Origin of the sequence: Cellulomonas sp. PhB150, assembly GCF_003755175.1 — a bacterium.
Classification (GTDB): Bacteria; Actinomycetota; Actinomycetes; order Actinomycetales; family Cellulomonadaceae; genus Cellulomonas.
This window is the reverse complement of sequence record NZ_RKHX01000005.1, coordinates 229,077-286,747: the sequence shown is the minus strand read 5'-3', so window position 1 is coordinate 286,747 and position 57,671 is coordinate 229,077. Positions and strand designations below refer to the sequence as shown.

Genomic DNA, 57,671 nt, shown 5'->3' with positions numbered 1-57,671 from the left:
CCGGCCCTGCGACTCGGTCACCGGCACGCGCTGGACCCGGTGCACGCCGCCCTCGTACTTCAGGTGCGCCCACACGCCGTCCTCGGGAGCCGTCGCGCCGCGCGACTTCACCGCGAGCTGCGCATCCTTGTAGCCGCCCATGTCCGACTCGGTGGCCTCGAGGAGCTGGGTCGCCCAGCCCATCTTCTCCGCGTAGCGCGTGTACATGCGGAGCAGGTCGGCGGCGAACAGGGCCGACTCCTCGCCGCCCTCGCCGGCCTTGACCTCGAGGATCACGTCGCGGGCGTCGTCCGGGTCCCGGGGGATCAGGACGTTGCGGAGCCGCGCGGCGGCCTCGTCGGCCGCGGCGCGCAGCTCGGGGAGCTCGGCGGCGAACGCCGGGTCCTCGGCGAGCTCGGCGGCGGCCTGCGCGTCGTCGGCCGCGGACTCCCACGCCTTGTACGCCTGGGCGACCCGGCCCAGCTCGGCGTACCGGCGGCCGAGCGTGCGGGCGCGGCCCGCGTCGGCGTGCACGGCGGGGTCCGCCAGCTGGGACTCGATCTGCGCGTGCTCGGCGAGCAGCGGCAGCGCTGCGGCGAAGGCGTCGCTCACGGGTGAGCTCCTGTCATGGGACGTGCGCGGGGACGGCACCGGGCAGCCATGCGGAGCAGGCCCGGAGAACGACACAGCGCCGGTGCCGACGCGGACACTGCCATGGAGGGCAGTCATCCGCACCGGGCACCGGCGCTGTGAGGGTGCTAGTTGGCCTTCTTGCCGTAGCGGGCCTCGAAGCGGGCGACGCGGCCGCCGGTGTCGAGGATCTTCTGCTTGCCCGTGTAGAACGGGTGGCAGGCGCTGCAGACGTCGGCGTGGATCTTGCCGCTCGTCACGGTGGAGCGGGTGACGAAGGTGCTGCCGCACGTGCACGTGACCTCGGTGGCCACGTACTCGGGGTGGATGTCAGACTTCACAAGGATCTCCTCGTTCGGGTGTCTCCGGGTCCCACGCGTGACTCGCGCGGGTGAACCGCAGACCAGCGGGACATTCTGCCAGAACAGGGCCGCTACCCGAAATCTTCCCGATCCGGCACGCGGATCGCCGCCGATCTGCCGCGGCCCGACCTAGCCGCACCTGGTGCGCGAGTCACCTCCTGGGGCCGATGCGCGCCCCACCGGTTCACTCGTGTCACAAGAGCGGCTACCTCGGGCCACCTAGGATGAGGCGGCCCCGACACCTGGAGGACCTCTGTGCCGCGCACGCTCGTCGTGACCAACGACTTCCCGACGCGTCAGGGCGGCATCGAGGCCTTCGTCGCCGCGCTGTGCGACCGGTTCCCGGCCGGCGAGGTCGTCGTCTACACCTCCTCGATGCCGGGAGACGCCGCCTACGACGCGACGCTTCCCTACCCGGTGATCCGCGACCGCACCTCGATGCTGCTGCCCACGCGTCGGGTCAGCCGCGACGTCGTCGTCGCGTTCCGCGAGCACGGCTGCGACCGCGTCCTGTTCGGGGCGTCCGCGCCGCTGGGCCTGCTCGCCCCGGCGCTGCGGGACGCGGGTGCGCAGCGGGTCGTCGCGATCACGCACGGGCACGAGGTCTGGTGGGCGCGGGTCCCCGTGATGCGCAGCCTGCTGCGCCGGATCGGCGACTCGGTCGACGTGCTCACCTACATCTCGGGCTGGTGCCGCGACCAGATCGCCCGCGGCCTGTCCGACACCGGGCGCTCGCACCAGCAGCGGCTCGCGCCGGGGGTCGACTCGGCCCGCTTCTACCCCGGCTGCGGCGGCGACGCGGTGCGCGCGTCCCTGGACCTCGGCGACGCGCCCCTCGTCGTGTGCGCCGCCCGGCTGGTGGCCCGCAAGGGGCAGGACCAGCTCATCGCTGCGTGGCCGGCCGTGCAGCGCGCGGTGCCGGGTGCGCGGCTGCTGGTCGTCGGCGACGGCAAGCACCGCGGGGCGCTCGACAAGCAGGTCGCGCGCCTCGGGCTGGGCGACGCTGTGACCTTCACCGGCGCTGTCACCTGGGCCGAGATCCCGCCCTACTTCGACGCGGCCGACGTGTTCGCGATGCCGTCGCGCACGCGCCTGGCCGGGCTCGAGCCCGAGGGGCTGGGGATCGTGTTCCTCGAGGCCGCCTCGTGCGAGAAGCCGGTGATCGTGGGCCGTTCCGGCGGCGCACCGGATGCGGTCGACGACGGCGTGACCGGGTACGTCGTGGACCCCACCTCGCCCGACGAGATCGCCGCGCGGATCGTCGAGCTGCTCACCGACCCGGTCAAGGCCCGGGCGATGGGCGTGGCGGGACGCGCGCGGGCGCAGGCCGACTGGCAGTGGGACGACATCGCCGCTCGGTGCCGGGGGTACCTCGGCGCCTCGTGACCGATTCGGACACGCGTCGTCGCAGGTCACGCCGCGTCGACCAGTCTAAATCTCACATCGTGGACGCCGGCGGGTCCCCCGCTGCGCACCCGGCGCGATCGGGGAGCCGCAGGGCCACGATGGGGTCACCGATCCCATCGAGGAGCTGAGCACCAATGACGGTGTGCCTGCACGTCTACCGCGGAGACCCCGACGGCCGGACGCCTGAGCCCGGAACCCACATCACGCGGACGTTCACCTGCGTGCGCTGCGGCCACCGCCGCAGGTTCGTCCACCACTGGCCCGCACCACGTGTCGACCCGATGACGTCCGCCGAGCTGTTCCACCGGTTGGTGTAACTCAGGCGAGCGCGTCCGCCCTCGCCACGCCGAGCGTCACCCACCGGGCCAGCTCGTCGTCGTCCTGCGCCGCCCCGGCGTCGACGCGGATCCAGCCCTTCATCGGGCGACCGCGCATCTCCATGGGGCTGGTCCCCGGTTCTCGGAGCAGCTCGGCGGTCTCGTCGGGCGCGACCCGGACCATGAGGCCGCCGTGGCTGCTCACCGCCACGGCCATACTCCCGCCGACGAGGAACGCGAGCCCGCCGAACATCCGCCGCTCGCTCACGTCGGGCTGACTCGCGAGCAGCGGCCGCACGCGATCTGCCAGAACCTGATCGAACATCGCGCCTCCCTGGGGTCGAGGCGATGGTGTCACGGAGCTCCGACATCGCGTTCGAGAGGTACACCCGGTGCAGCCGCGGCCAGTGGCGCGAGCGGCCAGCGCGTCCGTCCGCTGTCGACCACGACCCACCGGCCCTCACCGAGCTCTCCCACAACGACGACCTCGAGCCCGGGGCGCCCTGCCCACGTGGCCCCGCGGAACACCCACCGGGTGTCTCCGGCACGGAGCACCGTGCCGGCGCGCGAGTACCGATCGACCGTCGCCGTCGAGGTCGTCGTCGCTCGTCGTGCCGCGCGGACCGCTCGTCGCGGCGGCCCCGCGCGCCAGACGAGCACCCCGACGACGAGCACGACGCCGGCCGCGACCGCTCCGACGAGTACCGCGACCCATCCCTCGTAGACCCAGTCGTCGTGCGAGCGGGTGGACAGGACGTAGCTGGGGTCGTCGGGGTCGACCACGACCTGGATCGCGTCACCGACACGGACGTCGCCGTCGCCCGCGAAGCTGAGGCCGAGCTCAGCGCGACGCCCTCCGAGATCGACCGTGACGTCGGGAGTCCGCGTCCGGTCGAGCGGCTCGACGTGGACGCCGACCACGACGGCCGTCTGAGGGGGCTGGGTGTCGAGCAGTCGCTGGTCGTCGTCCGCCGACGTCGCGAACAGCACGTAGGCGCAGCCGGCCAGCGGGACTGCCAGCACCGCGAGGGCACGACGGAGCGAGATTCGGCGCGCCGTGCTGCGCGCGCGCACGAGGGCCTCGTGCGGCTCGGGAGCGACGTACGCGTGCGCCTCTCGGGCTGTTGCGGCAACGCGCTTACGCGGTGGCGCCCATCGCTCGGCGGCCCAGAGCACGCCCGCGAACCAGCCGACCGCGACGACGGGGAGCACCAGGAGCGCGTGCTCCCACAGCCACTGCACGCCCCACAGCCGCGGCACCTGGGTGACCAGCGCGAACACCGCGACGTAACCCGCCAGCGCGCCCAGCTTCCACCACCCCGGCAGGTCGTCCACGGTGGCGAAGGTAGCGCGGCCGCCACGGGGATCTGGAGGGTCGAGCGGCACGCCGACATCATGGCCTACGACCGACGGCCCCGCTCCCCTTGCGGGGCGCAGGGCCGTCTCGGGAGCCGTGCGTCAGACCGTGCGGCCCGCGTTCTCGTCGCCCCAGCTGCCGGGCGTCGTCTTCTGCACCTGGAGCAGGAACTCGACGTTCGACTTGGTGTCGCGCAGCTTGCCGAGCAGCAGCTCGATGGCCTGCGTCTGGTCGAGCGCACCCATCACGCGGCGCAGCTTGTAGACGATCTTGAGCTCGTCGTGCGAGAGCAGGACCTCCTCGCGGCGGGTGCTCGACGCGTTGACGTCGACCGCCGGGAAGATGCGCTTGTCCGCGAGCGAGCGGGACAGGCGCAGCTCCATGTTCCCGGTGCCCTTGAACTCCTCGAAGATGACCTCGTCCATCTTCGAGCCGGTCTCGACCAGCGCCGAGGCCAGGATGGTGAGCGAGCCACCGTTCTCGATGTTGCGCGCCGCGCCGAAGAACCGCTTGGGCGGGTAGAGCGCCGAGGCGTCGACACCACCGGACAGGATGCGCCCGGACGCCGGGGCGGCCAGGTTGTAGGCGCGCGACAGGCGGGTCAGCGAGTCGAGCAGCACGACGACGTCCTGGCCCAGCTCGACCAGGCGCTTGGCCCGCTCGATCGCGAGCTCGGCGACGATCGTGTGGTCCGAGGCGGGGCGGTCGAACGTCGAGGCGATGACCTCGCCCTTGACCGTCCGCTCCATGTCCGTGACCTCTTCGGGGCGCTCGTCGACGAGCACGACCATGAGGTGGACCTCGGGGTTGTTGATCGCGATGGCGTTCGCGATCTGCTGCATGATGATCGTCTTGCCGGCCTTCGGGGGCGCGACGATCAGGCCTCGCTGGCCCTTGCCGATGGGCGCGACGATGTCGATGATGCGCGGCGTCAGGCGGGTGGGCTCGGTCTCGAGACGCAGCCGCTCCTGCGGGTACAGCGGCGTGAGCTTGCTGAACTCGGGGCGCGTGCGCGCCTCCTCCGGGTCCAGCCCGTTGACCGAGTCCAGGCGGACGAGCGCGTTGACCTTGCTCGGGCGGTTGCTCTGCGGGATCTGCTCGCCCTCGCGCGGCTGGCGCACGGCACCGGTGATCGCGTCGCCGCGGCGCAGGCCCGACTTCTTGACCTGGTTGAGCGAGACGTAGACGTCGCCCGGGCCCGGCAGGTAGCCGCTGGTGCGGACGAACGCGTAGCTCTCGAGGACGTCGAGGATGCCGGCGACGGGCAGCAGCACGTCGTCGTCGTTCACGTCGATCTCGTCGAGGCCCGCCAGGTCGGGACCGCCCGGGCGCGCGCCGCGGCCGCGCTTGCGGTCACGGTCGCGGTAGCGGTCGCGCGAGCGACGGCGGCGGCCGCCCGTCTCGTCGTCGAACTCGCCCTGGTTCGGGTTGGCCTGGCTCTGGTTGGCCTGGTTCGGGTTGGCCTGGGACTGGTTGGCCTGCCCGTTCGTCGGGGCGCCCTGGTTGCCCTGGCCGGCCTGGCGGGTCTGCTGGCGGTTGCCCTGCGCCCCGCCCTGCTCGTTCTGGCGCGCCTGGTTGCCCTGCTGGCGGTCCTGGCGCGGTGCCTCGGGTGCGTCCTGCTCGTCGGCGCCCTGCGGGGCACCGGTGCCGCGGCCGGACCGGCGCGAACGACGCTCGCCGGTGACGGAGCCGACGGCGTCGGCGGCGCGGGCCGCGCGGTCGTCGCGCGACTCGTCGGCGTGCGTGTCGGTGCTCGCGGGGCGCGAGTCGTGGCCCAGCTTGGCGTCCAGCGCGGCCTCCAGGCCGGCGAGCGCGTCGGGCTGGCGGACGGGCGGTGCGACCGGCTCGGCGGGCTGCTCGACGCGCACCGGCGCCGCGGCGGAGCCGGACTCACGCGTGACGCGGCGGCGGGCGGGCGCGGCGGGCGCCTCGTCGGCGACGGCGACCGTCTGCTCACGGCGGGTGTCCAGCGCCGACGAGGCGCCGTGACGGCTGGCACCGCGGGCGGCCGAGATGGCCTCCACGAGGTCACCCTTGCGCATCTTGGAGGTGCCCTTGACGCCCAGGCCGGAGGCCAGGGCCTGCAGCTCGGGCAGACGCAGCGCGGAGATCGACTGCGTGGACCCGCCGGACGTGCTCACGGCGGGATCGATGGTGTCTGTCACGAAGGACCTTTCCCCTCGTCGGTGGCCGCGACCCTGGACTCGGGTGTCGGCCTACGTCCGGTCGAGACGACCGAGACGGAGATGGAAGCCGCACGTGCGGCGTACGACGACGTCAGCGACGTCCTGCGCACGAGGGCTGGAGTGCTCCCGGGTGACCGGATCTCGCGAGATCACGGCCGGCTGTCCCGGCACGGCGGCCGGAGGATGCGATCCGGGGAACGCGCCGATATTACCACTGTCGACCAGGCCGAAGGCCCCCATGACCCGGCGGTGCGCACTTCACCCGTTCGCGACGCGCGCGACCTGGACCCCGTCGGTGTCGACGGCGAGCGGCAGGACCCGCCAGCCCCCCATCGTCGGACCGAAGGCCGTGGCGATCGCGTCGTCGGCGTCCGTCCCCGACGCGGTGCGGCGCGCGAGGGCGAGCACGGTCGGGCCCGCTCCGGATACCACCGCGGCGACGCCGGCCGCGCGCAGCGCGTCGACCAGGGCCAGCGAGTGAGGCATCACCGCGCGCCGGTAGTCCTGGTGGAGACGGTCGGCGGTCGCGTCGAGCAGCAGGTCCGGCCGACGACCGAGCGCCTCGACCAGCAGCGCCGCGCGACCGGCCTGGAAGGCGGCGTCGCGGTGCGGCACGGTCGCGGGCAGGACGCCGCGCGCGGACGCGGTCGACAGCCGGGTCGCCGGCACGATCGCGACGGGTGCGACGTCCGGGTGGACCGCGAGTGCCGCGGCACGCACTCCGCCGTCCGTGCTCCACGCGACGGTCGCGCCGCCGTGGATCGCGGGAGCCGCGTTGTCCGGGTGCCCCTCCATCTGCGTGGCCAGCCCGAGGACGACCTCGTCGGACAGCGCCTCCGGCTCGGACACGAGCCCGCGCGCGGCCGCGATGCCCGCGACGACGGCCGCCGCCGACGACCCGAGCCCGCGCCCGTGGGGGATGCGGTTGTGGCAGATCAGGTGGAGCCCCGCCTGCGGCGCGCCGACCAGGTCGAGCGCCGCGCGCAGAGCCTGCACGACGAGGTGCCGCTCGTCGTCGGGCACCTCGCCGGCCCCCTCGCCCGTGACCTCGACGACGACGTCGGCCGAGCCGAGCAGCCGGACCTCGAGGTCGTCGTGCAGGGCCAGCGCGAGGCCGAGGGCGTCGAACCCGGGGCCGAGGTTGGCGCTCGTGGCGGGCACGCGCACGCGGACGCGGTCCGCACCGAGCCGCACGGGATCAGTCCAGGCCGAGCGCGGTCGCGATGGACACGACGTCCGCGGTGACCCGCACGGGCTGCACGTCGCCGCCGTCGGGCGTGCGCAGCGCCCACTGCGGGTCCTTGAGGCCGTGGCCGGTGACCGTGATGACGATGCGCGCGCCCGCGGGCACGCGACCGGCCTCCGACAGTGCCAGCAGGCCCGCGACCCCGGCGGCGGACGCGGGCTCGACGAACACGCCGACCTCCGCGGACAGCACGCGGTGCGCGGCCAGGATCTGCTCGTCCGTGACGGCCTCGATGAGCCCGCCCGACGTGTCGCGCGCGTCCTCGGCCTGCTGCCACGACGCGGGGTTCCCGATCCGGATCGCGGTCGCGATCGTCTCGGGCTCGTCGACGGGGAAGCCCCGCACGATCGGTGCCGCGCCGGCCGCCTGGAAGCCCCACACGATCGGGGTCCTGGTCGCCAGGCCCGCCTCGGCGTACTCCTGGAAGCCCTTCCAGTACGCCGTGATGTTGCCGGCGTTCCCGACGGGCAGCACGAAGATGTCCGGCGCGTCGCCGAGCGCGTCGACGATCTCGAACGCGCCCGTCTTCTGGCCCTGGATGCGGTCGGGGTTGACCGAGTTCACGAGCTCGACGGGGTAGGCCTCGGCGAGCTTGCGCGCCGCCACGAGGCAGTCGTCGAAGTTGCCGTCGACCTGCAGCAGCGTCGCGCCGTGGGCGACCGCCTGGCTCAGCTTGCCCATCGCGATCTTGCCCTCGGGCACGAGCACGGCGCAGACCATGCCGGCGCGCGTCGCGTAGGCGGCGGCGGAGGCGGAGGTGTTCCCGGTCGAGGCGCACACGACGGCCTTGGCCCCGCGCGCCGCCGCGGCGGAGATCGCGGCCGTCATGCCGCGGTCCTTGAACGACCCGGTCGGGTTCATGCCCTCGACCTTGACGAAGACCTCGGCACCGACCCGCTCGGACAGCACGGGCGCGGCGACGAGCGGCGTGCCGCCCTCACCCAGCGTGACGATGTGGGTCTTGAGGTGCTCGGGCAGGAAGTCGGCGTACTCGGCGATGACGCCGCGCCACTGGTGGGCCATCAGGCTCCCTCGACTCGCAGGACGGACACCACGGCGCGCACGACGTCCAGGCCGGCGATGGCCTCGACCGTGCCGGCGAGCGCTCGCTCGCTGGCGGCGTGCGTGGTGATGAGCAGGCGCGCGACGTGCTCGTCGGGCGCGGGGGTCTGCCGGACCGCCTCGATGGAGACGCCGTGCTCGGCCAGGACGGCGGCCACCTGGGCCAGGACGCCGGGCTGGTCGGCGACCTCGAGGCGCACCTGGTAGCGCGTGCGGGCCGCCGCGGCCGGCAGCACGGGCAGGTCCGCGTAGGACGACTCGACCGGCCCGCGGCCACCGAGCACCCGGTGCCGGGCCACGGAGACGACGTCGCCGAGCACCGCCGAAGCCGTCGGGGCGCCGCCCGCGCCGCGACCGTAGAACATGAGCTCGCCGGCAGCCTCGGCCTCGATGAACACCGCGTTGAACGCGCCCCGCACGCCGGCGAGCGGGTGGTCGGCGGGCACCAGCGCGGGGTGCACGCGCACCTGGATGCCGTCGGTGCCGTCGTCGCCCGTGTTGCGCTCGGCGATCGCCAGCAGCTTGATGACGTGCCCGGTGCCGGCCGCCCACGCGACGTCGTCGGCCGTGAGCGCGGTGATGCCCTCGCGCTGCACGTCGTCGATCGAGACACGCGTGTGGAAGGCGAGGGACGCGAGGATGGCGGCCTTGGCCGCGGCGTCGAACCCCTCGACGTCGGCCGTCGGGTCGGCCTCCGCGTAGCCGAGCGCCTGCGCCTCCTTGACCGCCTGGTCGAGGTCGAGGCCGTCGGTGGCCATGCGGTCCAGGACGTAGTTGGTGGTGCCGTTGACGATGCCGAGCACGCGGCGCACCGTGTCACCCGCGAGCGACTCGCGCACCGGGCGGACGATCGGGATCGCGCCCGCGACGGCCGCCTCGAAGTACAGGTCCACGCCGGCGGCGTCCGCAGCGGCGTAGAGCGTGGGTCCGTCCTGCGCGAGCAGCGCCTTGTTGGCGGTCACGACGGACGCGCCGTGCTCGATCGCGCGCAGGATGAGCGTGCGCGCGGGCTCGATGCCCCCCATGACCTCGACGACGACGTCCGCGCCGGCGACGAGCGCCTCCGCGTCTGTCGTCAGGAGCGTGGCGTCCACGCCCTCGCGCTCGACGGACAGGTCACGCACCGCGATGCCGACGAGCTCGAGCGGCGCCCCGACGCGCGCCGCCAGGTCGTCGGCCTGCTCGATCAGCAGGCGGGCCACCTGCGTGCCGACCACGCCGCAGCCGAGCAGCGCGATCCTCAGCTTGTCGGGCACGGGTGAGACCTCCACGAACGATCAGGGGGATGACTGAGGCACAGGATAGGGGGCCGTGGCGCACGGCGAACGCCTGTCCGTCCCTTGACGGGCACCGGGCGGAGCGCCGGGCACGACGCAGCGGGGCGGCCCGGGAGAACCCGGACCGCCCCGCTGTGGTCAGACGACGATCAGGACAGCTCGAGCACCCGCGACGACGACTTCGCCGCCTTGACGCTCGTCGTGCCGAGGTACTTCACCGTCACCTTGTACGTGCCGTAGGTGACGCGCGGCAGCGTGAGGGTCGCCTTGCCGTTCTTCACCGTGGCGGCCGTGACGAGGGTCGTGACGCCCCGCGCGGACGGGTTGACCACGAGCTGCACCTTGCCGGTCACCTTGACGCCCGGCGCGGAGACCTTCACGACCACGGTGCGCTTGGCGCCGAACGTGTAGGAGACCTTCGACGTGGCCTTGGCGACCTTGACCGTCGAGGCGGCCTTCGCCGAGGCGATCTGCGAGGTGCCCGTGTAGACGACCGTCAGCTTGTGCGAGCCGGCCTTGAGGGACTTGGGCAGAGCGATCTTCGCCGCGCCCTTCGCCAGCGTGGCGGACTTGAGCACCTTGGCGCCCTCGCGGACCTCGACCCTGCCAGTGGCCGCGAGGCCGTTCGCGGCGGAGACCTTGACCGAGACCGACGACGACTTCCCGTAGGTGAGGGTCTTGGCGAAGGACGCCTTGACCGACGACGACGCCTTCGCGACGGCGACCTTGGCCGTGGTGCTCGCGTTCTTGACCGTGGAGGTCGAGGAGGAGAACGCCACCGACACGGTGTGCGTGCCCGCCTTGAGGGGCAGGAGCTTCACCGTGGCCTTGCCGGCCACCAGGGTCGCCGTGCCGAGGACCGTCTTGCCCTCGGTCACCTTGACGGTGCCGGAGACGACCGCGCCAGGAGAGGTGACCGAGACGGCCAGCGAGCCGGCCTTGTTGGCCGAGCCGGCAGCCGGCTTGGCCGAGACCGTCGCCGTGCCCGCACGGGTGAAGGTGTACTTCGTGCCGCCGAAGGTGGCGCTCTTGATCACGGTCGAGGCCGCGGAGCCGTTCGTGTAGAGCAGGCGGACCTTGGTGACCTGGAGGGTCGGGTTCGCCGTGATGAAGTCGTCGAGCGAGGCGAACGACCGGTAGAACGAGCCGTCCACGCCGAAGTCCGACGTGCTCCACCACTTGCCGGAGTACGAGGCGTCCTTCTCGAACGTGATCTCGCCCTTGGGCGTGGTCAGGTGGATGCCGACGTACTGCGACGGCGTCGCGTCGAAGTCGACGACCGAGCCGATCGACGCCAGCGTGCCCGAGTAGGCGCGCTCGATCCACGTCTCCGCCCAGTCCCCGGCGACCGCGAGCTTCACGCCGCCGGCGACGTACGAGACGTCACCGTGCGCGGTCCAGCCGCGCGTGTTCAGGTCCGTCGCCACGGGGGCGGCGGTGATCGTCGAGTAGACCGTCGGGTGCTTCTCCTTGGTGAAGGAGTAGTGCACGCCGCCGAAGGTCACGCCGTCGAGGATCGTCGACGCGGCCTGCGGGTTCGTGTAGCTGAGGCGGACCCCGGTGACCCGGACGTCCGGGTTCGCGGTGATGTAGTCGTCGAGCGAGGCGAAGGACGCGTAGCCCATGCCGGCGCCGACGCCGAAGTCGGACGTGCTCCACCAGTTGCCCTGGTAGGAGGACTCCTTCTCGAAGGTGATCTCACCCTTCGTCGTCTCCACGCGGATCCCGACGTACTGCGAGGGCGTCGCGTCGAAGTCGACGACGTCGCCGAGCGAGGCCAGCGTGCCGTCGTACGCGCGCTCGATCCACGTCTCGGACCAGTCACCGGGGACGTTCAGCTTCACGCCGCCGTCGAGGAACTCGACCGCACCGGCGCCGCCCGCGGTCCAGCCGCGAGTGTTCGAGTCCGTGGCGGGGAGGGGCTGGGCGATGGCCTCGTAGGAGGTCGCGTGCTTCTGGCTGGTGAACGAGTACGTGGTGCAGCCCGCGGTGATCGAGTGGATCGTCGCGTCGCCGATGGCGTTGCCGCCGAGCGAGTAGCCCACCGCGATCACCCGGACGGCGTGGCCCTGCGAGCCCGCGAGGATCTCGTCGAGCGTGCCGTACGCCTTCTGGTAGCTCGGGTTCGGGCCGGCCGGCACGCCCGGGATGGCACGCGTTCCCCACCACTTGTCGAACAGCGGCTCGTAGACGAGGTTGCCGTTCCAGACGCCGTCGAGCGAGATCGTCATCTGCAGACCGGGCTGCTCGCCCGAGTTGGAGGTGTAGTCCATCGACGGGACGCCGGCGTCCTGCAGCGCGAAGTCAGCCGCGACGTAGCCAGCGGCCTTGCTCTGGCTGCCCTGCGGTGCGACGGTGACGACGTTCAGGCCGCCGTCGACGTAGGTGTTCGAACCGCCCGTGCCGGACTCGGAGAAGCCCCAGCCGCGCGTGTTGGCGTCGGTCGAGAGGAGCGCCTGCGTCGTCTCGACGCACGGGGCCGTCGTCGGGAGCTTGAAGGTGTAGTCGACGTTCGCGACCGACAGCTTGCTGATGACGGCGTCGCCGATGACGCCGGACCCGAGGCTGTAGCCGAAGCTGGTCACGACGGCGTGAGGGTTGGCCGCGCTGAAGTCCGCGAGCGTGCCGAAGCTGGTGTAGCCCATGCCGGACGCGATGCCGAAGTCCTTGGAGGACCACCACTCGCCGTCGCCGTAGGCCCACGGCTCGCCGACGACGTAGCCGTCCCAGGTGCCGTTGCCGTCCTTGTCCACGCCGAGCTGGATGCTCGGGCGGACGCCGGTGTAGCTCGCGAACTCGATCGACGGCTCGCCGAGGTCGGCGAGCGGGACCGAGATCCCGCGGTACGCGGCGGCCTTGGACTGCTGGTTGCCGTTCGCGCTCGCCTCGGTCCAGACGTGGAGACCGTTGGCGACGAGGGCGTTGTGGCCGGCGGTGCGCGTCTCGCCCAGGTTCCAGGACGAGAGGGAGTCGGAGACCACGGAGCCCGGCGCGGCCGGAGCGGCCTGCGCGGGGAGCGCGGAGAAGGTCGTCGCGGCGAGCGCGACGACCAGCGAGCCGGCGACAGCTGTCGCGCGGCGGCGGCCGGTGGCCGCTCGGGGGTTCTGCATGAAGGGGGGCCCTTTTCTAGGACGAAGGTCATGGGCGGTAGCGCGGAGGAACTTATTAGGGGTTCTCCGCGCCGCCCAGGCCGATTTGGGTAGGTCCTGAGGAATAGCGAAGTGTGATCTGCGTCACACTTAGCGCCCATTCACTCGCCAGTGGTACCCGAAACCGCCCGCGCCCTCCGAACCCCGGACAATCGACCGTCGCCCCCCGTAATCATGCGGAACTGCGACATTGCGTCCCGGCGGCCGCGGAGACGACGAGAGGGGCGGCCCGTGATCGGACCGCCCCTCTCGCCACCTCGCAGCTGCGTCAGCGCACCGTCAACGTGCGCGCCTTCGCCGTGGACCCGGCCACGTTCGCGGAGCCCGCGTACGACGCCGCCACGGCGTAGGTGCCCTTGGGGAGCTTCGGCAGCGTCACGGTGACCTTGCCCGCCTTGAGCGCCCCGGTCACGACGCGGTTCTTGGCACCCTTGGCACGCGGGTCGATCGTGACGACCACCGTGCCGGTCGCGCTGGCGCCCGCCGCCGCGATCGTCACCGTGACCTTGCCGCGTGCGCTCGCCTTCACGGCCGACGACGCCAGGACGGCCGAGGACTTCGACGCCGCCTTCGCGACCGTCACGGTCCGCGCCGCCGTCGCCGTCAGCACCTGGGAGTCACCGGAGTAGACGACCCGCAGCGCGTGCGCACCCGCCGAGAGGGTCTTCGGCAGCATCACCTTGGCGGCGCCCGACGACAGGGTGGAGGAGCCCACGCGCTTGGTGCCGTCGTAGAGCGTGACGGTGCCGGACGGGCTCAGCCCCGCCGCGGTCACGGAGACCGCCGCCGTGGCCGCCTTGCCGTGGGTGGCCGTCGGCCAGGTGACCTTCACCGCGGGCACAGCCTTGGCGACCGCGACCGAGACCGTCGTGCTGCTGGCCAGGACCGCCGACGCGGCGGGCGCGAACGCCACCGTGAGCGAGCGCTTGCCAGCGGCCAGGGCCGCGACCGAGACGTTCGCGCGGCCGGCGGTCAGCGTGGCCGACCCGACCACCTTCGCGCCGTCTCGCACGGTGACCGTGCCGGCCACGGCCGCGCCAGGCGCGGCGACCGCGACGGGGAGCGTGAGCGCGCGGCCCGCGATCGCGGTGGCGTCGAACGCGACGACCTCGGTGGCCGTGGGGGCCGGGGGCTCGACCACCGGGGCGGCGGTCACGGTGAGGACGGCCGTCGACTCGGACGGCTTGACCCAGCTGTCACCGGCGTAGCGCAGCACGAGCTCGTGGTCGCCGACGGCGAGGTCCGCGCTCAGCGCCACGGTCGCCTTGCCGGCCGCGAGCGTCGCGGAGCCCACCGTCGCCGTCCCGTCGAGGACGGTGACCTCGCCGGACGGGGCGTGCGTGCCCGCCGCGTACACCTTGGTCTGCACCGAGGGAACGGCGCCGGCGACTGCCGACACATCCGCGCCGAACGTCACGGACTCGGCCCGGTCGTGGAACGTGATCGGCGTGTAGGTCTCGTACTGGCTCACGGTCGGACCGCCGCCGGCGTACGTGTAGATGCCGTAGTTGCCGGCAGCGCTGGCGAGCCACGCCTTGTTGACCTTGCTCTTCGCCGTGAACGTACCGTCCGCGCGCAGCTCGGTGTACGACGCCGCGGCCGGGTCCTGTCGGGGCGAGGACGCCGTGAACGACGCGGCGGGCACGGCCCAGATGACGGCGGAGCCGGTGCCGTTGGCCCCGGCCGGGTTCGTGCGTGCCGAGCTCGGCGCGCCGGCCGAGGGCTTCCACACGTCGGCGTAGCGGCCGAAGGCGACGTAGGCACCGGACGCGATGCCCGCGAACGGCGGTCGGGTCCCGGTCGCGAGCGTGGGCGCGAAGCCGGTGCCCTCGACGGTGACCTCGGTCGTGCCGTCGCTCTGCAGGTCCGTGGCGGAGACCGTCACCGACGCAGGTGCGTACCGCTCGAACGCGACGTCGACCGGGAGGGCGGGCTTGAGGTCCTGGTTGCCCGTGCAGCCCGTGGAGTAGAAGTGCGGGCGGACCGACGACGGGAGCGCGTTGACGAAGGTCGGGTTCCACGAGCCCCACCAGCCGGTCGCGCCGCCGTCGGTGGTGCACGTGGTGACCTGCGCGCTCGAGTCCGCAGGCACCGTGACGGCGACGCCCTGGTACGCCGGGGTCGCGGTGAAGCCATCGGCGTCGAGGCCGGTGACCGCGCCGTTCGCGAAGCTCACGAGCGTCACCCGGCCGAGGTCCTGCTCGGCGGTCGGCTGGCCGTCCTGGCCGACGCCGGCGCCGAGCACGAAGTGGAACGAGAGCGTGCCCGAGCCCTGCGCGTCGAGCGTCAGCCTGGGGTCGGAGTAGATCTCGTTGGGCGCGTTGAACGCAGCCGGGTAGGCGTTGACCGTGTACGAACCGGTCCACGAGAGCGTCGAGGCCCCCGTTGCTGGGTCGACGGTGCCCGTGCCGGACGTGAACCGCACGGCGTTGGGCGTCTTCTGCGGGCTCGAGACCGGCATCGAGGTCGCCGGCAGGGGCGCCACGACGTACTCGGCCTGCGACCCGCCGGACACGCTCCCGACGAGCTGGGTCGCGTTGCCGGTGAGGTCCTTGAACGTCCAGGGCCCGAAGATGCCGACCTGCGCGTAGCCGCTCACCCCCCAGGTGAACGTCGCGTTCTTGATCGTCTCGACAGCCGCCGATGCCGGGCTCGCCGCGACGACGGCCGCGCCCCCCGCCACTGCGACGGCGACCGCTGCGGCCACCAGCCTCCGCACGCCACCGGTCCTGGTGGATCTGCTCGCCAACATCCCTACCCCTTCGTCCTGCACGCGAGCCGCGTGCGAGGTAAGGATAGCCTGTCCTAACCGTGCGAAGGTGCTGGTGGCGCCCCTGTCACCCGATCGCGTCGACAGGCACCTCGACGGGGGCCGCCCGGCGTCGCCGCCGGTCACGCGCGGTGGGCACCACGACCGCAGCGGCGACGACGAGCACGACGAGCACGAGCAGCGACCACGGCACGGCCCACGCGGAGCCCTCGACGGTGAGCGTGGGCAGCGTCGCCCCGCCGACGCCGACGGACTCGGGCAGCACCTCGACGCTCGCGGAGAGCCGGAACGTCGGCCACACGCCTGCGACCTCGATCTGCCGCTCGATCTCGCTGCGCGCCGTGAGCTCGGGCGTGTCCTGCTGGGCCGAGCCCGCGGCGAGCAGCCCCAGCGGCCCGGCGACCGACGCGGAGTCCGTCGCGGCCGCGCGGGTGTTGCCGGTGTTGCGCAGGACGTAGGTGACGGTGGCGGAGCCGGCGGCGAACGGGTTCCAGCTCGGGTGGTAGTCGACCCGGACGTCGGCGGCGTCCACCGCCGGCGCGAGCTCGCCCGCGACGCGCACGTGCATGCGCGAGCCGAGCCGGCTGTCCAGGGCGACGGTGGAGCCACCCTGCGTCGAGCGGAACGAGGTGACGATGCCACCGGAGTGGTCGCCCGGCGTCGCGTCGTCGGGCACGGTGACCGTGAAGGGGACCGTGGCGACCTCGCCGGCGTCGAGCGTGACCTCGTCCTTCTCGAGCCTCACCCAGGCGCCGACGTCCGACGACGGCTCCCCCGCCGGGAGCAGGTCGAGCTGGCCGGACGACGTCGTGAACGCGTCGGCCGCGTACACCGCGAGCGTCAGGGGCGCGGCCGTCATATTGGTGACGACGACGGCGTCGTCGATCGTGTCGCCCGGCTCGACCTCGTACCCGAAGTTCGGGCGCGCGTCGCCCATGCCGTTGTCCGCGGGCGCGACGGCCCAGGTCAGCTGCCCGTCGTCGGCCGCCGACGCCGGCGCTCCGCCCACGAGCAGCGCGAGCAGGCCGACGAGGATCGCGGCGATCGGGCGCACCTGGGGTCCTTCCGTGAGTGACGTGGCGCGGCCGGCCCGGGTCCCGGGCCGGCCGCGCACCGTGAGCGGTGTCAGCTGAGCGCGGTGAGCGTCAGCGTCGCGGTGTAGCTGCCGGGTGCGGCGTCGGCCGGGGCCAGGAGCCGCAGCTGCGCCCCGACGTCGACCGAGCCGAGCGCGTGGCCCGCGGCACCCGAGACGAGCGTGCTCGACGCCTTGAGGCCCGACGTCGCCGCCGTACCGGGCACGACGGCCCCGCCCGCGACGGCGCCGACCGTGTTCGCCGTGACCGACGGCGTCCAGCCCAGGGCCTGGCCGCCGAACGAGTGCGACCCGTCCGCCGTGCTGAAGGTGCCGACCTGGCCCGAGATCGAGAAGGCCGGTGCCCCGGCCCGGGTGTCCTGCACCGAGATCGCGGGGAGCTGGCCGGACGCGGAGAACCCGGCCGCGGTCGAGGAGGCGGTGCCGAGGCTCACGGCGCCGGATCCGCCGATCGTCCACGAGAAGGCGCCGGGCTCGGGCTCGACGGGAGTCTCGGGGACCTCGACACCGACGTTGATGTCGCCGAGGAACGAGATCGGCACGAACAGCTCCTGCGAGGCGTTCGCGGCAGCGCCCCCCGCGGCGTAGACGTAGATGCCGTAGTTGCCGGTCGCGGCCGTGGCGCTCTTGACGTCGAGCGTCGCGGTGAAGGACCCGTCGGCCTCGAGCTCGACGAGCGCGGCCGCCTGGCTCGGGTAGTCCGTCGACACCTGCGTGAGCGAGGCCTGCGGCAGCGCCCACTTCTGGCTGGTGACGGAGCGCGCGGAGCTCGGCGCGCCGGCCGAGGGCTTCCAGACGTCGGCGAACCGGCCGAACGTCACGTAGACGCCGGTCGACTGCCCGACCGCGACCGGCGGCCGCGACGACACGTTCGCCGCGGGGTCGAAGCCGGTACCGGTCACGGTCACCGACTCGGTGCCGCTCGGGTCGAAGCCCGTCGTCCTGGACACGGTGATCGACGGCTTCCACACCGCCGCGTCGGCCTCGAGCGACGTCGTGACCGAGAAGCTGTCGAGCGCGGAGCCGGCCGCGAGGAAGTCCTGCAGCGCCGCGGCACCGGCGGCGGTCAGCGTGACCCCCGAGCCCGTGACCGTGACGTCGTCGCCGTCGGTGTCGACGTCCACGGTCGCCACGTCGCCGAGGACGATGTCGTCGCCGCCGTAGGTGCCGGGCGTGTAGCCGAGCGCGGCGCCGGACTCGGGGATGACCACCGAGAGGTCGCCCTCGAGCGTCGCGGTCCCGCCCGTGACGACGACCGCGACGTCCTTGACCGTGACGGTGAAGGCGTGGGACGGGAAGTGGTAGACCGCGCCACCACCCGTCTCGATGCGCAGGTCGCCCGCGGACTCGAACGTCCCGCCCTGCACGGGCAGGTGGTACGGGAGCGTCTCGTTCGGCGTCGACGTGCTCGCGGCCCAGGCAGGCGTGCCGGCGGCGTCGAACGTCGCGGGCGCGACGAGCGTGATGCGCTGCCCGACCGCGACGGGCCCGACGGGCGGAAGGGCAGCGGTCTGCTGGCCGACGTAGTTGCGGAAGCTCTGGCGGAAGCCCCAGTCGAGGGTGCCGTCGGCCTGGACGTCGCGGGAGTCGGCCGCGCTCGCGGGCACGGCTGCCACGAGGGCGCCGAGCAGAGCGAGCACACCGGCGGCGGCGACGGCGCGACCGGCGTGGCCGGATCGTGTCTTCACGGGATGAGTCCTCTCGAAGAAGGTAGGTCGGAGAAGCAGGACGGACCGGACGAGCGATCTCGCCAAAGGTTAGCCTTACCTAACCGTGGCGAACAGGTCATGTCCGCCATCCGGTCCACGGCGCGACGAGCCACCCGCGCCAGAGCCCGAGCGCCGCGAGCGCCCCGAGGGCGGCGAGCGCGCCCAGGCCACCGAGCAGCAACGGGTCCTGACCGGTCAGCCAGCCGGCCGCGTCCCCCACCAGGGGGATGAGGGCGGCGGCCGCGGCCACGGTCGACGCCTGCGTCGCGGGGAACGCCCGTGCGGACGTGACGTCCGGTCCGGTCACGGTGGGCGCGACCGGGGTCCCGCCGACCGAGGGCGGGGTCACCCCCTGCGGCGCCGCCGGTGGCGGGGTGGTGAGCGGGTTGGCCGGAGCGGGGCCACCCGGCGTGGAGCCCGAGCCGGCGGGGTCCTTCGGCGGCGTGACGGGTCGCGACGAGTCGTAGCTGACCGCCACCGGCAGGGCCGCCTTGAACGGGTCGCGCTCGCCGCCGCTGGTGTACCAGTACGCCGACTGCCCGGTCTGGAGCTGCAGGTCGACGAAGTCCTGCGGGAACGACCCCCAGTACGCCGCGTTGGCCGACGTCCGCGCGGCCTGCGGGGTGCCCGGCCCGGCGTCGGCCGCGACGCCGACGTAGTCGGGCGTGACGACGAACCCGTTCTCCCCCAGGTCGATCTGGGCGAACCGCGCGAGCGTGACCGTGCGCGCGGGGATCCGCACCCAGCGCGCCGTGTCGTCGCGGTCCGCGCCGTACCCGCTCGCGGTCGCGGTGAGCGTGCCGATCCCGTCCTTGACCGTGAGCACGGGGTCCGTCGCGGACCAGTAGGTCAGGCCGCCGTAGAACGCGACCGTGAAGGAGCCCGTCCAGGCGATGCGGGCCGAGCCCGCGGCCTGGTCGACGGTTCCGCTCCCTCCGTCGACCACGACCTCGCTCTCCGTCGTCGGCGAGGTGGTCGACGCCGTGACGGGCTTGCCGTCGCGGTCGAGGCAGCGCGTGGCCCAGGTGGCGACGCGGTCCTTGCCGTCGGCCCCCGGCTTCTCGATCCGCACGTCGCCCGCGGAGCCGCGGTAGAAGCCGTCGTCCTCGGTCCAGGCCCGCGACGAGCCCGTGTCCCCCGCGACGCCCGCGGACAGGAACTGGCAGCCGAACGCGTAGGCGCCGCTGCTCGCCTCTGCCGAGAGCCCCCAGCGCAGCTGGGCCGAGTCGACCGTCAGCACGCCGTCGGCGGGGATGACGACCTGGACGTCGATCGAGTCGCCCGCCGCGGCCGGGGCTCCCGCCAGCAGCAGGGCCGCGGCCGCGCCCGCGAGCACGGCCAGGGCGCGGCGCGGCCTCACGAGCGGACCTCCGTCGAGGCCAGCTGCGGGGTGGGCTCGTCGTCCGGCCGCGGCCGGGACGCCGAGGGGGCAGCGGGGCGTGCCGACCGTCGGCGCCGCCGGGCCGCGACGAAGCCCGCGACGACGAACCACAGCATGGCGAGCGCGGCGACGACCACCGCGATCGCCACGGGCGACGTCCCGGACCCCGCCTCGTCCGACGCGTTGGCGGCAGCGGCCGCCTCGACCGGGTCCGCGATCGCCGTGAGCTCCACCTGCGCCTTCTTCCCGGAGGCCGCTCCCGTCAACGTGAGCGCCTGCGTCCCGGGACGCAGCGTGGCGGGCAGCTGGAGCACGCCCGCGACCTCCCCCTGTGCGCCGGCGGTCAGCGGGCCGACGGCCGCCTGGCCCCCGACCAGGGAGCCGACGACCTGCTCGCCCGGCGTGAAACCCTGGCCCGTGAAACCGAGCACCCGGCCGACGACGATCGTGGTCTGGTCGACACCGAGCGTGGCGGGCGCGGTCGACGTCACCGTGGGCTTCTCGTCGGCCTCGCCCGCGGCGGCGGGTGCGGACGCAGCGGCCGTGGGCGCGGTCGTCGCTGCCGGCACTGCCGGTGCTGCCGACGACAGGTCCGCGAACGTCACGCGCGTGAACGACTCGTTGCTCGGGTTCACCACGCCGTGCGCACCGATCGTGAGGACGCCGCAGGTCTTCGTCCGGCAGTCGACCTCGACGACCTTGCCGCTGCGGTCCGCGGCCTGGAACGTCGGGCCCGGGATCGTCAGCCTCGTCGACCAGGTGCCGTCGGCCTTGACCGTGCCGCCGTTCGCCGAGGCCGCGGTGTCCGAGCCCGGGAACGCGACGAACCGCTGGAAGCCGCCGTTGTCCTTCGACTCCGAGTCCGGCACGTAGAGGTAGTCGGCCCCCGTCGCGCCGCCCTTGCTCGGGCGCCACGAGCCGCCGCTGGGGTCGTCGACCCAGCCGAAGAAGACGTAGATGCCGCCGAACCCGCCCTTGACCGACTGGAACCCGGCGCCCGAGACCGAGACGGTCGTCGAGTACGTCGTGTCGGCCTGGGCCTTGCCCTGCGAGTTGGTGATCGTCACGCGCGGCGCGGCCTGGGCGGGCGCCGCGAGGGTCACGGCGGTGACGGCGACCATGCCGAGCAGAGCGAGCAGCGCGACGGCGCGGGCGAGGGGCCTCATCGGGTCTCCAGGAGGGCGGGGGTCCGGACGGGCAGGACGACGAGCTCGTCGCCGCCCGGTCGGCGGATCACCTCGATCGGGTGGCGGTACACGTCGGTCAGCAGGTCGCCGGTCAGCACGTCGGCCGGCCGGCCGTCGCCCCGGACGCGGCCTGCGTCGAGCACGACGACGCGGTCGGCGTAGGCGGCCGCGAGGGTCAGGTCGTGCAGCACGACGACGACGCTCGCGCCCTCGCGGGCCCAGCGGCGGGCCTCGTCGAGCAGGGCCTCCTGGTGGCGGATGTCGAGCGCGGCCGTCGGCTCGTCGAGGAGCAGCACGCCGGGCTCCTGGGCGAGCGTGCGGGCGAACGCCGTGCGCGCCTTCTCCCCTCCGGACAGCGTCGGGAAGCGACGGGCGGCGAGGTGCGAGACGTCGGCGGTCTCGAGCGCGCGCGCGACGACGTCGTCGTCCGCGTCCTCGCGTGCGGTCCCCCGCCAAGGTGCGCGCCCCATCCGCACGACGTCCTCGACCGAGAACGGGAACGACAGGCGGTTCTCCTGCAGCAGCACCGCGCGGCGCCGCGCGAGCTCGTCGAGCCGCATCGCGCGCACGTCGACCGCGTCGAGCTCGACGACGCCCTCGTCGGGCGCGGTGTCCCCGGACAGGACGGACAGCAGGGTGGACTTGCCGGCGCCGTTGGGCCCGACGAGCGCGACGAGCTCGCCCGCCGCGACCGCGACGTCGACGCCGTCGAGGATCCGGGCCTGCCCGAACCGCACGTGCACGCCGCGGGCGGCCAGCACCGCGCTCACGCCCAGCCTCCCGCGCTGCGGCGGGTGCGCCGGATGAGCCAGAAGAAGAACGGGCCGCCGACGAGCGCGGTGAGCATGCCGATCGGCAGGTCCGCGTACGGCACCGCCGTCCGGGCGACCAGGTCCGCGGCGAGCAGCAGCACCGCGCCGCCCAGCGCGCTGGCGGGGATGAGGACGCGGTGCCCCGGCCCGACCGCCATGCGGATGAGGTGCGGGACGACCAGCCCGACGAACGCGATGATCCCGCAGAACGCGACGGCCCCGGCGGTCAGGAGCGCGACGAGCACGATGCAGACGACCCGCAGCCGCTCGACGTCGACGCCGAGGTGCCGCGCGGACCGCTCCCCCAGCGCGAGCAGGTCGAGCCGGCGTGCGACCGCCACGGCACCGGCGATCCCGAGCAGGACGATCGGCGCGACGACGGCGACGTACGGCCAGCGCGTGCCGTTGAGGCTGCCCAGCTGCCAGAAGACGATCTGCTCGCGCGCCTGGGTGTCCCCGAGGAACGTGAGCAGCGCGAGCGCCGCGCCCGCGACCGCGTTGACCGCGACGCCGGTGAGCACGAGCGTGACGACCTCCGTCCGGCCGTTCTCGCGCGCAGTGAGGTAGACGAGGATCGTCGTGAGCAGGCCGCCGACGAACGCCATGGCCGCGACCGTCCACGGACCCGCGAACGCGAGCCCGAACACGATGACCGTGCACGCGCCGACGGCGGCACCCGAGCTCACGCCGACGACGCCCGGGTCGGCGAGCGGGTTGCCGAACACGCCCTGCATGAGCGCACCGCCGGTCGCCAGCGCCGCCCCGACGAGCGCCGCCATGACCACGCGCGGGAACCGGATGGCCCAGAGCGCGGCGTCGCCGTTCGGGTGCGCGGGCGTCGGACCCCAGTCGAGGCCGATGCGGTGCAGGATCGAGCCGACGACCTCGCTCGGCGCGACGTGCAGCTGGCCGATCCCGGCGGACAGCACCGCGAGCACGACGAGGGCGAGCGCGAGCCCGACGAACAGGGCGGTGCTCCGCGTGCGGGCGGGCACGGCCGTCGTCGGGCGCTCGAGCGTGGTCGTCACCGCGCGGAGCCCGGCGCGTACAGAGCCACGGCCAGCGCGTCGAGGACGTCGGCCGTCGAGGGCCCGAACGAGAGGACCTCGGTGTCGTCCATGTCGACGATCCGGCGGTGCTCGCCCGCGGGCGTGTTCGCGACCGCGGGCAGCCGCTCGAGCAGCCCGTCGATGCCGCCGACCGACTCGAGCCCCTTGGACATCACGAGCACGACGTCCGGCGCGGCCTTGATCAGGCCCTCGTCGGTGATCGGCTTCATGCCGTCCCAGCCGATCTCGGTCGCCACGTCGACGCCGCCGACAGCGTCGATGAGCGCGTCCGCCCCGGACTCCTTGCCGAACAGGTAGTACACGCCGGCCTGGCCGCGGACGTAGAGGAACACGATCCGCAGGCGGTCGGCGGGGTCCTTGGGCGCGACGGCGGCGATCTGCGCGATCTTGGCGTCGACCGCCTTCTCGGTGCGCTCCGCGAGCTTCTCGCCCTCGTCGGGCACGCCGAGCGCGGCCGCGACCTGGCGGACCAGGCCGCCGATGTTGTCGGTGCCCCGGTGGGAGTCGACGACGACGACCGGGATGCCCGCGTCGCGCATCTGCAGGATGACGTCCCACGGGCCGAGGCTCGTGTCGGTGATGATCACCGTCGGCGCGAGCTCGAGGATCGCCTCACCCGACAGCTCGTGGCCGTTCGCGGTGACGAGCGGCTTGTCGGCGATCTCCGCGTAGGACGAGGAGGTGTCGCGTCCGACCACGTGGTCGCCGAGCCCCAGGTCGTAGACGATCCGCGACGTCGAGCCGTAGATGTCGAGCGCGAGGATGCGGCTCGTGTCCGTGACGGTGACCGTGGTGCCCTGGGCGTCCTTCACCGTCGCGGGCAGCGTGGGCTTCGGGTCCTGCGCCACCGGGTCGAGCGCGGCGTCGGCGACGACGGCCGTCGACGGGCCCTCGTACGCACGCGGGTCGGCGAGCGGCGTGCTGTCGGCGAGGGTTGCGCCCCCGCTGGCGGTCTCGCCCGTGGCACCCTGCGCAGGGCCGGAGCAGCCGGCGACCGCGAGGAGGACGACGGCCGCGACCGCGGCGAGCGCAGCGGCCGGACCGCGGCGGTGGTGGGCGCGCATGCGAGTCCTCGACGGTAGGTCCTAGGTCACGCCCCATCGACGCGAACGTAGGCAATCCTAACCATGCCGAGCCTTACCTAACCTCACCCGACCTGTGGCCCCCCTCACACGCCCCCGGCCACGACCCGCCGAACGGCCGAACCCGCGCACGAACGGGTGGTTGCGCACGGCTCCCGGCCCGGAAGCGTGCGCAAGCCCCCGCTCGGCGGTGGTGGCTTGCGGGGGGGGGTCAGCCCTGGTCGAGGGAGAGGAGGTCGTCGATCGTCTCGCGGCGGAGGAGGACGCGGGAGGTGCCCTCGGCGACGGCGACGACCGGCGGGCGAGGGACCTGGTTGTAGTTGGAGGCCATCGACCGCCCGTAGGCGCCCGTGGCGGCGACCGCGAGCAGGTCTCCCGCGCGCACGTCTGCCGGGAGCTGGACCTCGTGGACGACGATGTCGCCCGACTCGCAGTGCTTGCCGACCACGCGCGCCAGCACCGGCTCGGCCTGCGAGACGCGCCCGACGAGCTCGGCGTGGTACTGCGCGCCGTAGAGGGCGGGGCGGATGTTGTCGCTCATCCCGCCGTCCACGGAGACGTAGGTGCGCACGCGACCGTCGTCGATCCGCACCGGCTTGACCGTCCCGACGGTGTAGAGCGTCAGGCCGGCCGGCCCGACGATCGCGCGGCCGGGCTCGATCGAGAACCGCGGCAGGGGCGTGCCGAGGTCGGCGGAGCTGGCCTGCACCGACGCGGCGACGTCCTTGGCGATGCGGTCCGGGTCGAGCGCGACCTCGCCGGGCAGGTAGGCGATGCCGTAGCCGCCGCCGAGGTCGACCTCGTCGACCAGCACGCCCGTGCGCTCGGCGAGCCGGGCGCGCAGGGTCAGGACGACGCGCGCGGCGACCTCGAAGCCCGACGGGTCGAGGATCTGGGAGCCGATGTGCGAGTGGATGCCGAGCAGGTGCAGCTCGGGCCGCTCGACCGCCCGCAGGAGCGCGGTCATCGCGGGGCTGTCGTCGTCACCGGCGACCGAGAGGCCGAACTTCTGGTCCTCGTGCGCGGTCGAGATGTACTCGTGCCCGCCCGCGTGCACGCCCGTGGTCACGCGGACCATCACGGGCGCGACGAGGCCGCGCGCGCCGGCCAGGTCGGCGACCCGGTCGAGCTCCGCGAGCGAGTCGACGATGATGCGGCCCACACCCGCCTCGAGCGCCGTGACGATCTCGTCGTCCGACTTGTTGTTGCCGTGCAGCCCGATGTGCGCGCCGGGGACGCCCGCCCGCAGCGCGATGGCGAGCTCGCCGCCCGTGGCGGTGTCCACCCGCAGGCCCTCGTCGTGCACCCAGCGAGCGACCGCGAGCGACAGGAACGCCTTGCCCGCGTAGTAGACGTCGACGCCCGCGCCGATCTCGGCGAACGCGGCCTCGAACGCGCGGCGGTAGCCCGCCGCCCGCGAGCGCAGGTCGGCCTCGTCGAGCACGTAGGCGGGGGTGCCGTGCTGGGCCGCGAGGTCGTGCACGTCCACGCCGGCCACGGAGACGACTCCCTCGGGCGAGCGGGAGACCCCGCGCGACCAGGGCTCGCCCAGCGTCACATCCGCTCCGGGGCGGACACCCCGAGCAGGCCGAGCCCGTTGGCGAGGACCTGACGCGTGGCGTCGTTGAGCCACAGCCGCGTGCGGTGCACGTCGCTGACCTCCTCGTCGCCGAACGGCGTCACCCGACGCTGGTCGTACCACTTGTGGTACGCGCCGGCGAGCTCCTCGAGGTACCGAGCGACGCGGTGGGGCTCGCGCAGCTCGGCGGCCTGCGCGACGATCCGCGGCAGCTCGGCGATCTGGCCGAGCAGCACAGCCTCGCTCGGGTGGTCGAGCAGCGAGGCGTCGAACCCGTCGGCGCGCGAGACACCCGCGTCGGCGGCGTTGCGCGCCACGTTGACCGTGCGCGCGTGGGCGTACTGCACGTAGAACACCGGGTTCTCGTTGGTCGCCTTGGCGAGCAGGTCCAGGTCGAGGTCGATCTGGGAGTCGGCCGACGAGCGCGCGAGCGCGTACCGGGCGGCGTCGACACCCACGGCGTCGACGAGGTCCTCCATCGTCACGACCGTGCCGGCGCGCTTGGACATCCGCACGGGCTGGCCGTCCTTGACCAGGTTGACCAGCTGCCCGATGAGCAGCTCGAGGTTGACGTGCGGGGTGTCCCCGAACGCCGCGCACACGGCCATCATGCGGCCGACGTACCCGTGGTGGTCCGCGCCGAGCATGATGAAGACCCGGTCGAAGCCGCGCTCGCGCTTGTCCAGGTAGTAGGCGATGTCACCGGCGATGTACGCCGCCTGGCCGTCCGACTTCACGATGACGCGGTCCTTGTCGTCACCGAAGTCCGTGGTGCGCAGCCACGTGGCGCCGTCGGCCTCGAAGATGTGGCCGAGCTCGCGCAGGCGGTCCACGGCGCGGTCGACCGCGCCCGACTCGTGCAGCGAGTCCTCGTGGAAGTAGACGTCGAAGTCCACGCCGAACTCGTGCAGCGACTCCTTGACCTCGCCGAACATGAGCTCGACGCCGCGCGCCCGGAACGCCTCGGTCGCCTCGTCGTCGGGCAGCGTGCGCGGGTCGGGCTCGCCGGCGGCGATCGCGTCGGCGATGACCTGCTCGGCGATCTCGGTGATGTACTCGCCGCCGTAGCCGTCCTCGGGCGCGGGACGGCCCTGGGCGCGGGCGACGAGCGAGCGGGCGAACCGGTCGATCTGCGCGCCGTGGTCGTTGAAGTAGTACTCACGGGTCACGTCGGCGCCGGCCGCCTGCAGCACGCGGGCCAGGCTGTCGCCCACGGCCGCCCAGCGCACGCCGCCGATGTGCAGCGGGCCGGTGGGGTTGGCCGAGACGAACTCGAGGTTGATCCGGACGCCGGCCAGGGTCGCGCCCCGGCCGTACGCCTCGCCGGTCTCGACGACCGAGCGCGCGAGCTCGCCCGCCGCGGCCGCGTCCAGGCGGATGTTGAGGAACCCCGGGCCGGCGATGTCGACCGACGCGACGCCCGCGACGGCGCCCAGCCGCGAGGCCAGCTCCGTGGCGAAGGCACGCGGGTTGGTGCCGGCCTTCTTGGCCAGCTGCAGGGCGACGTTGGTGGCCCAGTCGCCGTGGTCGCGCTGGCGCGGTCGCTCGAGGTGGACGGTGGTGGGCACGTCCGCGGCGTCGAGGGCGAAGGTGCCGTCGTCGACGGCCTGCACGAGGGCGGCCGTGATGGCCTGGGCGAGCTGCTCGGGGGTCACCCGCCGAGTTTACCGGCGCGGCACGGCGTCCTCGTCGAGGAGGTCGACGGGCGGACCGATCATCGTCGGGCGGCACGCGACCCACGCGGCGGCGAGCAGGACGACGAGGCAGCCGAGCAGGACCGCGATCGGTGCGTGCCAGCCGCCGGTGGCCTCGTACAGGATGCCGATCCCGATCGGGCCGAGGCCGGAGATCACGTACCCGGTGCCCTGCACCATGCCCGACAGGGCGACCGCGGTGGCGCTCGTCGTGCTGCGCAGGCCGATGAGCGCGAGCAGCACGGGGAACGACGACGGGCCGATCCCGAGCAGCACCATCCAGACCGCCGTGCCGTGCGCGGGCGCCGCCCACAGGCCCGCGTAGCCGATGGCCCAGCAGGACACGAACGCGACGACGAGCGGGTAGGGGTTCCGCATGCGCTGCGCGAGGACCGGCCCGAACAGCGACATCGGCGCTCCCAGGACCGCGAACAGCGCGAGCCAGCGCCCGCCCTCGTCGCTCGGCAGGCCCGCGTCGGCGAGCAGGGTCGGCAGCCACGCGAACCCGACGTACGTGCCGAGCGAGTTCATGCCGAACATCAGCGCCATCGCCCAGGCCTGCCGCGAGCGCCAGACCACCCGCACCTCGTCCCCGCCCGCGCTCCCCAGCGCGCCCGGTCCGCCGGGCTTCGGCGCGCGCCGCAGGATCGACCCGAGGTGCGCACGCGCGGACGCCGAGCGGGCGATGACGAAGACCCACGGCACGGCGGCGGCCAGCCCGACGACGGCCCAGACCCCGACCGCCACGCGCCAGCTCGTCGCCTGCGCCAGGGGCAGCGCGAACAGCGGCGGGAGCGCGGTGCTGATCGACAGCGCGACCGAGTACGCGGCCGTGACGGCGCCGATCCGGTCCGGGAAGTACCGCTTGACCAGCGGCGGGAGCAGCACGTTGCCCATGCCCATCCCCGCGAGCGCGATCATCGACCAGCCCAGGAAGCCCGGAGCGGACGACGAGAGGGCGCGCGCCACCTCGCCGACCGCGGACAGCACGAGCGCCGCGACCATCGTCGGCTCGAGCCCGAACCTGCGGGCGAGCGGCGTGGCGAGCGACCCGAACAGGGCGAACGAGATGACCGGGATCGTGCCGAGCAGCCCCACCTCGGCGGCCGTCAGGTCGACGTCGGCCCGGACCAGGTCGAGGATCGGCGACACCGAGGCCACGGCGATGCGGAGGTTGAGCCCGACCAGCACGATGCCGGCCAGGACGACGAGCCGCCCACGCCAGGGCGCGGGCACGGCGGACGACACGCGGGAGACTCCGATTCCGGCACGCGTGGGAACAAGATGACCTGGACGGGGTCTGGCGGTGGCCGGACCTGCCGGTGTTGACTGCACCGCATGCCTGGACACGGAGCCTAACCGCGCATGCCCCGACGCACCGGACTCATCGACTCGACCGTCAGAGCGCTCCGCGACCGCATCTCCTCGGGTCAGTGGCCGGTCGGCGCGCGCATCCCGCCCGAGCCCGCGCTCGTCGAGCTGCTCGGCGTGGGCCGCAACACGGTCCGCGAGGCGGTGCAGTCCCTGGTGCACGCCGGGCTGCTCGAGCGTCGGCAGGGATCGGGCACCTACGTGCTGTCCACGTCCGAGCTCGCCGCCTCGATGGGCCGGCAGATCGCCGATGCCCGGCAGCGCGACGTGGTCGAGGTCCGTCGTGCCCTGGAGATCGAGGCCGCGCGCCTGGCCGCCCGACGACGCAACGCGACCGACGCCGCCGCGCTCCTCGACCAGCGCGACTCCCGGTCGGCCGCCTACGTCGCCGCCGACCTCGAGGCCATGGTCGCGACCGACCTCGCCCTGCACCGCACGATCGTGCGGACCGCGGGCAACCCGGTCCTCCTCTCGCTCTACGAGAACCTCCTGGACGCGATCGGCGAGAACATCCGGTTCAACTTCGTCACGGACGTGCACGGCCACGACTCGCACGACGCACTCGTCGACGCGATCGTCGCGGGCGACGTCGACCGCGCGGCCGCCGAGACCTCCCGCTACCTGTCCGCGCTGCTGGGCGAGCAGCGTTCGGCTGGTAATGTCGTCGCCGCACCGCGCAACGGTGCCGCGCGCCCGTAGCTCAGTGGATAGAGCGTCTGCCTCCGGAGCAGAAGGTCGAAGGTTCGAATCCTTTCGGGCGCACCCTTGAAGGCCGCATCCTCGCGATGCGGCCTTCGGCGTTCACCCTCACGGGCACCCGGTACCGAGGTCTGCCCACAGGCCGGTCACCGGCGCGCGCGGTTGAATGAGCAGTCCCCCGCCCCGTCCGACGAAAGGACCGGCGTGCACCACGTCGAGGTCTTCATCCTGGTCGCCGGGGCCGTGCTCGTCGCGGCCGCGTGCCGCCGTCGCGGCTGGCCCGCGCCCCTCGTCGTCGTCGGCGCTGCCCTCGTCGTCTCGTTCCTGCCGTTCATCCCAAGGTTCGAGGTCGACTCCGACGTGCTGCTCGAGTTCGTCCTGCCGCCCCTGCTCTACTCGGCGGCGCTCTCGTCGTCCTACCGGGACTTCCGGGCGTCGTTGAACTCGATCACCCGGCTCGGGGTGGGCCTCGTGCTCGTCAGCGCGCTGGCTGTCGCTGCGGTGTTCTGGTGGCTCGAGCCGGCGGCCCCGTTCGCCGTCGCGCTGGTGCTCGGGGCCGTGGTCGCGCCACCGGACGCCGTGGCCGCGTCGGCCGTCGGGCGTCGGCTGGGACTTCCCCGGCGGGTGATGACGCTGCTGTCCGGGGAGTCGCTCATCAACGACGCGACCTCGCTGACGCTCTACAAGGTCGCGCTCGCGGGCGTCGCGACCGGGGCCTGGGCGCTCGGCGACGGGCTGGCGACCTTCGGCATCGCCGTGCTCGTCGGCGTCGCCGTCGGACTTGCGCTCGGCTGGGTCGTGCACAAGGTGCGCATGCACCTCGACGACCCCGTGGTCGCCTCGGCCATCGGCCTGATGACGCCGTTCGCCGCGTACTGGGCCGCCGAGGAGCTCCTCGGGTCGGGCGTGCTGGCCGTGGTCACCGCAGGCCTCTACCTCGGGCACACCTCACCGCGGGCCGGCTACGCCACGCGGCTCTACGAGGGGCCGCTGTGGTCGACGCTCGACATCCTGCTCGAGTCGTTCACGTTCGCGCTGATCGGCCTGCAGCTGCCGTGGGTCGTGCGCGACGTCATCGCGTCCGACCAGGGGCTCGCGCACGGGATCGTGCTCTCGGTCGCGGTGCTCGCGACCGCGGTGCTGGTCCGGCCGCTGTACGTGTTCGCGACCGCGAAGTTCGACCACCTGCGGATGCGCGGGTCGCACCGGCCGGAGCACGACTCGCTCTCGGCGCGCGAGTCCGCGGTCGTCTCATGGGCCGGCATGCGCGGCGTCGTGACCCTGGCCGCCGCGGCGGCCATCCCCGCCACCATCGACGGCAAGCCCTTCACCGACCGCGCCACGATCCAGCTCGCCGCCTACGTCGTCGCGATCGGCACGCTCCTGCTGCAAGGCCTCACGCTGCCGTGGGTCATCACCCGGCTGAAGGTCGGGTCCGGGGCCGAGATCGCCGACGACGCCGCGCAGGAGGCCGCGATGCGGGTCGCGACGGCCGACGCGGTCCAGCGGGTCCTGGAGGACCAGCGGCCCGAGTGGACCTCGATCATGGGCGAGGAGAAGGCGGAGAAGGCGATCAGCCGGTTGTCGACGATCTGGCGCGGCAGGGCGGCCGCGGCCGCCGTGATGCTCGACCCGGAGAACGCGGAGGACCACCTCCCCGACGACCTCGACGCCACCGAGAGCGTGCACGGCCTCGGGCCCGCGGGACGGCCCGCGACGGGCCAGCTGCCGGGCGTCGAGGAGGCCAGCCGGGCGCAACGGCTGCGGCGCGACATCGTGGCCGCCCAGCGCGAGGTCCTCATGGAGCGACGCGACGCCGGCGAGCTCGACGAGACGGTCATGCGGCGCATGCTGCGCGAGCTCGACCTCGAGGACGAGTCCCTCTCCTCGTCGTGGGTGGAGCGCATCGAGGGCTGATCAGGACCTTCGCCCCAGGGCGTGAGGTCGTGGGATGAATAGCGTGGAGGAGTCGTCAAGAACGAGCCTCCAGCGCCCGGTCCGGCGGCCTCAGACCACCTCGACTTGGGGAGCCACGGTGACCACCACCGGCACGTCGTCCAGCACCACCACCACCCCGCGCAAGACGCGCGACGTCGCCCCCGTGGTCTCCACGGCCGACGCCATCGACCAGCTGGTCGCGAACGCCACCAAGGCGCTCGCCGAGTACGCCCGCTTCACGCAGGAGGACGTCGACCAGCTCGTCAAGAAGGGCTCGGTCGCCGCGCTCGACCAGCACGGCGTGCTCGCGCAGCTCGCGGTCGCCGAGACCGGGCGCGGGGTGTTCGAGGACAAGGCCGTGAAGAACATCTTCGCGTGCGAGCACGTCACGAACTCGATGGCCAACCTCAAGACGGTCGGCGTCATCCACCGCGACGAGCTCAACGGCATCACGGAGATCGCCGAGCCCGTGGGCGTCATCTGCGGCGTCACGCCGGTCACGAACCCGACGTCGACCGCGATCTTCAAGTCCCTGATCTCGCTCAAGACGCGCAACCCGATCATCTTCGCGTTCCACCCCAGCGCGCAGGCCTCCTCGGTCGCCGCCGCTCGCGTGGTGCGCGACGCGGCCGTCGCCGCCGGTGCGCCCGAGCACTGCATCCAGTGGGTCGAGTCCCCCTCGATCGAGGCGACCAACGCGCTGATGAACCACCCCGGCGTCTCGATGATCCTGGCCACCGGCGGCAACGCGATGGTCCGGGCCGCCTACTCGTGCGGCAAGCCTGCTCTCGGCGTCGGCGCGGGCAACGTCCCCGCCTACATCGAGAAGACCGCCAAGCTCAAGCGCGCGGTCAACGACGTGGTGCTGTCCAAGGCGTTCGACAACGGCATGATCTGCGCGTCCGAGCAGGCCGTCATCCTGGACGACGAGATCTACGACGCCGCCATGGCGGAGTTCGCGATCCTGCACGCCTACCGGGCCACGCCCGCCGAGAAGACCAAGCTCGAGAAGTTCATCTTCGGTGTCGAGGCGGGCGGCGAGAACTGCGCGGGCGCCAAGCTCAACGCGAGCGTCGTCGGCCAGAGCCCGCAGTGGATCGCCGAGAAGGCCGGCTTCAGCGTCCCCGCCGACACCTCGATCATCCTCGCCGAGGTCTCCGGGGTCGGACCGGCCGAGCCGCTCACGCGTGAGAAGCTCGCGCCCGTGCTGGCCGTGCTGCGCGCGACGACCACCGAGCAGGGCATCACCCTGGCCGAGCAGATGGTGGAGTTCGACGGCCTGGGCCACTCGGCCGCGATCCACACGCGCGACCACGCGCTGACCGAGCGGTTCGGCAGCCGCGTCAAGGCGATCCGCGTCATCGAGAACGCCCCGAGCTCGCTCGGCGGCATCGGCGACATCTACAACGCCTTCATCCCGTCCCTGACGCTGGGCTGCGGCTCCTACGGCCACAACTCCGTGTCGAACAACGTCTCGGCGGTGAACCTCATCAACATCAAGCGCGTCGGTCGGCGCAACAACAACCTGCAGTGGTTCAAGGTCCCGGCCAAGACGTACTTCGAGCGCAACGCGATCCGCTACCTCGCGGACATGCCCGACGTGCAGCGGGTCACGATCGTCACCGACGCGACCATGACCACGCTCGGCTTCGTCGACAAGATCATCGACGTCCTGAACCGGCGCGGCGAGAAGGTCGCGCTGCAGATCATCGACCAGGTCGAGCCGGAGCCGTCCGTCCGGACCGTCCAGGCCGGCGCGGCGCAGATGCGCCACTTCCGCCCCGACACGATCATCGCGCTCGGCGGCGGGTCGCCCATGGACGCCGCGAAGGTCATGTGGCTCCTGTACGAGCACCCGGAGATCAACTTCTCCGACCTCAAGCAGAAGTTCTTCGACGTGCGCAAGCGCGCGTTCAAGTTCCCGGTGCTGGGCGAGCTCGCGCAGCTGGTCTGCATCCCGACGACGTCGGGCACGGGCGCCGAGGTCACGCCGTTCGCGGTCATCTCCGACCCCGACGCGGGCAAGAAGTACCCGCTGGCCGACTACGCCCTGACCCCGTCGGTCGCGATCATCGACCCGGTCCTCACGTCCAAGATGCCGGCCTCGCTGGCCGCGGACTCGGGCTTCGACGCCCTGACGCACGCCACCGAGGCGTACGTGAGCGTCTACGCGAACGACTTCACGGATGGGATGGCCCTGCAGGCCATCCGCCTCATCTTCGACAACCTCGCGGTCTCGGTGAACGGATCGCCCGACGACCCCGCCACCACGGACTCGCGCGAGAAGATGCACAACGCCGGGACGATCGCGGGCATGGCGTTCGGCAACTCGTTCCTCGGCATCGTGCACGCCATGGCGCACGTCGTCGGCTCGACCTACCACCTGGTGCACGGCCGGACCAACGCGACGCTGCTCCCCCACGTGATCCGCTACAACGGCACGGTCCCCACCAAGCTCACGAGCTGGCCGAAGTACGAGCACTACGTGGCCCCCGAGCGGTTCCAGCAGATCGCCGCGATGCTCGGCCTGCCGGCGGCGACGCCGGAGCAGGGCGTCGAGTCGTACGCGCTGGCCGTCGAGGCGCTGCGCGCCAAGGTCGGCATCCCGTCCTCGTTCCAGGCGCAGGGCGTCGCCGAGCAGGAGTTCCTCTCCCGCCTCGACGAGGTAGCGATGGGCGCGTACGAGGACCAGTGCGCGCCCGCCAACCCGCGGATGCCGATGATCGACGACATGAAGGCCCTCCTGACCGCGGCCTACTACGGAACGTCGCTGGAGGACGTCCGAGGCCGCGAGCGCGCGCACGACGAGGACTGACCACCTCCGCGGCGCCTGCGCTCCCCTCCGCGGCGCGCTGCTCGTGCTCGCGTCGACGCCCCGCCTGGTTCCCCGACCAGGCGGGGCGTCGGTTTGCCCTGGGACCCCGCGATACCGCACCGTGGAGTCCCTCGAACCCCCGTGGAGGTCCGCCGTGCCCCGCTCGCCCCGCCTGCTCGCCCTCGCCGTCGCCGTCCCGCTGGCCTCCGCCCTCGCCCTGGCCGGCTGCTCCGACGCCGACATCGACAAGGCTGCCGACCAGGCCAAGGACGTCGCCGCGAGCGCGCGGGCCACGGTCGACCGGATCAAGGAGAACGCCGCGAAGGCCGACACCGCCGCCGACGAGGCGCGCGCGAAGCTCGACGACGTGCACGCGACGCTCTCCGGCGCCGACGAGACGTCGAAGAAGGCGATGGCCGACGCGGACGCCGCCGTCAAGGACGCCCGGGCCGCGATCGACGAGGCGAAGGGCAAGGCGCAGGCCGACGCGGACGAGATCCTCTTCGCCGCGCAGTCGAAGGTCAGCGCGGCGCAGATCGAGCTCGACGAGGCCAAGAAGAAGGCTCAGGGCGCCGTCGCCGACGACCTGTCGTCGCTGTCCGACGCGCTGGTCGAGCTGCAGTCCGCGATGGACGGCGCGCAGAGCTAGACGCATTTCTTGCACGCCGATCGGGTGAATTCCACGCTCGTCGGCGCGGGACGTTGTACGTGGGGCGCGACGTGCCGATCTTGGAGGTATGGCCGCACGCCGAGAGATCCGTCGCCACCACCCCGTGGAGTGGTGGGTCGTGGGCGCGTTCCTCTCGGTCGGGCTCATCGTCGTCGCCGGCCTGGCCGCGGCCACCGGGATGTACTGACGCCCTAGCCTGGGCCGCATGACCTCTCGTTGGCGTGACGTCGCTGCCGCGACCGGGCTGCTCGACCCCGACGGCTCCGTGCGTGCCACCGTGTTCGCCGAGATGAGCGCGCTGGCCGCCCGGACGGGCGCGATCAACCTGGGGCAGGGCTTCCCCGACGTGGACGGCCCCGCCTCCGTGGCGCAGGCCGCGTCGGACGCGATCGCCTCCGGCGCCAACCAGTACCCGCCCGGTCCCGGTGTCCCCGCGCTGCGCCACGCGATCGCCGACCACCAGCGCCGGCACTACGGTCTCGAGCTCGACGCGGACCGCGAGGTACTCGTCACGACGGGGGCGACCGAGGCGCTGGCGGCCGCGGTGCTCGCGCTCGTCGGCCCGGGCGACGAGGTGCTCACGCTCGAGCCGTTCTACGACTCGTACGCCGCGGTGATCGCGATGGCGGGCGCCGCCCACACGACCGCGGCCCTGCACGCGACACCGGACGGCTTCCGCCTCGACGAGGCGGCCCTGGCGTCGGCGTTCACCGACCGCACCCGGGTCGTCCTGCTCAACACCCCGCACAACCCGACCGGCACGGTCCTGACCCGCGACGAGCTGTCCGTGGTCGCGCGCCTGGCGCAGCAGCACGACGCGATCGTGCTCACCGACGAGGTCTACGAGCACCTGACGCTGGCGGGGCCTGCAGGACGCCCGGAGCACGTGCCGATCGCGACGCTGCCCGGCATGGCCGCGCGGACGCTGACGGTCTCCTCGGCGGGCAAGACGCTCTCGTTCACCGGGTGGAAGGTCGGCTGGGTGAGCGGGCCGGAGCACCTGGTCACCGCGGTGCGGACCGTCAAGCAGTTCCTCACCTACGTCTCCGGCGCGCCGTTCCAGCCGGCCGTCGCGTTCGCGCTCGGCGATCCCGGCGTCGCCGCGTGGGTCGACGAGCTCGCGGCGTCGCTGGCCGCGCGCCGCGACCTGCTGTGCGACGGGCTGACGGCGGCCGGCTTCGACGTCGTGCGCCCGCAGGGCACCTACTTCGTGCTCGCCGACGCGGCCGGGCTCGGGTACGCAGACGGTGCCGCGCTGTGCCGCGACCTGCCGGGCCTCGCCGGAGTGGTGGGCGTGCCGGTGACGGCGTTCACGCACGCCGGCTCGTCGGCCGACGAGACGCTGCGCTCCTGGGTGCGGTTCACGTTCGTCAAGCGCGAGAGCGTGCTGCGCGAGGCCGTCGACCGGCTCGCCGCGCTGCGGACCTAGCCGCCGACGCCGCTCCACGCACCGCCGCGCCGGTACGCGGGCGTGGCCAGCGCGAGCACGAGCAGCGCGGCCGTGGCCGCGCCGACCATGACGGCGGCCATGGCCAGCGCGTCGCCGCCCAGCAGGCCGCTTAGCGGGCTGATGATGCCGCCGATCGCCGCACCGGTCGCGCCGATGAACGCGGCAGCGGTGCCCGCGATCTCGCCGTGCCGGGACAACGCGATCGCCGACGCGTTGGGCGGCGCGAAGTTCACCATCGCGAGGATGAGCCAGAGCATGACGAGCAGCGCGGGCAGCCCGCCGGCGCCGGTGATGGCGAGCACGAGCAGCCCGAGGGTGAGCGCGAGCGAGACCGGCAGCACCACGCGCACGATGCGGATGGGCGAGACGCGCTTGACCAGCACGGCGTTGATCTGGGCGCCGCCGACGAGCCCGATGCCGTTGACCGCGAACAGCAGCGAGAACTGGTGCGAGGTCAGCCCGTAGCCCTCCATCAGCACGAACGGCGAGCCGACGACGTAGCTCATGAGGATCGCGGTGCCCAGGCCGGGCATGAGGGCGAGCGCGACGAAGTGCCGGTCGCGCAGCAGCGTCGCGTAGCCGCGGGCCGCGGTGCGCAGACCGCCGTCGCGCCGACGCCCCGCCGGCAGGGTCTCGGGCAGGCGCCGCCAGACGACGAACCAGAGCACCACGCCGAAGACGCCGAGCGCCCCGAACACCGAGCGCCAGCCCCACTCGCCGGCGATCAGCCCGCCGACCGAGGGCGCGAACAGCGGGGCGATGCCGATGACGAGCATCAGGCGCGAGATCAGCCCGGATGCGTCGGCGCCCACGAAGCGGTCGCGGATGACCGCCATCGCCACGACCGTCGCGGCCGCGTTGAAGAAGCCCTGCATGACCCGGAGCGCGATGAGCGTCTCGATGGTGGGCGCGACGGCGCACAGCATCGAGGTCAGCACGTGGAGCGCGACGCCGATCAGGACCGGGCGACGCCGGCCGAACCGGTCCGAGAGCGGCCCGATGACGAGCTGGCCGACGGCGCCGCCGATCATCATCGCCGTCATGGTCAGCTGCGCCGCGGTCGCGGACGTGTGCAGGTCTTGGGCGACCTCGGGCAGCGACGGCAGGTAGATGTCGTTCGAGATGGCCGGCAGCGCGCACATCATGCCGAGGAGCAGGACGTACTTCGCGTTCGGGCGGAACGTGGGGGTCGCGTCGGTGGTCGCGGCGCGCACCGCGACCTGCTCGGGGGGGCTCTGCACGGTCATCGTCGTCCATGGTCGCACCGTCCAGCCGCCAGGACGAATCGATTCGATAAGACGTTCGCCACACGTGTCGGCGGTCGGTGCGAGGCTGGTCCCATGTGCGGTCGCTACGCCTCCTTCCGCGAGGACCAGGCCCTGGCCGACGAGTTCGCCATCGCGACCGTCGCCGACGACGTGCGCCTGCTCCCGCCCTCCTGGAACGTCGCCCCGACCGACGGCGTCCGGATGGTCGTCGAGCGGGCGGACAAGGAGACCGGGGAGATCACCCGCCAGCTGCGGGTCGCCCGCTGGGGGCTCGTGCCGTCGTGGGCCAAGGACCCGAGCGTCGGCAACCGGATGATCAACGCCCGCGTCGAGACGCTGGCCGAGAAGCCGGCGTTCAAGCGTCCCTTCGGCACCCGGCGCGCGCTGCTCCCGGCCGACGGGTACTTCGAGTGGCAGAAGCCCGCCGAGGGCGCGACGACCAAGCGCAAGCAGCCGTACTACCTGCACCCCGGCGACGGCTCGACCGTCGCGCTGGCCGGGCTCTACGAGTTCTGGAAGGACCCGACCAAGGCCGACGGCGACCCCGAGCGCTGGCTCGTGAGCGCGACGATCATCACGCGCCCCGCCCTGCCGGACCTGGCCCACATCCACGACCGGCAGCCGCTCATGCTGCGGCGCGAGGACTGGGACGCGTGGCTGGACCCGGCCGTGGGGCTCGACGGCGCGCGCGAGCTCCTCGAGGCCACGCCGCCGGAGATCGTCGCGACACCGGTCTCGACGCAGGTCAACGCCGTGGCCAACAACGGGCCGCAGCTCGTCGAGCCCGAGGTCGACCCCGAGGGCTGAGTCCTCAGTCCGCCCAGCGCAGGCGCACGGGCTGGACCATGCCGAGCCCGTGCAGCTCGACCGGTTCGAGGGGCTCGAGCACCAGGCCCGGGTCGTCGGCCAGGACGCGCGCCGTCTCGGTGTCGACGAGCACGGTGCTGGGCTCGGCGATGTCGGTGAGCCGGGCCGCGAGGTTGACCGTCGGGCCGAACACGTCGCCGAACCGGGACAGGATCCGGCCCCACACGAAGCCGACGCGCACGGGTGTGATGCCGCGCGCCCCGTCGGCCAGGCCGGCGAGCCGGACCACGTCGCTGTCGAGCTCGCGGCCGAGGGCGTCGGCCAGGCCCAGCGCGACACGGGCGCCCGTCGCGGCGTCGTCGGCCACGAACAGCACGGCGTCGCCGATCGTCTTGACCACCCGGCCACCCGCAGCCGTCACCACGTCGCGCGCGGCCGTCTCGAAGCGCTGCACGAACTGCGAGAGGTCGGTCGAGCCGAGGCCGGCGGTCCGCCGCGTGAACGAGACCATGTCCGCGAACCCGACCGCCCGGGCCAGCGGCAGCGCGGTGCGGTCCGGCCCCGGGTCGCCGAGCTCGGCGAACTCGGCGGCGTACCGGCCGGCGATGGCCGCGAGCTGGCGGCGGTAGGAGTGCAGCAGCTGGGCCTCGAGGATGGGGGCCAGCTCCGCGAGCCGGTCGAGGACCAGCAGGCGAGCGGTGGCGTCGTCCAGCTCGTAGCGCGTCGACATGTCCTCGACCAGCGCCTCGACCTGCCAGAGGGCGAGGCGGTCCGAGGTGTGGCCGAGGGCTCGGGTGAGCGTGATGACCGTGCGCAGGTCCAGCCCGCTGTCGCGGACCAGGCCAACCGCGCGGTCGACCGCCTGCGCGTCGCTCTCGGTGTAGACGTCGTCGTCGGCGTCCGCGTGCGGCAGGCCGAGGGTGCTCCAGAACCCGCGGACCACGTCGAGGCCGATGTCGGCCCGGTCGGCGAGGTCCTGCGCGGAGTGGGTGCGGGGGCCGCCCAGCAGCGCGGCGTCGATCTCCTCGACGGTGGACTCGACGGCAGCGCGCTCGGCGGCGTCGTGGGGGGTCGTGGGACCTTCGTCGGGCACGGGACGAGGGTAGTTCAGAGGTCGCGGACGTGGTGCACGTCACCCGCGAGCACGCGGTGCGTCGCTCCCGCGGCGTCGACGACCAGCAGGGCGCCGTGCTCGTCGAGCCCGGTCGCCTCGCCCTCGATCTCGGACCCGCCCGGCAGGCTCACCCGCACCTGGGTGCCGATCGTGCGGCAGACCGCCACGACGTCGTCGGCCAGCCCGGACGCGACCGCGTCGCCGTCGGCGTCGCGCCACCGGTCCGCGATCTCGGCCAGCGCGCTGACCAGGGCCACGAACACGCCCTCGCGGTCCACGTGCTGCGCGCCCGCGAGGGCGAGCGAGGACGCCGACGGGACGGGCAGCTCGTCGGCCGTCTGCGAGACGTTGAGGCCGATGCCGACCACCACCGCGACGCCGTCGGGTGTGGGCACCGCCTGGGCGAGGATGCCGCCGACCTTGCGGACCCGCCCCCAGCCCTCGACCGCGTCGTCCGCCGGCACCAGCAGGTCGTTGGGCCACTTGAGCACCGCGGGGACGCCGGCGGTGGCGCGGATCGCGTTCACCGCGCCGAGCCCCGCGAGCAGCGGCAGCCAGGCCAGGCGCTCGGCCGGCACCTGCGGGCGGACGACGAACGAGCAGGTCAGCGACGTCCCGGCGGGGGTCTCCCACGTGCGTCCGTCGCGCCCGCGGCCGGCCGTCTGGTGGTCGGCGACGAGGACGCCGACGCCCGGCCACGCCGCGACGTCCGACTCGAGGGCAGCGACGATGTCCGCGTTCGTCGACGCCGTGCTCTCGACCACCTCGAAGTGGTCCAGCGGGCCGTCCGGCGCCAGGAGCAGCGACCGCAGCTCGTCGGCGTGCAGGGGGAAGCGTCGGGGATCGTCGTCGGCCATGGGGCCATCGTCGCAAACCGCGCGCCCCGGTGGGAGTGCTTGGAGGAAACCTACGAGGCGACACCACCGAACCCGTCACCGCCCTGCACGCACTCGGAGGGTTCCGACAACTAGCCTCGGTCGGGTGACGCAGACGACCCCCGCGACCGCCCGCACCACCGCGGCCAAGATCGCCGACCTCGCCGAGCGCGGCGCCGCCGGTGACGCCGCCGAGCAGGCCGCCGCCGACAAGCAGCACGCCCGCAGCAAGAAGACCGCCCGCGAGCGCATCGAGGCGCTGCTCGACGAGGGCTCCTTCACCGAGATCGACGCGTTCGTCAAGCACCGGTCGGTGAACTTCGGGCTCGAGAAGAAGCGCATCGCCGGCGACGGCGTCGTCGTCGGCCACGGCACGGTCGACGGCCGGCCCGTGGCGATCTACTCCCAGGACTTCACGGTCTTCGGCGGCTCGCTCGGCGAGGTGCACGGCCAGAAGATCACCAAGGTCATGGACCTCGCGCTGCGCACCGGCGTGCCGCTGATCGGCATCAGCGACGGTGGCGGCGCGCGCATCCAGGAGGGCGTCGCGGGCCTGACCCAGTTCGCAGAGATCTTCCGCCGCAACGTCGCGGCGTCGGGCGTCATCCCGCAGATCAGCCTCATCCTGGGCCCGTCGGCCGGCGGGGCGGTCTACTCCCCCGCGCTGACCGACTTCATCGTCATGGCCGACGGCACGTCGAACATGTTCATCACCGGCCCGGACGTCATCCGCGCGGTGACCGGCGAGGACGTCGGCTTCGAGGAACTCGGCGGCGCCAACACGCACAACACCCGCTCCGGCGTCGCGCACTACATGGCCAGCGACGAGGACGACGCGCTCGACTACGTCCGCTCGCTGCTCGCCTACCTGCCCCAGAACAACCTCACCGACCCGCCGCTGTTCCCCTACGAGGCGTCGCTCGAGCTGTCCGAGGCCGACGAGGCCCTCGACACGCTGGTGCCCGACTCGGACAGCCAGCCGTACGACATGCGGACCGTCGTGGAGACGGTCCTCGACGACGGCGTCCTGCTCGAGGTGCAGCCGCTGTACGCGGGCAACGTGATGATCGGCTTCGGGCACGTCGAGGGGCACCCGGTCGGCATCGTCGCGAACCAGCCGCAGCAGATGGCCGGCACGCTGGACATCAACGCCGCCGAGAAGGCCGCCCGCTTCGTGCGGACCTGCGACGCGTTCAACATCCCGGTGCTGACGTTCGTCGACGTGCCGGGCTTCTTGCCGGGCACGGACCAGGAGTGGAACGGCATCATCCGCCGCGGCGCCAAGCTCATCTACGCCTACGCCGAGGCGACGGTCCCGCTGGTCACGGTCATCACGCGCAAGGCCTACGGCGGCGCGTACATCGTCATGGGATCCAAGCAGCTCGGTGCCGACGTGAACCTCGCGTGGCCCACCGCGCAGATCGCGGTGATGGGCGCGGGCGGCGCCGTCAACATCCTGCAGCGCGGCGCCCTCAAGACCGTCGCGGACGCCGGTGGCGACGTCGAGGCCGAGCGCCGCCGCCTGACCTCGGAGTACGAGGAGGCGATCGTCAACCCGTGGGACGCCGCCGAGCGCGGCTACGTCGACGCGGTCATCCCGCCGTCGGCGACCCGGGCGGAGATCACCAAGGCGCTGCGACTGCTGCGTACCAAGCGCGCGTCGCTGCCGCCCAAGAAGCACGGCAACATCCCCCTGTGATGTCACGTGACCTGCTGTGTGAGGATCGGATCATGAGCGAGCACGAGCACGATGACCAGCACGACCACGACGACGAGCACGACGAGGCCACCCACGGCACGGACCCCCTGACGGGCGTCGACCCGGCAGACCTGCACGCCGCGGTGGACGCGCTGGCCGCCTCGCTGCACTCCTACGTCGACACCGCGGTGGGTGTCCGCGCCGAGTTCGGCGCCCAGGAGGCCGACGAGGACCCGCGCATCCTGTCGCTCGAGTCCGAGATCGGCGGCCACAACGCCGCGCTGTACGACCTGCTGCACGCCCGCCTGGGCCTGCACGCGGACCTCACGGGCATGTCCTGGGGCGACGAGGAGGAGGGCGACGCCGACGCGGCGCCGGCCGAGCCCGACGTCGAGACGTTCCACGTCGGCTTCGTCGTGACCCGCGGCGCGTCCGCCGGCGACCGGACGCTGGACTCGGTGCTCGACGTCGTCGAGTCCGGCGGCGCCGAGATCGCCCAGGCGGTCGTCGACTCCGGCTTCGACGTGCACGAGTGGGGCGTCTCGCGCGGCGCACCCGTGCTGTTCGACGAGGACGCCGACGAGGAGGAGGAGTGACCGATTCGCACGTGCAGGTGGTGCGCGGTGCTCCCGACGACCACGAGCTCGCGGCCCTCGTGGCCGGGCTGATGTCCCGGTCCGCTCCCGTCGTCGAGGACGACCCCGCCGCGCACTCGGCCTGGACGGACAGGCGCCGGTCCGTGCGGGCTTCGGCCACCTGGGCCGCGGGCGGCGACTCCTGGCGCTGGAGCCTGCGCGGCTGATGTCCACCACCGGGTGAGGCGTCGGGCGGGCTCGTCCGTGCGAGAGCTCACTGACCGGCGATGACGAACGGGATCGGGTCGGACACGATCGAGAAGTCGCCGAGTCTGCCCGAGGAGCTGGTGTTCGTGGTGCCGTTCGTCCAGCGCGACGTTCCCCCGAAGGAGTCGGCTTCGAGCACCACGTAGGCCGTGTACGACCCAGGAGGGAGCCGCCGGCCGTCGGCGCACGAGCGCGCTTCGACGGCGGGCAGGTCGAACGGCTCGAACGGTTCGAGCCGGTTCACGTCGGCCGCGTCCCGGCCCGCCCCGTCGACGACGATGCGTCCGACCGAGTCGACGACGTAGAGCGCCGGCACCACGGTCGCGTCGCTGGTGCCGACATCGTCCGTCCTGACCACGACGGAGCCGCCGAGGGTCGGTCCCGGGCCAACCGCGACGGCTGACCCGATCGTCGCCCCCCAGGCCTCCGGGGTCGGTTCGAGCGTGTAGCCATCCGCACCGGACGGGAGTGCCTCGACGCCCGATCCGCACGCGTCGGTTCCCACGTCCACCGGAGCGCCGCCGGCGAGAAGCAGGGTCGTGCCACTGCCCAGCGTCGTGGCCTGGACCGCCCACGCCTCGTAGTGACCCGGCGGAAGATCGCCTCCACCCGCGCACGCCTCGAGCGGCACGCTGGCCGAGCGACGTACCGCCGCCGCGCCGATCGTGTCGTCCGCTCCGGCCGATCCGGGCACGGCGACGGTCGCCACGACGACGTCGTCCCGCACGACCATCAGGTGCAGGGCAGACATGGTCGCGGTCGTCGGCTCACCTTGGTACTCGCTCCAGGTCGCCATCTCGACCTGCCTGCCTCCTCGCGCGGCCCAGGCATGGAGCGTCATCTGCAGCGGGGCGTCGGCATCGCCAGACATCACGGGTGTCGTCGCCGCATCCGCGCCGTGGGCGCTCAGGTCCCACCCGCACTCCCCCGGCAGGGCATCGGCACGCGGGCCGGCCGTCGACGACGTCGGGCTCGGCTGCGCGGGGGGGACCGGCGGCGTCGGCTGGAGCGCCTGCGCACCGACGGCGACAGCCGCGCAGAGTGCAAGCGCGCCGGCGCCGACGGCCGCGGCGCGCACACGGTGGCGCGTCCGGATCCGGTGACTCATGACGCGCACCTCCAGTCCCGTCGGCTCGACGCGGCTCGACGCGGCTCGGAGCAGGTTTCCCAGGTCGTCGTTCACGTGGTCCTCCCCAGCACCCGATCGATCTCGACGGGGCCACGCCTCAGGCTGAGGGGCTGCTCCAGAGCCTTCATCGCGTCGCTCAGGTAGCGCTTGACGGCCCCGTCCGACAGCCCGAGCTGCTCGGCGATATCGCTCACCGTCATGTCCTCGTAGAAGCGCAGCACCACACAGGCGCGCACGCGGGGCGCGAGGGTTCCCAGTGCCGCCACGACGTCCGCCCTGTCGCTCACGGCGCCCTCGGGGCTCGAGTCCGACCCCTCACGGACGAGCAGGTGGCGCACGTCGCGCCATCGCCGCAGGCGGCGGTAGCCGTCGATGTACGTCGTCAGGATCGCGCGCCGCACGTAGCCCTCGACCGCTGCGACGTCCCGCAGGCGGGAGCGCCGGGCGAACGTCGCGACGATCGCGTCCTGCACCAGGTCTTCAGCGGCGGCGACGTCCCCCGTGAGCAGGTACGCGTGCCGCACGAGCGCCTGCCCGCGCACGCGGACCAGGTCGTCGAGCACGTGCTCCCAGTCGGACAACTGACTTCCCCTGTCTCGATGCCCGCGGCGGCCCCTGCGCGTCGCGGATCAGTCTGCATGCACCAGGACGACCGGGGGGTCGAGAACGTTGGGGCGATCAGGGGATGACGATCTTCTCCTTCGCCTCGGCGACCAGGTGGACAACCCCCGGCCTGCCGCCGGCACGGTCGACGGCCAGGTCGACGTACGCGCGGTAGGTGCCCGCGGTCAGCTTCTTGCCGTCCTTGCACGCCGTCGCGGGTTCTTCCCACGCCCGGCCGTCGCCGCCGCCGTCCGCCCCCAGGGCGATCGCCTGGATGCCACCTGAGGACCGGTGGGCCGGGACCGTCCCGTCGACGACGATGCGACCGTCGCCGTCCACCAGGTAGATGGAACTCGCGAACGCGCCGTCAATCGTGTCCCCGTGGTTGTCGATGGTGAGTCCGGCCGACAGCCGCTTCTTCGGGTGCGTCGCCGGGTCCACGTCCGGAGCCTCGTAGGAGGCGTGCGCCGTGAGCTTCGCCTCATCCGTCCCCTGCGGGAGGGCATCGGCGTCGGCGCCGCACAGCGAGACCGGAGCGCCCGACGCGATCTCGACGTCCTGTCCCCCACCGAGGAGCGTGACCTTGTCGCCCTGGGCGCCGTCCACGGTCTCGATCGCCCAGACCTGGTAGGTCCCGTCCGGCAGCGCCGCGGACTCCGGCCCGCAGGCGACCGGGTCGATCCCGTTCGTCGCGACCTCCGTGACCAGGGCATCGCCGTCGACCGCCTGGTCCGGGCTGGCGAGGCCTCCGTCGCCCACCTCGTCGCGGGCCACGACGGTGCCGTCGCGGGTCAGGAGGAGCGTCGGCTCCGAGGTGACGAAGCCCGCAGGCAGGTGCTTCTCCCCGATCGCGGCGACCGCCGTGTCGACCGTGATGCTCGCGGCGTCGACCGCCTGCCGCAGGGACTGCACGACCAGCTGGTAGTGCTCGTCGGTGCCGTCGACGCCCTTCGCGTCGGCGCTCGCGGTCCAGCCGCACTCGCCGGGCTCGGCCCCCTCGTCCGCGGTCGGCATGCAGCCGGAAGACAAGCTCGCCGACGGCTCGCTCGTCGCAGACTCGCTCGGCTCGGGGGTGGTGCCGGTGCCGGTCGGCGCAGGCGTGCCAGGCGTCGCGCCGCCGTCGGCCGACGACACCGCAGAGGTTGGAGGCGTCCGCGGTTCGGCGCTCGCGCTGCACCCTCCGAGCAACGTCGCGACGACGCCGGCGCTCAGCGCCAGCCCTCCCCATCGACGGGCCGTGCCTCTCGTGGACCCCTGCTCGACCAGCGCCATCACTGACATCCCCTCGTCGTCCGCGGCGCCTGCGTGCGACGCGGTTCCGTGTGCACGGACCAGGACGACCGGGAGGGCGAAAACGTTGGGTCGGCCCGTGTTACCCGCGGGTAGTGTCGGGGAGATGACGACGACGCGCCAGCCCACTGCGATCGACCAGGTCGCCGAGGACCACATCACCACCTACGCGGGCCTCGACCCGCTCGCCGCGACGAGCATGGGGATCGCGGGCCACGACCACGAGATGACCGACCACTCGCCCGCGGGGCACGAGGCTCGCGCCGACGCGGCCCGCGCCACGCTGTCGCAGCTCGACGGCCAGACGCCGGTCGACGAGATCGACCAGATCACCCTCGCCGCGATGCGCGAGCGTCTCGGGCTCGAGGTCGAGCTCGACGAGGCCGGCGAGCTGCTGCGGGACCTGAACAACATCGCCTCGCCGGTGCAGAACCTGCGCGACGTCTTCGACATCATGCCGACGGCCACCACGGGCGACTGGGAGAACGTCGCGGCCCGACTCAACGCGCTGCCGTTCGCGGTGGACGGGTACATCGAGTCCCTGCGGCTCGCCGCCTCGCGCGGGCAGGTCGCCGCCGTCCGGCAGGTCGAGCAGGGCATCGAGCAGTCCGACGAGCTCGCCGCGGCGGACTCGTTCTTCACGTCCTTCGTCGCCGGTGCGGAGCTCGACGACTCGTCGGCCTGCTCCCTCGTCCGTGCCGAGCTGGAGCGCGGGGCCACGGCCGCGCGCGGGTCGTACGCGAAGCTCGCCGGCTTCCTGCGCGAGGAGCTCGCACCGCAGGCGCCCACGCAGGACGCCGCCGGCCGCGAGCGCTACGCGCTGTGGTCCCGCGTGTTCCTCGGCGCGACGGTCGATCTCGAGGAGACCTACCAGTGGGGCCTCGAGGAGCTCGCGCGCGTGGTCGCCGAGCAGGAGGCCGTGGCGGCGGAGATCGCCGGTGCCGGCGCGTCCGTGGAGGACGCCGTCGCCAAGCTGGACGCCGACCCGTCCCTGACGCTGCACGGCACCGACGCGCTGCGCGCCTGGATGCAGGAGACCTCCGACGCCGCGATCGAGGCGCTAGCCGGCGTCCACTTCGACATCCCGGACCCCGTGCGCACGCTGGAGTGCCGCATCGCGCCGACCCAGAACGGCGGCATCTACTACACCGGCCCGTCCGACGACTTCACGCGGCCGGGCCGCATGTGGTGGTCCGTACCGCCGTCGGTGACCACGTTCAACACCTGGCGCGAGAAGACGACCGTCTACCACGAGGGTGTCCCGGGCCATCACCTGCAGATCGGCCAGGCGGTGTTCGAGCGCGCGACGCTCAACACCTGGCGCCGGCTGGCGTGCTGGACGTCGGGCTACGGCGAGGGCTGGGCCCTGTACGCCGAGCGGCTCATGGCCGACCTCGGCTTCCTCGACAACCCGGGCGACCGGCTCGGCATGCTCGACGGCCAGCGCATGCGCGCCGCGCGCGTGGTGTTCGACCTCGGCGTGCACCTCGGCCTGGCCGCGCCCGAGCGCTGGGGCGGCGGCACGTGGGACGCCGACAAGGGCTGGGAGTTCCTGCGCGCCAACGTCAACATGCCCGAGGCGTTCATCCGCTTCGAGTGGAACCGGTACCTCGGCTGGCCCGGGCAGGCTCCGTCCTACAAGATCGGCCAGCGCCTGTGGGAGCAGACGCGCGACAAGGCCGCCGCCCAGGGCATCGGCCTGCGCGACTTCCACGCCCGCGCGCTCGGGATGGGTTCGCTGCCGCTGGACGTGCTGACGAAGTTCGCGGTCTAGCGACGCACGACGAAGGGGGCCGCAGCGCGATGCTGCGGCCCCCTTCGTCTGCCCGTCACTGGAACAGCGCGGAGCCGTACTTGACGAGGATGATCAGGGCGACGACGACCAGCAGGCCGATGGTCACGAACCAGTCGTAGCCGTCGCGCACGAACCGCCGCGCGGCCGGGCCCGCCTTGCCAGGCAGCGCGATGTGTCCCTCGCGGATGTTGATCCGGGTCAGGCCGGCCCACACCAGCGTGGTGGTCACCGTGATGAGCAGGCACCACGGGCACAGCGCGTGGATGTCGGTGAGCGCCTGGTAGAAGAGCCAGTAGGCGAACAGGAAGCCGACCGTGTAGACGGCCTCAGCGGCCAGCATGTACCAGCGCGGGAACCGGACGTTGCCGATCATCGCGACGGCGATCGTGATGACGACGGCCTCGGCGGCGATACCGAGGAAGGCGTTGGGGAGGAACTCGCCGAGCAGGTGCGCCTGCCACGTGTCGGCGACCTTCGCGCAGTCCAGCACGGCGTTGATGCTGCACCCGAGATTTGCCTTCGGGTCCGCGGCGAGCTTCAGCGCGTCGATCGACAGCACGAACGAGGCGAGCAGCCCGAGCGCGCCGGAGATCACCATCTCGATCGCGGTCCGCCGCCGCCACGCGTCCGTGGGGGGCTCGAGCAGGTCCGGGTCGTCGTCGATGAGGACGTCGAGGTCGTCGTCGACCTCGTCGACCTCGTCGACCTCGTCCTGCCCGGGCGATCTCACGTCACTCACCGTGTCTCCTCGCTGTGCTGGCCGGGGCGGCCAGGCCACATTGTGCCCCGAAGTCCTGGGTGGCAGGTGGGACTTGGTCCCCGGTTAGGCTCCCGACGTGACCCGCCTGCTGCTCGCCTCCGCCTCGCCCGCCCGCCGCGCCACCCTCATCGCCGCGGGGATCCACCCCGTCGTCGCGGTCTCCGGGGTCGACGAGGAGGCCACGCTGGCCGCCGCCCGCGAGCGGTTCGGGACCCTCGAGCCGGCCGACGCTGTGCTCGTCCTGGCCCAGGCCAAGGCGCAGGACGTCGCGGAGAACCTGCCCGACGAGCTCGCCGACGCCGACGACCTCGTGGTGGTCGGGTGCGACTCGATGCTCGAGATCGACGGCCAGATCCTCGGCAAGCCGACCGACGCCGACGACGCGGTCGCCCGCTGGCACGCGATGCGCGGCCGGGTCGGCGTGCTGCACACCGGCCACTGGGTGATGGACGAGCGCGAGACCTCGGCCGACGCGCCCGCCCCCGGCCGGCTCGGCGCGGGCCACGGCGCGGTGCTCGGTGCGACCTCGTCGACCGTCGTGCACTTCGCGGACCTGTCGGACGCGGAGATCGCCGCCTACGTCGCGACCGGCGAGCCCCTCGCGGTGGCCGGCGCGTTCACGATCGACGGGCTCGGCGGCCCGTTCGTCGAGCGGATCGAGGGCGACCACCACGGCGTCGTGGGCATCAGCCTCCCCCTGCTGCGCTCGCTCCTGGCCGAGATCGACGTGGCGATCCCGGACCTCTGGACCCGCTGACGCTCACTGACCGGGCGCCGACACTCGCTGACCGGCCCGAGGTAGCCGCACTTGTGACGCGAGTGCACTCCTGATGCGATGACGAGCCTCAGCAGGCATCACCAGTCACAAGTGCGGCTATCTGGGGCCTGGTTGTCGTCACTCGACATCCCGCGAGGGCCGCGAGCGGCGGGCGGCGCGGCGTCGTCGGAGGATTCCTACAAACGCCAGGCGGACGGGCTTGGCCGGTTCCCCAATCTTGCGGGAGGACCCCCGTCGCGCACGGGCCAGCGGGGGGCCGCGCGTTACCGTGAGCCGTGCCCGCCATCTCCAAGGTCCTCATCGCCAACCGCGGTGAGATCGCCGTCCGCATCGCCCGAGCCTGTCGCGACGCCCGGATCGGCTCCGTCGCCGTCTACGCCGACTCCGACCGGGAGGCCCTGCACGTCCGGGTCGCCGACGAGGCGTTCGCCCTCGACGGCGCCCGCGCCGCGGACACCTACCTCGACATCGCCAAGCTGCTCGACGTCGCGAAGCGCTCCGGCGCCGACGCCGTGCACCCCGGCTACGGCTTCCTCGCCGAGAACGCCGGCTTCGCGCAGGCGGTCATCGACGCCGGGCTGACGTGGATCGGGCCGCCGCCCGCGGCGATCGACGCGCTCGGCGACAAGGTCAGCGCGCGCCACATCGCGCAGCGCGCCGGCGCGCCCCTGGTCGCCGGCACGCCCGACCCCGTCAGCGGGCCCGAGGAGATCCACGCGTTCGTCGCCGAGCACGGCCTGCCGATCGCGATCAAGGCGGCATTCGGCGGCGGCGGCCGGGGCCTCAAGGTCGCCCGCACGGTCGAGGAGATCGACGAGCAGTTCGACTCCGCCGTGCGCGAGGCGATCGGCGCGTTCGGCCGCGGCGAGTGCTTCGTCGAGCGGTACCTGGACAAGCCGCGCCACGTCGAGACGCAGTGCCTGGCCGACGAGCACGGCACGGTCGTCGTCGTCAGCACGCGCGACTGCTCGCTGCAGCGCCGGCACCAGAAGCTCGTCGAGGAGGCACCCGCGCCGTTCCTCAGCGACGCGCAGCGCGCCCAGCTGGTCGAGTCGAGCAAGGCGATCCTGCGCGAGGCCAAGTACGTCGGAGCCGGGACCTGCGAGTTCCTCGTCGGCCTCGACGGGACCATCTCCTTCCTCGAGGTCAACACCCGCCTGCAGGTCGAGCACCCCGTCACCGAGGAGATCAGCGGCATCGACCTTGTCCGCGAGCAGCTGCGGATCGCGGCCGGCGAGCCGCTGGGCTACGACCACGTCGAGACGCGCGGCCACTCCCTCGAGTTCCGGATCAACGGCGAGGACCCGGCGGCGAACTTCCTGCCCGCACCGGGCCGCATCAGCACGCTGCGGTTCCCGTCGGGCCCCGGCGTGCGCGTGGACTCGGGCGTGGTCGAGGGCGACAGCGTCTCGGGACTGTTCGACTCGATGATCGCCAAGCTCGTGGTCACCGGTGCCACCCGCACGCAGGCCATCGAGCGCGCGCGTCGCGCCCTGGCCGAGCTCGAGGTCGTCGGCATCCCGACCGTCGTGCCGTTCCACCGCGCGGTGCTCGAGGACCCGGCGTTCGCACCCGCGGATCCCGACGAGGCGTTCGCCGTCCACACCCGCTGGATCGAGACCGAGTTCACCGACACGCTCGCGACGCTCGGCAAGGCGCCGGCGGCGCAGCCCGACGAGGCAGACGAGGCGCCCGTGCTCGAGCGCGTGGTCGTCGAGGTCGGCGGCAAGCGCATCGAGGTCGTGCTGCCCGCGGCGCTCGCGCTGTCGCGCGGCGGCCGCCCGGCCCCGGCGCGCAGGCCCGTCGCGCGACGCAGCGGACCGGCCCGCGCGTCGTCCAACGGGACCACGCTGGCCTCCCCCATGCAGGGCACCATCGTCAAGGTCGCCGTCGCCGAGGGCGCGCAGGTCGCCGAGGGCGACCTCGTCGTCGTGCTCGAGGCGATGAAGATGGAGCAGCCGCTCGTCGCGCACCGCGCCGGTACCGTCACGGGACTGACCGCCGGGGTCGGCGCGAGCGTCAGCGCCGGGACCGCGATCTGCGAGATCGTCGGCTGAACCGCCCCTCGCCCCCCGCAGGGCCGCGCCAGCCCGGCGACGGCTGGGTGGACTGCGCGTGCGGCCACCGCCACTGGGGGCTGCACGGCGCCGCGGGCCTGCTCCTGGTCCGGCGCGATCCGCTGTCCGTGGTGCTGCAGCACCGCGCGATCTGGAGCCACCACGGCGGGACCTGGGGCATCCCCGGCGGCGCCCGGCAGCCCGACGAGAGCGCCGAGCAGGCGGCGCTGCGCGAGGCCCACGAGGAGGCGGGCATCGACCCCGCCGCCGTGGGCATCCGCGGCGAGACCGTCCTGCAGCACCCCGACTGGTCCTACACGACCGTGCTCGCCGAGGAGCTCGTCCCGGTCCACCCCGCGGTGACCGACGCCGAGAGCGACGAGATCCGCTGGGTCCCGGTCGACGAGGTCGACTCCCTGCCCCTGCTGCCCGCCTTCGCCGACGCGTGGCCCGCCCTGCGCGCGAGGATCGCCGAGGACGCCTGACCTCGCTCAGTGGCGCGGATCACAGGATCGTGGCGTGAGAGGGGTTGGTCAGCGACCCGTTCTGCGGAGTATCGTCCCGCTTCGGTGAGGCAAGCCTTTCCTCACAGCACAGCGGCCCGGAGTCCCCCGGACCGGACCGCTCGACGAAAGCTCCTCATGGTCGCGAACTACCTCATCGGACTGCGCGAAGGTCTCGAAGCCGCGCTCGTCGTCAGCATCCTCGTGGCCTACCTGGTCAAGACCGGACGCCGCGACCTGCTGCCCGCGCTGTGGTTCGGCGTCGGCATCGCCGTGGCCGCCTCGCTCGCGTTCGGGGCGCTGCTGACGTTCGGCCCGCAGGGGCTGTCGTTCGAGGCCCAGGAGGCCATCGGCGGCTCGCTGTCGATCATCGCCGTCGGGCTGATCACCTGGATGATCTTCTGGATGGCCAAGACGGCCCGCCACCTCAAGGGGAACCTGCAGCACAAGCTCGACGACGCGATCGCCGCGGGCAAGAAGGCCGTCATCGTCATGGCGCTGCTCTCCGTCGGGCGCGAGGGCCTGGAGACCGCCCTGTTCCTGTGGGCCGGCGCGAAGGCGACCACCGGCGCCGACTCCAACGCGGGACCGCTGCTCGGCGCCGCGCTCGGCATCGCGACCGCCGTGCTGCTGGCGTGGCTCATGTACCGCGGGGCCGTGAAGCTCAACCTGCGGGTGTTCTTCGCGTGGACCGGGCTCTTCCTCGTCTTCGTCGCCGCGGGCGTGCTGTCCTACGGCGTGCACGACCTGCAGGAGGCCGGGATCCTGCCCGGCCTGAACAACCTGGCGTTCGACGTCTCGTCGACCGTCCCGCCGAGCAGCTGGTACGGCACCCTGCTCAAGGGCATCTTCAACTTCACGCCGGCCACCACGTGGCTGCAGCTCGTCGCCTGGGTCGCCTACGTCGTGCCCGTCCTCACGATCTTCATTCGCACCACCTGGGGCCACCACACCCCGGTCCCCGCCGTGCCCGCACCGGCGCCGGCCACCGTCTGAGAAGGAGTCCGATGTCTCGCTCCACCGTCGGCGCGCTCGCGCTCGCCGCCCTCGTCCTGCCCCTGGCCGCCGGGTGCGTGTCCAACTCCCCGACCCCGTCGGCCAACGGCACCAGCGGCGCCCCGGGCGTGCTGAGCGTCAGCTCGACCGCGGACGCGTGCGACGTCTCGGCGACCACGGCCCCGAGCGGCACCATCACGTTCCAGGTGAAGAACGACGGCTCGGACGTCACCGAGTTCTACCTGCTCGACGAGGACGGCCTCCGGGTCATCTCCGAGGTCGAGAACGTCGGTCCCGGCATCTCGCGCGACCTCGTCGTGCAGGCCCGTCCCGGCAAGTACTTCACCGCCTGCAAGCCGGGAATGGTCGGCGACGGCATCCGCGCCACGTTCACCGTGACCGACTCCGGCACGGAGGTCGGGCCGACGGGTGACACCGCCGACCAGCTCAAGACGGCCGAGACGCAGTACGTCGCGTACGTCAAGGACCAGGTCGGGGCGCTCATCGCGGGCACCAAGGAGTTCGCCGCGGCGTACAAGGCCGGGGACGACGAGAAGGCGCGCGAGCTGTACGCGCCCACGCGCGCCCACTGGGAGCGCGTCGAGCCCGTCGCCGAGTCGTTCGGCGACCTCGACCCGCTGACCGACGCCCGCGAGGCCGACCTCGAGGACGGCCAGACCTGGAGCGGCTGGCACTACATCGAGAAGGACCTCTGGCAGCCGACCGCCGACAAGAACGGTGGCAAGGACTACACGCCGCTGACCCAGGCGCAGCGCGAGAAGGCGGCCGACGACCTCGTCGGGTACACCCAGCAGCTCGTCGACCAGGTCAACAAGCCCGCCTTCACGTTCGAGGCGTTCCAGATCGCCAACGGCGCCAAGGCGCTGCTCGACGAGGTCGCCAACGGCAAGGTCACCGGCGAGGAGGAGATCTGGTCGCACACCGACCTGTGGGACTTCCAGGCCAACGTCGACGGCGCACGCGTCGGCTACGAGGGGCTCGCGGACGTCGTCGAGGCGGAGAACCCGGACCTGGCCGCCGAGCTTGAGCAGCGGTTCACCGAGATCGACGCGCTGCTCGCCGAGCAGGGCTCGATCGAGACCGGCTTCACGTACTACGACAAGCTGTCGGCCGACCAGGTCAAGGCCCTCGCGACGGCGGTCGACGCCCTGTCGGAGCCGCTCTCGCAGCTCACGACGACCGTCACCGGCGCCTGAGTCAGGCCACGTGTCCGCCCCCACGGACCCCGCGCAGGACCAGCCGGACAGCCCGCCCGACGCCTCGCCCGCGTCGGACGGGCTGTCCCGCCGCGCCGTCCTGGGCCTCGGCGGCGGCCTCGCGGTCGCGGGCGCCGCGGCCGGCTTCGGCGTCGGCCGCCTGACCGCACCGGACCCCGCGCCCGCGGTCGCCGCGAGCTCGCGCACCTACCCGTTCACGGGCACCCACCAGGCCGGCATCGCCACGCCCGCGCAGGACCGGCTCTACCTCGCCGCGTTCGACGTGACGGCGACCTCGCGCGACGACCTCGTCTCGCTCCTGCAGCGCTGGACGACCATCGCGGCGCGGCTCACCCAGGGCCTGTCCGCGGGCCCGTACGGCCCCGCCTCGGGCCCGTACGACGCACCGCCCGACGACACGGGCGAGGCCGCCGACCTGCCCCCCGCGGGCCTCACGATCACCTTCGGGTTTGGCCGCTCCCTGTTCGTCGGCGCCGACGGCACCGACCGGTTCGGCCTCGCCGACCGGTTGCCCGGCGGGCTCGTCGACCTGCCGCACTTCCCCGCCGACAACCTCGATCCCGCTCGCACCGGCGGCGACCTCGTGGTGCAGGCGTGCGCCGACGACCCGCAGATCGCGGTGCACGCGATCCGGAACCTGTCCCGCGCCGCTTTCGGCTCGGCGACGATCCGCTGGACCCAGCTCGGCTACGGCCGGACCTCGTCGACCTCGACCGCGCAGAAGACGCCGCGCAACCTGTTCGGGTTCAAGGACGGCACGGCGAACGTCAAGGCCGAGGAGACCGCCTCGCTCGAGGAGCACGTCTGGGTGCCGGCGTCGGCCGCCGCGGCGGACACGACCGACTCCGCGTGGCTGACCGGCGGCTCCTACCTCGTCGCGCGGCGCATCCGGATGCGGATCGAGACGTGGGACCGCACGTCGCTGCGCGAGCAGGAGGGGCTCGTCGGGCGGAACAAGGGCGAGGGCGCGCCGCTGTCCGGCGGCACCGAGTTCACCGAGCCGAACTTCGAGACGACGGGCCGCGCCGACCAGCCGCTGATCGCGACCAACGCGCACGTGCGCCTGGCCCACCCGGACTTCAACTCGGGCGTGCGGATGCTGCGGCGCGGCTACAACTTCACCGACGGCAACGACTCGCTCGGGCGGCTCGACGCGGGGCTGTTCTTCCTCGCGTTCGTCACCGACCCGCGCACGCACTACATCCCCATGCAGAACCAGCTGTCCAAGTCCGACGGGCTCATGGAGTACCTCGAGCACACCGGTTCCGGCCTGTTCGCGGTGCCTCCCGGGATCGCTGCTGGCTCGTTCGTCGTCGGCGCCGACGGCACGCTGTTGACCACCCGGCACTCGCCGTACATCGGCCAGGCCCTGTTCGCCTGACCCGGTGAGTGCGCTGGTCGGAGCGCGGAACGGGCCCTCCTCGGAGTAGCGTCGCGAGGGTGACGCAGCCCTCCCCCGACGTCCGCCCACCCGCCCGCCCTGACGGCCCCCCGGATGCCGGAACCCCGACGCGGGTGTGGCTCGTCGCGACCCTGACCGTCGCCGCGCTCGAGATGGTCCGCGCCAGCGGACCACTCCTCGACCGGGCGTTCGCGACGAGCACGCTCGCGGCCGGCCTCGCCGCCGCGGGCACGTACGCCGCCGCCGGGCTCGTCGCGGGGCTCGTGCTGCTCGCCACGCGGTGCCGGTCGGGCATCCCGACCGCGGGCGCGGTGCTGACCGGCGCCGGCGTGCTCGCCGCGGCGCGCCTGCTCGCGCAGGCCGTCGACGGCGGCGCGCTGTTCTGGGTCGGGCTCGTGACCGTCGCGGTCGCCGTCGCGGCGCTCACGCTCGCGGTCGCCTTCGTGGCCGGCCGCCCCGCCGGCGGGCGACAGGCCGCGACCGGGCTGCTGCTCGGGTGCGGGCTGTCGGTGGGCCTGCAGATGGCCCTCGGCACGTGGGACGCGATCTGGCGCGACGGCTGGTCGGGCTGGGTCGTCGCCGTGGTCATCGCGCTCGCCCCGCTGCTCACCGCGCGCTCCCTGTCCCGCGGGCACGGCGGCGCGGCGCCCGCGACCGGGCGGCCCCGCCGGCTGTGGGCCCTCGGACCGTTCCTCGCGCTCGCCGCGATGATCCTGGCCAACCCGGCGTTCGCGGCCTCGCAGACCGGCATCGCGCTCGGGATCGCGGGGCTCGTGCTCGTGCTCGCGAACGTCGTGGGCGTCTGGATCCTGCTGCGGCCCGAGACCTGGCCCGGCCCGGTGCGGATCTCCGCCGCGGTGCTGCTGGTCGCGGGGACCGCCGGAACCATGTGGCTCACCGGGGCGCTCGCGCTGATCGCCCTGATCGTGCTGTCCGTGGCGATCGGCGTCGTGGTCACCGGGACCCTGACGATGCGCGGACCCGCGGCGCGCGGCGTGCTGCGGACCATGGGCGCGACGGCCATCGCCGGGCTCGGCGTGGTGCTGCCGCTCCTGCTCTACATGCTCGACTACGACGTGCCGCTGCCCGTCGACAACGCGTGGGTCGTCGTGATCGCCGCGCTCGTCCTGGCCATGACCGGCCTCAGGCGGCGCACGCCCGACGCGCCGCCGGTCGAGCATCCCGCCCCCGAGCGCATCCCCGCGCGGGTCAACACGGTCCGCCTGCTCCTCGGCCCCGCGGTCCTGCTCGCCCTCGTCGGGCTCGTGCCCTACGGGACCAGCACCACCGGCCCCGACGTCCCCGCGCGCGCCGCGAGCGACGACCTGACGGTGGTCACCTGGAACCTGCACTACGGCGTCTCGCCCCTGACCGCCGTCGACCTCGAGGGCATCGCGCGGACCATCGCCGAGGAGCATCCCGACGTCGTCGCGCTGCAGGAGGTCGAGCGCGGCTGGATCTTCGGCGGCGGCACCGACGTCGCCACGTGGATGGCGCACCGGCTCGGGATGACCGTGCGGTTCGCCCCCGCCGCCGACCGGCAGTTCGGCAACGCCGTGCTGTCCCGCTCGGCGCTCGCGGACACCGCGGTCCACCCGCTCCCGTACGGTGCCGGCCCGCAGGCGCGCTCGGCCCTGTCGACCACCGTGGTCACCCGGTCCGGGACGGCCGTCCGCGTGACGTCGGTCCACCTGCAGCACCGCGAGGAGAACACCCCCACGCGCCTGGCGCAGCTGCGCACCCTGCTCGCCGACGAGCCTGTCACCGGCCCCTCGCTGCTCGCGGGCGACCTCAACGCCGAGCCGGGCTGGCCCGAGATCACGCTCCTCGAGGACGCCGGCTGGGTCTCGGCCGTCGACACCGCCGGCTCACCGGACGCGCTGACCTCTCCGAGCACCGACCCCGACGCCCGCATCGACTGGATCTTCGGCCAGCAGATGACCTTCACGGACGCCCGCGTCCCGACCGAGCCCCGCGAGTCGGACCACCTACCGGTGGTGACACGCGCCGCGCCGACGAGCTGACGCGCCGCTTCGCGCGCGCCGCGCCCGCCGCTGCCCCCGTCGTCTCGCCGATTCGGCATCGTCTCGCCGATCCGGATCGGCGAGACGATGCGGGATCGGCGAGGTCACGGGCGGGGTGCGGGAGGTGCGGGCGGGGCTGCGTGCGGGTGGGGCTGCGCGCCGACTGCGTGGGTGGGCGCCTCAGGCCCTGTGCTTGTGG

The 57,671-nt window shown here is 73.3% G+C and carries 46 protein-coding genes and 1 tRNA gene (1 of these 47 only partly in view); 20 read left to right on the top strand and 27 right to left on the bottom strand.

The annotated features are described in order from the left end of the window. Together prfA and rpmE are read right to left on the bottom strand one after the other, a co-directional pair. Window positions 1-591, bottom strand: the 5' portion of a protein-coding gene (prfA, locus tag EDF34_RS16630) for a peptide chain release factor 1 (RefSeq protein WP_123372618.1). The gene continues 495 nt to the left of window position 1, outside the view; only the first 591 of its 1,086 coding nucleotides appear in the window; its start codon is at window positions 589-591; its stop codon lies beyond the left edge, outside the window. A gap of 146 nt (window positions 592-737) precedes the next feature. After that, window positions 738-950, bottom strand: coding sequence for a 50S ribosomal protein L31 (gene rpmE, locus EDF34_RS16625; RefSeq protein ID WP_123372617.1), 213 nt, complete (start codon window positions 948-950; stop codon window positions 738-740). A gap of 276 nt (window positions 951-1,226) precedes the next feature. Here rpmE and EDF34_RS16620 point away from each other — a divergent pair, with 276 nt between their 5' ends. Next, complete coding sequence (locus EDF34_RS16620) at window positions 1,227-2,357, top strand: glycosyltransferase family 4 protein (protein ID WP_123372616.1); 1,131 nt, start codon at window positions 1,227-1,229, stop codon at window positions 2,355-2,357. Window positions 2,358-2,696: 339 nt separating this feature from the next. Here the strand turns inward: EDF34_RS16620 and EDF34_RS16610 are convergent, their stop codons facing one another. The 18 genes from EDF34_RS16610 to EDF34_RS16525 form a co-directional block, all read right to left on the bottom strand. Further along, on the bottom strand, window positions 2,697-3,020 hold the full coding sequence (locus EDF34_RS16610) for a TfoX/Sxy family protein (protein WP_123372614.1): 324 nt from the start codon (window positions 3,018-3,020) through the stop codon (window positions 2,697-2,699). Window positions 3,021-3,049: 29 nt separating this feature from the next. After that, a complete protein-coding gene (locus EDF34_RS16605) occupies window positions 3,050-4,030 on the bottom strand; it encodes a hypothetical protein (protein ID WP_123372613.1) in 981 nt (326 codons plus the stop codon). 123 nt (window positions 4,031-4,153) lie between these two features. Further along, window positions 4,154-6,217 (bottom strand): transcription termination factor Rho, encoded by a 2,064-nt coding sequence (gene rho / locus EDF34_RS16600; RefSeq protein WP_123372612.1) that lies wholly within the window; start codon window positions 6,215-6,217, stop codon window positions 4,154-4,156. Between the two features lie 279 nt (window positions 6,218-6,496). Further along, the gene (gene thrB / locus EDF34_RS16595; RefSeq protein WP_123372611.1) at window positions 6,497-7,432 is read right to left on the bottom strand and encodes a homoserine kinase; all 936 of its coding nucleotides are present in this window, start codon (window positions 7,430-7,432) and stop codon (window positions 6,497-6,499) included. A gap of 4 nt (window positions 7,433-7,436) precedes the next feature. Beyond that, window positions 7,437-8,507: a threonine synthase gene (gene thrC / locus EDF34_RS16590; protein ID WP_123372610.1), complete on the bottom strand. Its 1,071-nt coding sequence runs from the start codon at window positions 8,505-8,507 to the stop codon at window positions 7,437-7,439. After that, a complete protein-coding gene (locus EDF34_RS16585) occupies window positions 8,507-9,802 on the bottom strand; it encodes a homoserine dehydrogenase (RefSeq protein WP_123372609.1) in 1,296 nt (431 codons plus the stop codon). Before EDF34_RS16585 ends, thrC begins: the two co-directional genes overlap by 1 nt. Window positions 9,803-9,972: 170 nt before the next feature. After that, a complete protein-coding gene (locus EDF34_RS16580; RefSeq protein WP_123372608.1) occupies window positions 9,973-12,933 on the bottom strand; it encodes an Ig-like domain-containing protein in 2,961 nt (986 codons plus the stop codon). Between the two features lie 307 nt (window positions 12,934-13,240). After that, window positions 13,241-15,691 (bottom strand): Ig-like domain repeat protein, encoded by a 2,451-nt coding sequence (locus EDF34_RS16575; protein ID WP_148076670.1) that lies wholly within the window; start codon window positions 15,689-15,691, stop codon window positions 13,241-13,243. 118 nt (window positions 15,692-15,809) lie between these two features. After that, window positions 15,810-16,796: a WxL protein peptidoglycan domain-containing protein gene (locus EDF34_RS16570; RefSeq protein WP_233575446.1), complete on the bottom strand. Its 987-nt coding sequence runs from the start codon at window positions 16,794-16,796 to the stop codon at window positions 15,810-15,812. A 71-nt stretch (window positions 16,797-16,867) separates the two neighbouring features. Next, window positions 16,868-18,523 (bottom strand): HtaA domain-containing protein, encoded by a 1,656-nt coding sequence (locus EDF34_RS16565; RefSeq protein ID WP_233575445.1) that lies wholly within the window; start codon window positions 18,521-18,523, stop codon window positions 16,868-16,870. A gap of 97 nt (window positions 18,524-18,620) precedes the next feature. Beyond that, window positions 18,621-19,904, bottom strand: a complete 1,284-nt coding sequence (locus EDF34_RS16560) for a hypothetical protein (protein ID WP_123372606.1) — start codon at window positions 19,902-19,904, stop codon at window positions 18,621-18,623. After that, window positions 19,901-21,091: a hypothetical protein gene (locus EDF34_RS16555; RefSeq protein ID WP_123372605.1), complete on the bottom strand. Its 1,191-nt coding sequence runs from the start codon at window positions 21,089-21,091 to the stop codon at window positions 19,901-19,903. The genes EDF34_RS16560 and EDF34_RS16555 overlap by 4 nt, the downstream gene beginning before the upstream one ends. Then, entirely contained in the window at window positions 21,088-21,882 is a 795-nt protein-coding gene (locus tag EDF34_RS16550) for a heme ABC transporter ATP-binding protein (protein ID WP_123372604.1), read from the bottom strand. Before EDF34_RS16550 ends, EDF34_RS16555 begins: the two co-directional genes overlap by 4 nt. Next, entirely contained in the window at window positions 21,879-22,952 is a 1,074-nt protein-coding gene (locus tag EDF34_RS16545; protein ID WP_123372603.1) for an iron ABC transporter permease, read from the bottom strand. Before EDF34_RS16545 ends, EDF34_RS16550 begins: the two co-directional genes overlap by 4 nt. After that, on the bottom strand, window positions 22,949-24,058 hold the full coding sequence (locus EDF34_RS16540; protein ID WP_123372602.1) for a hemin ABC transporter substrate-binding protein: 1,110 nt from the start codon (window positions 24,056-24,058) through the stop codon (window positions 22,949-22,951). The genes EDF34_RS16545 and EDF34_RS16540 overlap by 4 nt, the downstream gene beginning before the upstream one ends. A gap of 229 nt (window positions 24,059-24,287) precedes the next feature. Then, window positions 24,288-25,634 carry a diaminopimelate decarboxylase gene (lysA, locus tag EDF34_RS16535; protein ID WP_199737951.1) on the bottom strand — a complete coding sequence of 449 codons (1,347 nt, stop codon included), beginning with the start codon at window positions 25,632-25,634 and terminating at the stop codon, window positions 24,288-24,290. After that, complete coding sequence (argS, locus tag EDF34_RS16530; RefSeq protein WP_123372600.1) at window positions 25,631-27,310, bottom strand: arginine--tRNA ligase; 1,680 nt, start codon at window positions 27,308-27,310, stop codon at window positions 25,631-25,633. Before argS ends, lysA begins: the two co-directional genes overlap by 4 nt. 9 nt (window positions 27,311-27,319) lie before the next feature. Then, entirely contained in the window at window positions 27,320-28,597 is a 1,278-nt protein-coding gene (locus EDF34_RS16525; protein WP_158615110.1) for a CynX/NimT family MFS transporter, read from the bottom strand. Window positions 28,598-28,714: 117 nt separating this feature from the next. On the opposite strand from EDF34_RS16525, the gene EDF34_RS16520 reads away from it, so the two are divergent. The 7 genes from EDF34_RS16520 (at window position 28,715) to EDF34_RS16490 (ending at window position 36,271) form a co-directional block, all read left to right on the top strand. Continuing rightward, window positions 28,715-29,419, top strand: coding sequence for a FadR/GntR family transcriptional regulator (locus EDF34_RS16520; protein WP_123372673.1), 705 nt, complete (start codon window positions 28,715-28,717; stop codon window positions 29,417-29,419). Beyond that, a tRNA-Arg gene (locus EDF34_RS16515) sits at window positions 29,410-29,482 on the top strand. Before EDF34_RS16520 ends, EDF34_RS16515 begins: the two co-directional genes overlap by 10 nt. A gap of 141 nt (window positions 29,483-29,623) precedes the next feature. Then, window positions 29,624-31,336, top strand: a complete 1,713-nt coding sequence (locus EDF34_RS16510) for a sodium:proton antiporter (protein WP_123372598.1) — start codon at window positions 29,624-29,626, stop codon at window positions 31,334-31,336. Between the two features lie 118 nt (window positions 31,337-31,454). Beyond that, the gene (gene adhE, locus EDF34_RS16505; protein WP_370450088.1) at window positions 31,455-34,172 is read left to right on the top strand and encodes a bifunctional acetaldehyde-CoA/alcohol dehydrogenase; all 2,718 of its coding nucleotides are present in this window, start codon (window positions 31,455-31,457) and stop codon (window positions 34,170-34,172) included. A gap of 154 nt (window positions 34,173-34,326) precedes the next feature. Continuing rightward, entirely contained in the window at window positions 34,327-34,821 is a 495-nt protein-coding gene (locus EDF34_RS17580; RefSeq protein WP_158615109.1) for a hypothetical protein, read from the top strand. An 88-nt stretch (window positions 34,822-34,909) separates the two neighbouring features. Next, a complete protein-coding gene (locus EDF34_RS16495) occupies window positions 34,910-35,029 on the top strand; it encodes a molybdopterin oxidoreductase (RefSeq protein ID WP_118768232.1) in 120 nt (39 codons plus the stop codon). 18 nt (window positions 35,030-35,047) lie between these two features. Then, window positions 35,048-36,271, top strand: coding sequence for an aminotransferase class I/II-fold pyridoxal phosphate-dependent enzyme (locus tag EDF34_RS16490; RefSeq protein WP_123372597.1), 1,224 nt, complete (start codon window positions 35,048-35,050; stop codon window positions 36,269-36,271). Here EDF34_RS16490 and EDF34_RS16485 read toward each other — a convergent pair. Further along, window positions 36,268-37,539 (bottom strand): multidrug effflux MFS transporter, encoded by a 1,272-nt coding sequence (locus EDF34_RS16485; RefSeq protein ID WP_123372596.1) that lies wholly within the window; start codon window positions 37,537-37,539, stop codon window positions 36,268-36,270. The two genes, EDF34_RS16490 and EDF34_RS16485, sit on opposite strands and share 4 nt — an antisense overlap. A 93-nt stretch (window positions 37,540-37,632) precedes the next feature. Between EDF34_RS16485 and EDF34_RS16480 the strand changes: the two genes are divergently transcribed. Then, a complete protein-coding gene (locus EDF34_RS16480) occupies window positions 37,633-38,367 on the top strand; it encodes an SOS response-associated peptidase (protein WP_123372595.1) in 735 nt (244 codons plus the stop codon). A gap of 4 nt (window positions 38,368-38,371) precedes the next feature. On the opposite strand, the gene EDF34_RS16475 is transcribed toward EDF34_RS16480, so the two are convergent. Together EDF34_RS16475 and EDF34_RS16470 are read right to left on the bottom strand one after the other, a co-directional pair. Then, window positions 38,372-39,460 carry an adenylate/guanylate cyclase domain-containing protein gene (locus EDF34_RS16475; protein ID WP_233575444.1) on the bottom strand — a complete coding sequence of 363 codons (1,089 nt, stop codon included), beginning with the start codon at window positions 39,458-39,460 and terminating at the stop codon, window positions 38,372-38,374. A 14-nt stretch (window positions 39,461-39,474) separates the two neighbouring features. After that, window positions 39,475-40,338, bottom strand: coding sequence for a biotin--[acetyl-CoA-carboxylase] ligase (locus EDF34_RS16470; RefSeq protein WP_123372593.1), 864 nt, complete (start codon window positions 40,336-40,338; stop codon window positions 39,475-39,477). 124 nt (window positions 40,339-40,462) lie between these two features. On the opposite strand from EDF34_RS16470, the gene EDF34_RS16465 reads away from it, so the two are divergent. Genes EDF34_RS16465 through EDF34_RS16455 form a run of 3 tightly spaced genes read left to right on the top strand, consistent with a single transcriptional unit; the run spans window position 40,463 to window position 42,857 of the window. Then, window positions 40,463-42,055 (top strand): acyl-CoA carboxylase subunit beta, encoded by a 1,593-nt coding sequence (locus EDF34_RS16465; protein ID WP_123372592.1) that lies wholly within the window; start codon window positions 40,463-40,465, stop codon window positions 42,053-42,055. 32 nt (window positions 42,056-42,087) lie between these two features. Then, window positions 42,088-42,651, top strand: a complete 564-nt coding sequence (locus EDF34_RS16460; protein ID WP_123372591.1) for a hypothetical protein — start codon at window positions 42,088-42,090, stop codon at window positions 42,649-42,651. Beyond that, complete coding sequence (locus tag EDF34_RS16455; protein ID WP_123372590.1) at window positions 42,648-42,857, top strand: acyl-CoA carboxylase subunit epsilon; 210 nt, start codon at window positions 42,648-42,650, stop codon at window positions 42,855-42,857. Before EDF34_RS16460 ends, EDF34_RS16455 begins: the two co-directional genes overlap by 4 nt. A 47-nt stretch (window positions 42,858-42,904) precedes the next feature. Here the strand turns inward: EDF34_RS16455 and EDF34_RS16450 are convergent, their stop codons facing one another. The 3 genes from EDF34_RS16450 to EDF34_RS16440 form a co-directional block, all read right to left on the bottom strand. After that, a complete protein-coding gene (locus EDF34_RS16450; protein ID WP_123372589.1) occupies window positions 42,905-44,080 on the bottom strand; it encodes a hypothetical protein in 1,176 nt (391 codons plus the stop codon). Next, window positions 44,077-44,607 (bottom strand): sigma-70 family RNA polymerase sigma factor, encoded by a 531-nt coding sequence (locus tag EDF34_RS16445; protein WP_123372588.1) that lies wholly within the window; start codon window positions 44,605-44,607, stop codon window positions 44,077-44,079. The genes EDF34_RS16450 and EDF34_RS16445 overlap by 4 nt, the downstream gene beginning before the upstream one ends. A gap of 97 nt (window positions 44,608-44,704) precedes the next feature. Beyond that, window positions 44,705-45,643, bottom strand: a complete 939-nt coding sequence (locus EDF34_RS16440; RefSeq protein WP_148076667.1) for a hypothetical protein — start codon at window positions 45,641-45,643, stop codon at window positions 44,705-44,707. 382 nt (window positions 45,644-46,025) lie between these two features. Here EDF34_RS16440 and EDF34_RS16435 point away from each other — a divergent pair, with 382 nt between their 5' ends. Continuing rightward, window positions 46,026-47,693: a DUF885 domain-containing protein gene (locus EDF34_RS16435; protein WP_123372586.1), complete on the top strand. Its 1,668-nt coding sequence runs from the start codon at window positions 46,026-46,028 to the stop codon at window positions 47,691-47,693. 55 nt (window positions 47,694-47,748) lie between these two features. Here the strand turns inward: EDF34_RS16435 and EDF34_RS16430 are convergent, their stop codons facing one another. Then, entirely contained in the window at window positions 47,749-48,453 is a 705-nt protein-coding gene (locus tag EDF34_RS16430; RefSeq protein WP_233575443.1) for a vitamin K epoxide reductase family protein, read from the bottom strand. A gap of 97 nt (window positions 48,454-48,550) precedes the next feature. Between EDF34_RS16430 and EDF34_RS16425 the strand changes: the two genes are divergently transcribed. From EDF34_RS16425 to EDF34_RS16395, 7 genes are all read left to right on the top strand, one after another. After that, window positions 48,551-49,231 carry a nucleoside triphosphate pyrophosphatase gene (locus EDF34_RS16425; protein ID WP_123372585.1) on the top strand — a complete coding sequence of 227 codons (681 nt, stop codon included), beginning with the start codon at window positions 48,551-48,553 and terminating at the stop codon, window positions 49,229-49,231. Between the two features lie 296 nt (window positions 49,232-49,527). Next, window positions 49,528-51,309 carry a biotin carboxylase N-terminal domain-containing protein gene (locus tag EDF34_RS16420; protein ID WP_123372584.1) on the top strand — a complete coding sequence of 594 codons (1,782 nt, stop codon included), beginning with the start codon at window positions 49,528-49,530 and terminating at the stop codon, window positions 51,307-51,309. A gap of 47 nt (window positions 51,310-51,356) precedes the next feature. Next, complete coding sequence (locus tag EDF34_RS16415; protein WP_370450087.1) at window positions 51,357-51,794, top strand: NUDIX domain-containing protein; 438 nt, start codon at window positions 51,357-51,359, stop codon at window positions 51,792-51,794. A 156-nt stretch (window positions 51,795-51,950) separates the two neighbouring features. Continuing rightward, complete coding sequence (gene efeU, locus EDF34_RS16410) at window positions 51,951-52,808, top strand: iron uptake transporter permease EfeU (protein ID WP_123372583.1); 858 nt, start codon at window positions 51,951-51,953, stop codon at window positions 52,806-52,808. A gap of 11 nt (window positions 52,809-52,819) precedes the next feature. Next, window positions 52,820-54,025, top strand: a complete 1,206-nt coding sequence (gene efeO / locus EDF34_RS16405; RefSeq protein WP_123372582.1) for an iron uptake system protein EfeO — start codon at window positions 52,820-52,822, stop codon at window positions 54,023-54,025. 10 nt (window positions 54,026-54,035) lie between these two features. Then, window positions 54,036-55,427: an iron uptake transporter deferrochelatase/peroxidase subunit gene (gene efeB / locus EDF34_RS16400; RefSeq protein WP_123372581.1), complete on the top strand. Its 1,392-nt coding sequence runs from the start codon at window positions 54,036-54,038 to the stop codon at window positions 55,425-55,427. Window positions 55,428-55,486: 59 nt separating this feature from the next. Beyond that, entirely contained in the window at window positions 55,487-57,472 is a 1,986-nt protein-coding gene (locus tag EDF34_RS16395; RefSeq protein ID WP_233575442.1) for an endonuclease/exonuclease/phosphatase family protein, read from the top strand. The last annotated feature ends 199 nt before the right edge of the window (window positions 57,473-57,671 follow it).

Excerpts from the sequence above, each read along its gene's own strand:
- EDF34_RS16610 (WP_123372614.1), bottom strand. The coding sequence starts at position 3,020 with ATGTTCGATCAGGTTCTGGCAGATCGCGTGCGGCCGCTGCTCGCGAGT.
- thrC (WP_123372610.1), bottom strand. The coding sequence starts at position 8,507 with ATGGCCCACCAGTGGCGCGGCGTCATCGCCGAGTACGCCGACTTCCTG.
- EDF34_RS16580 (WP_123372608.1), bottom strand. The coding sequence starts at position 12,933 with ATGCAGAACCCCCGAGCGGCCACCGGCCGCCGCCGCGCGACAGCTGTC.
- EDF34_RS16555 (WP_123372605.1), bottom strand. The coding sequence starts at position 21,091 with ATGAGGCCCCTCGCCCGCGCCGTCGCGCTGCTCGCTCTGCTCGGCATG.
- EDF34_RS16540 (WP_123372602.1), bottom strand. The coding sequence starts at position 24,058 with ATGCGCGCCCACCACCGCCGCGGTCCGGCCGCTGCGCTCGCCGCGGTC.
- EDF34_RS16520 (WP_123372673.1), top strand. The coding sequence starts at position 28,715 with ATGCCCCGACGCACCGGACTCATCGACTCGACCGTCAGAGCGCTCCGC.
- EDF34_RS16495 (WP_118768232.1), top strand. The coding sequence starts at position 34,910 with ATGGCCGCACGCCGAGAGATCCGTCGCCACCACCCCGTGGAGTGGTGG.
- EDF34_RS16490 (WP_123372597.1), top strand. The coding sequence starts at position 35,048 with ATGACCTCTCGTTGGCGTGACGTCGCTGCCGCGACCGGGCTGCTCGAC.
- EDF34_RS16485 (WP_123372596.1), bottom strand. The coding sequence starts at position 37,539 with ATGACCGTGCAGAGCCCCCCCGAGCAGGTCGCGGTGCGCGCCGCGACC.
- EDF34_RS16480 (WP_123372595.1), top strand. The coding sequence starts at position 37,633 with ATGTGCGGTCGCTACGCCTCCTTCCGCGAGGACCAGGCCCTGGCCGAC.
- EDF34_RS16470 (WP_123372593.1), bottom strand. The coding sequence starts at position 40,338 with ATGGCCGACGACGATCCCCGACGCTTCCCCCTGCACGCCGACGAGCTG.
- EDF34_RS16460 (WP_123372591.1), top strand. The coding sequence starts at position 42,088 with ATGAGCGAGCACGAGCACGATGACCAGCACGACCACGACGACGAGCAC.
- EDF34_RS16440 (WP_148076667.1), bottom strand. The coding sequence starts at position 45,643 with ATGCCGACCGCGGACGAGGGGGCCGAGCCCGGCGAGTGCGGCTGGACC.
- EDF34_RS16435 (WP_123372586.1), top strand. The coding sequence starts at position 46,026 with ATGACGACGACGCGCCAGCCCACTGCGATCGACCAGGTCGCCGAGGAC.
- efeU (WP_123372583.1), top strand. The coding sequence starts at position 51,951 with ATGGTCGCGAACTACCTCATCGGACTGCGCGAAGGTCTCGAAGCCGCG.
- efeO (WP_123372582.1), top strand. The coding sequence starts at position 52,820 with ATGTCTCGCTCCACCGTCGGCGCGCTCGCGCTCGCCGCCCTCGTCCTG.